This is a genomic window from Gordonia crocea (assembly GCF_009932435.1).
GTDB classification, from domain to species: Bacteria; Actinomycetota; Actinomycetes; order Mycobacteriales; family Mycobacteriaceae; genus Gordonia; species Gordonia crocea.
In genome coordinates this window covers 959104-1014541 of record NZ_BJOU01000001.1, presented here as the reverse complement: position 1 = coordinate 1014541, position 55438 = coordinate 959104, and the positions used below count along the sequence as shown (strand labels likewise).

57 protein-coding genes, 4 tRNA genes and 1 riboswitch (2 of these 62 running past the window's edge) are annotated in these 55438 nt (G+C 70.0%); of the genes, 26 read left to right on the top strand and 35 right to left on the bottom strand.

Features of this window, described 5'->3' with window-relative positions; translation table 11 throughout:
• On the bottom strand, positions 1-53 hold the 5' portion of the coding sequence (locus nbrcactino_RS04880; RefSeq protein ID WP_161926340.1) for an enoyl-CoA hydratase. It extends 679 nt beyond the left edge of the window; 53 of the gene's 732 nt are visible here — the first part of the coding sequence; its start codon is at positions 51-53; its stop codon lies off the left edge, out of view.
• 58 nt (positions 54-111) lie between these two features.
• Here nbrcactino_RS04880 and nbrcactino_RS04875 point away from each other — a divergent pair, with 58 nt between their 5' ends.
• Positions 112-549, top strand: a complete 438-nt coding sequence (locus nbrcactino_RS04875) for a hypothetical protein (RefSeq protein ID WP_161926339.1) — start codon at positions 112-114, stop codon at positions 547-549.
• A gap of 33 nt (positions 550-582) precedes the next feature.
• Here the strand turns inward: nbrcactino_RS04875 and nbrcactino_RS04870 are convergent, their stop codons facing one another.
• A complete protein-coding gene (locus nbrcactino_RS04870) occupies positions 583-951 on the bottom strand; it encodes an FKBP-type peptidyl-prolyl cis-trans isomerase (RefSeq protein WP_161926338.1) in 369 nt (122 codons plus the stop codon).
• A 5-nt stretch (positions 952-956) separates the two neighbouring features.
• Positions 957-2270, bottom strand: a complete 1314-nt coding sequence (locus nbrcactino_RS04865; RefSeq protein WP_161926337.1) for a citrate synthase — start codon at positions 2268-2270, stop codon at positions 957-959.
• 117 nt (positions 2271-2387) lie between these two features.
• On the opposite strand from nbrcactino_RS04865, the gene nbrcactino_RS04860 reads away from it, so the two are divergent.
• From nbrcactino_RS04860 to nbrcactino_RS04850, 3 genes are all read left to right on the top strand, one after another.
• Positions 2388-3053 (top strand): 5-oxoprolinase subunit B family protein, encoded by a 666-nt coding sequence (locus nbrcactino_RS04860; protein WP_161926336.1) that lies wholly within the window; start codon positions 2388-2390, stop codon positions 3051-3053.
• Positions 3050-3916: a 5-oxoprolinase subunit C family protein gene (locus tag nbrcactino_RS04855; protein ID WP_161926335.1), complete on the top strand. Its 867-nt coding sequence runs from the start codon at positions 3050-3052 to the stop codon at positions 3914-3916. Before nbrcactino_RS04860 ends, nbrcactino_RS04855 begins: the two co-directional genes overlap by 4 nt.
• A gap of 151 nt (positions 3917-4067) precedes the next feature.
• Positions 4068-5144 (top strand): oxygenase MpaB family protein, encoded by a 1077-nt coding sequence (locus tag nbrcactino_RS04850; RefSeq protein ID WP_161926334.1) that lies wholly within the window; start codon positions 4068-4070, stop codon positions 5142-5144.
• Here the strand turns inward: nbrcactino_RS04850 and nbrcactino_RS04845 are convergent.
• Positions 5098-6384, bottom strand: a complete 1287-nt coding sequence (locus nbrcactino_RS04845) for an MFS transporter (protein WP_161926333.1) — start codon at positions 6382-6384, stop codon at positions 5098-5100. The two genes, nbrcactino_RS04850 and nbrcactino_RS04845, sit on opposite strands and share 47 nt — an antisense overlap.
• 6 nt (positions 6385-6390) lie before the next feature.
• The gene (pdxH, locus tag nbrcactino_RS04840) at positions 6391-7098 is read right to left on the bottom strand and encodes a pyridoxamine 5'-phosphate oxidase (protein ID WP_161926332.1); all 708 of its coding nucleotides are present in this window, start codon (positions 7096-7098) and stop codon (positions 6391-6393) included.
• A gap of 78 nt (positions 7099-7176) precedes the next feature.
• Between pdxH and nbrcactino_RS04835 the strand changes: the two genes are divergently transcribed.
• Together nbrcactino_RS04835 and nhaA are read left to right on the top strand one after the other, a co-directional pair.
• Entirely contained in the window at positions 7177-8310 is a 1134-nt protein-coding gene (locus tag nbrcactino_RS04835) for a citrate synthase 2 (protein ID WP_161926331.1), read from the top strand.
• A complete protein-coding gene (nhaA, locus tag nbrcactino_RS04830; protein ID WP_161926330.1) occupies positions 8307-9563 on the top strand; it encodes a Na+/H+ antiporter NhaA in 1257 nt (418 codons plus the stop codon). The genes nbrcactino_RS04835 and nhaA overlap by 4 nt, the downstream gene beginning before the upstream one ends.
• On the opposite strand, the gene nbrcactino_RS04825 is transcribed toward nhaA, so the two are convergent.
• The 5 genes from nbrcactino_RS04825 to nbrcactino_RS04805 all read right to left on the bottom strand — a co-directional run bounded on the left by nbrcactino_RS04825 (position 9547) and on the right by nbrcactino_RS04805 (position 15532).
• Positions 9547-10158: a TetR/AcrR family transcriptional regulator gene (locus nbrcactino_RS04825; RefSeq protein ID WP_186343303.1), complete on the bottom strand. Its 612-nt coding sequence runs from the start codon at positions 10156-10158 to the stop codon at positions 9547-9549. The genes nhaA and nbrcactino_RS04825 overlap by 17 nt on opposite strands.
• A complete protein-coding gene (locus nbrcactino_RS04820) occupies positions 10155-11399 on the bottom strand; it encodes a hypothetical protein (RefSeq protein ID WP_228460682.1) in 1245 nt (414 codons plus the stop codon). Before nbrcactino_RS04820 ends, nbrcactino_RS04825 begins: the two co-directional genes overlap by 4 nt.
• 25 nt (positions 11400-11424) lie before the next feature.
• Positions 11425-12951: an NAD(P)/FAD-dependent oxidoreductase gene (locus nbrcactino_RS04815; protein ID WP_161926328.1), complete on the bottom strand. Its 1527-nt coding sequence runs from the start codon at positions 12949-12951 to the stop codon at positions 11425-11427.
• Positions 12952-13034: 83 nt separating this feature from the next.
• Complete coding sequence (locus tag nbrcactino_RS04810; protein ID WP_161926327.1) at positions 13035-14633, bottom strand: ABC transporter permease; 1599 nt, start codon at positions 14631-14633, stop codon at positions 13035-13037.
• On the bottom strand, positions 14630-15532 hold the full coding sequence (locus tag nbrcactino_RS04805; RefSeq protein ID WP_161926326.1) for an ABC transporter ATP-binding protein: 903 nt from the start codon (positions 15530-15532) through the stop codon (positions 14630-14632). The genes nbrcactino_RS04810 and nbrcactino_RS04805 overlap by 4 nt, the downstream gene beginning before the upstream one ends.
• Before the next feature lie 91 nt (positions 15533-15623).
• On the opposite strand from nbrcactino_RS04805, the gene serC reads away from it, so the two are divergent.
• Complete coding sequence (gene serC / locus nbrcactino_RS04800; RefSeq protein ID WP_161926325.1) at positions 15624-16760, top strand: phosphoserine transaminase; 1137 nt, start codon at positions 15624-15626, stop codon at positions 16758-16760.
• Positions 16761-16856: 96 nt separating this feature from the next.
• On the top strand, positions 16857-17762 hold the full coding sequence (gene sepH / locus nbrcactino_RS04795; protein ID WP_161926324.1) for a septation protein SepH: 906 nt from the start codon (positions 16857-16859) through the stop codon (positions 17760-17762).
• Between the two features lie 16 nt (positions 17763-17778).
• On the opposite strand, the gene nbrcactino_RS04790 is transcribed toward sepH, so the two are convergent.
• Positions 17779-19107 (bottom strand): lipase family protein, encoded by a 1329-nt coding sequence (locus nbrcactino_RS04790; RefSeq protein ID WP_228460681.1) that lies wholly within the window; start codon positions 19105-19107, stop codon positions 17779-17781.
• A gap of 194 nt (positions 19108-19301) precedes the next feature.
• Positions 19302-20159, bottom strand: a complete 858-nt coding sequence (locus nbrcactino_RS04785) for a TrmH family RNA methyltransferase (RefSeq protein ID WP_228460680.1) — start codon at positions 20157-20159, stop codon at positions 19302-19304.
• Positions 20160-20177: 18 nt separating this feature from the next.
• Between nbrcactino_RS04785 and nbrcactino_RS04780 the strand changes: the two genes are divergently transcribed.
• Positions 20178-21425: a GNAT family N-acetyltransferase gene (locus nbrcactino_RS04780; protein WP_161926323.1), complete on the top strand. Its 1248-nt coding sequence runs from the start codon at positions 20178-20180 to the stop codon at positions 21423-21425.
• On the opposite strand, the gene nbrcactino_RS04775 is transcribed toward nbrcactino_RS04780, so the two are convergent.
• Positions 21422-22879 carry an NCS2 family permease gene (locus nbrcactino_RS04775; protein WP_161926322.1) on the bottom strand — a complete coding sequence of 486 codons (1458 nt, stop codon included), beginning with the start codon at positions 22877-22879 and terminating at the stop codon, positions 21422-21424. The two genes, nbrcactino_RS04780 and nbrcactino_RS04775, sit on opposite strands and share 4 nt — an antisense overlap.
• A gap of 22 nt (positions 22880-22901) precedes the next feature.
• Here nbrcactino_RS04775 and nbrcactino_RS04770 point away from each other — a divergent pair, with 22 nt between their 5' ends.
• Positions 22902-23168 carry a DUF2530 domain-containing protein gene (locus nbrcactino_RS04770; RefSeq protein ID WP_161926321.1) on the top strand — a complete coding sequence of 89 codons (267 nt, stop codon included), beginning with the start codon at positions 22902-22904 and terminating at the stop codon, positions 23166-23168.
• Between the two features lie 25 nt (positions 23169-23193).
• On the opposite strand, the gene nbrcactino_RS04765 is transcribed toward nbrcactino_RS04770, so the two are convergent.
• The 4 genes from nbrcactino_RS04765 to nbrcactino_RS04750 form a co-directional block, all read right to left on the bottom strand.
• Complete coding sequence (locus nbrcactino_RS04765) at positions 23194-23946, bottom strand: esterase/lipase family protein (RefSeq protein WP_161926320.1); 753 nt, start codon at positions 23944-23946, stop codon at positions 23194-23196.
• A gap of 96 nt (positions 23947-24042) precedes the next feature.
• Positions 24043-24606, bottom strand: a complete 564-nt coding sequence (locus nbrcactino_RS04760) for a phosphatase PAP2 family protein (protein ID WP_161926319.1) — start codon at positions 24604-24606, stop codon at positions 24043-24045.
• A gap of 10 nt (positions 24607-24616) precedes the next feature.
• Positions 24617-27406, bottom strand: coding sequence for a sacsin N-terminal ATP-binding-like domain-containing protein (locus tag nbrcactino_RS04755; RefSeq protein ID WP_161926318.1), 2790 nt, complete (start codon positions 27404-27406; stop codon positions 24617-24619).
• Positions 27403-28131, bottom strand: a complete 729-nt coding sequence (locus nbrcactino_RS04750) for a DUF3027 domain-containing protein (RefSeq protein WP_161926317.1) — start codon at positions 28129-28131, stop codon at positions 27403-27405. The genes nbrcactino_RS04755 and nbrcactino_RS04750 overlap by 4 nt, the downstream gene beginning before the upstream one ends.
• A gap of 75 nt (positions 28132-28206) precedes the next feature.
• On the opposite strand from nbrcactino_RS04750, the gene nbrcactino_RS04745 reads away from it, so the two are divergent.
• Positions 28207-30087 carry an MFS transporter gene (locus tag nbrcactino_RS04745; protein ID WP_161926316.1) on the top strand — a complete coding sequence of 627 codons (1881 nt, stop codon included), beginning with the start codon at positions 28207-28209 and terminating at the stop codon, positions 30085-30087.
• Positions 30084-30704, top strand: coding sequence for a DUF2771 family protein (locus nbrcactino_RS04740; protein WP_161926315.1), 621 nt, complete (start codon positions 30084-30086; stop codon positions 30702-30704). Before nbrcactino_RS04745 ends, nbrcactino_RS04740 begins: the two co-directional genes overlap by 4 nt.
• A 23-nt stretch (positions 30705-30727) precedes the next feature.
• On the opposite strand, the gene nbrcactino_RS18415 is transcribed toward nbrcactino_RS04740, so the two are convergent.
• Positions 30728-31141: a cold-shock protein gene (locus tag nbrcactino_RS18415; RefSeq protein ID WP_161926314.1), complete on the bottom strand. Its 414-nt coding sequence runs from the start codon at positions 31139-31141 to the stop codon at positions 30728-30730.
• A gap of 139 nt (positions 31142-31280) precedes the next feature.
• Between nbrcactino_RS18415 and nbrcactino_RS04730 the strand changes: the two genes are divergently transcribed.
• The 3 genes from nbrcactino_RS04730 (at position 31281) to nbrcactino_RS04720 (ending at position 33117) form a co-directional block, all read left to right on the top strand.
• Positions 31281-31499, top strand: coding sequence for a hypothetical protein (locus tag nbrcactino_RS04730; RefSeq protein ID WP_228460679.1), 219 nt, complete (start codon positions 31281-31283; stop codon positions 31497-31499).
• Positions 31496-32041 carry a flavin reductase family protein gene (locus tag nbrcactino_RS04725; RefSeq protein ID WP_161926313.1) on the top strand — a complete coding sequence of 182 codons (546 nt, stop codon included), beginning with the start codon at positions 31496-31498 and terminating at the stop codon, positions 32039-32041. The genes nbrcactino_RS04730 and nbrcactino_RS04725 overlap by 4 nt, the downstream gene beginning before the upstream one ends.
• Positions 32042-32270: 229 nt before the next feature.
• A riboswitch (cyclic di-AMP (ydaO/yuaA leader) is annotated at positions 32271-32466 on the top strand.
• Positions 32467-32472: 6 nt separating this feature from the next.
• On the top strand, positions 32473-33117 hold the full coding sequence (locus nbrcactino_RS04720; protein ID WP_161926312.1) for a transglycosylase family protein: 645 nt from the start codon (positions 32473-32475) through the stop codon (positions 33115-33117).
• 96 nt (positions 33118-33213) lie between these two features.
• Here the strand turns inward: nbrcactino_RS04720 and nbrcactino_RS04715 are convergent, their stop codons facing one another.
• Entirely contained in the window at positions 33214-33429 is a 216-nt protein-coding gene (locus tag nbrcactino_RS04715) for a hypothetical protein (protein ID WP_161927593.1), read from the bottom strand.
• An 80-nt stretch (positions 33430-33509) separates the two neighbouring features.
• Between nbrcactino_RS04715 and nbrcactino_RS04710 the strand changes: the two genes are divergently transcribed.
• The 4 genes from nbrcactino_RS04710 (at position 33510) to nbrcactino_RS04695 (ending at position 38459) form a co-directional block, all read left to right on the top strand.
• Entirely contained in the window at positions 33510-35825 is a 2316-nt protein-coding gene (locus tag nbrcactino_RS04710; protein WP_161926311.1) for a helicase-associated domain-containing protein, read from the top strand.
• A gap of 43 nt (positions 35826-35868) precedes the next feature.
• Positions 35869-37545 (top strand): DNA repair helicase XPB, encoded by a 1677-nt coding sequence (locus nbrcactino_RS04705; RefSeq protein WP_161926310.1) that lies wholly within the window; start codon positions 35869-35871, stop codon positions 37543-37545.
• Between the two features lie 26 nt (positions 37546-37571).
• On the top strand, positions 37572-37898 hold the full coding sequence (locus tag nbrcactino_RS04700; protein WP_161927592.1) for a DUF2200 domain-containing protein: 327 nt from the start codon (positions 37572-37574) through the stop codon (positions 37896-37898).
• Between the two features lie 75 nt (positions 37899-37973).
• Positions 37974-38459 carry a hypothetical protein gene (locus tag nbrcactino_RS04695; protein WP_161926309.1) on the top strand — a complete coding sequence of 162 codons (486 nt, stop codon included), beginning with the start codon at positions 37974-37976 and terminating at the stop codon, positions 38457-38459.
• Positions 38460-38471: 12 nt separating this feature from the next.
• Here nbrcactino_RS04695 and nbrcactino_RS04690 read toward each other — a convergent pair whose 3' ends face one another.
• The 5 genes from nbrcactino_RS04690 to nbrcactino_RS04670 all read right to left on the bottom strand — a co-directional run bounded on the left by nbrcactino_RS04690 (position 38472) and on the right by nbrcactino_RS04670 (position 42765).
• Positions 38472-39335 carry an oxidoreductase gene (locus tag nbrcactino_RS04690; RefSeq protein WP_161926308.1) on the bottom strand — a complete coding sequence of 288 codons (864 nt, stop codon included), beginning with the start codon at positions 39333-39335 and terminating at the stop codon, positions 38472-38474.
• A 28-nt stretch (positions 39336-39363) separates the two neighbouring features.
• Positions 39364-39705, bottom strand: coding sequence for a TfoX/Sxy family protein (locus tag nbrcactino_RS04685; RefSeq protein WP_228460678.1), 342 nt, complete (start codon positions 39703-39705; stop codon positions 39364-39366).
• A gap of 16 nt (positions 39706-39721) precedes the next feature.
• Positions 39722-41437 (bottom strand): adenylate/guanylate cyclase domain-containing protein, encoded by a 1716-nt coding sequence (locus tag nbrcactino_RS04680; protein WP_228460677.1) that lies wholly within the window; start codon positions 41435-41437, stop codon positions 39722-39724.
• Positions 41438-41505: 68 nt separating this feature from the next.
• Positions 41506-42054, bottom strand: coding sequence for a YceI family protein (locus nbrcactino_RS04675; RefSeq protein ID WP_161926307.1), 549 nt, complete (start codon positions 42052-42054; stop codon positions 41506-41508).
• Between the two features lie 108 nt (positions 42055-42162).
• Entirely contained in the window at positions 42163-42765 is a 603-nt protein-coding gene (locus tag nbrcactino_RS04670; protein WP_161926306.1) for an NUDIX hydrolase, read from the bottom strand.
• A gap of 42 nt (positions 42766-42807) precedes the next feature.
• Here nbrcactino_RS04670 and nbrcactino_RS04665 point away from each other — a divergent pair, with 42 nt between their 5' ends.
• Entirely contained in the window at positions 42808-43899 is a 1092-nt protein-coding gene (locus tag nbrcactino_RS04665) for an S-(hydroxymethyl)mycothiol dehydrogenase (protein WP_161926305.1), read from the top strand.
• Positions 43896-44522, top strand: a complete 627-nt coding sequence (locus tag nbrcactino_RS04660; protein WP_161926304.1) for an MBL fold metallo-hydrolase — start codon at positions 43896-43898, stop codon at positions 44520-44522. Before nbrcactino_RS04665 ends, nbrcactino_RS04660 begins: the two co-directional genes overlap by 4 nt.
• Positions 44523-44595: 73 nt before the next feature.
• Here nbrcactino_RS04660 and nbrcactino_RS04655 read toward each other — a convergent pair whose 3' ends face one another.
• Positions 44596-44961 (bottom strand): Rv2640c family ArsR-like transcriptional regulator, encoded by a 366-nt coding sequence (locus nbrcactino_RS04655; RefSeq protein WP_161926303.1) that lies wholly within the window; start codon positions 44959-44961, stop codon positions 44596-44598.
• 8 nt (positions 44962-44969) lie between these two features.
• Here nbrcactino_RS04655 and nbrcactino_RS04650 point away from each other — a divergent pair, with 8 nt between their 5' ends.
• From nbrcactino_RS04650 to nbrcactino_RS04640, 3 genes are all read left to right on the top strand, one after another.
• A complete protein-coding gene (locus nbrcactino_RS04650; RefSeq protein ID WP_161926302.1) occupies positions 44970-45116 on the top strand; it encodes a hypothetical protein in 147 nt (48 codons plus the stop codon).
• Between the two features lie 114 nt (positions 45117-45230).
• Complete coding sequence (locus nbrcactino_RS04645) at positions 45231-46763, top strand: FMN-binding glutamate synthase family protein (protein WP_161926301.1); 1533 nt, start codon at positions 45231-45233, stop codon at positions 46761-46763.
• Between the two features lie 51 nt (positions 46764-46814).
• Positions 46815-48536, top strand: a complete 1722-nt coding sequence (locus nbrcactino_RS04640; RefSeq protein WP_161926300.1) for a DUF3556 domain-containing protein — start codon at positions 46815-46817, stop codon at positions 48534-48536.
• Here nbrcactino_RS04640 and nbrcactino_RS04635 read toward each other — a convergent pair.
• The 4 genes from nbrcactino_RS04635 to nbrcactino_RS04620 all read right to left on the bottom strand — a co-directional run bounded on the left by nbrcactino_RS04635 (position 48526) and on the right by nbrcactino_RS04620 (position 49713).
• Complete coding sequence (locus tag nbrcactino_RS04635; RefSeq protein WP_161926299.1) at positions 48526-49302, bottom strand: 3-oxoacyl-ACP reductase; 777 nt, start codon at positions 49300-49302, stop codon at positions 48526-48528. The two genes, nbrcactino_RS04640 and nbrcactino_RS04635, sit on opposite strands and share 11 nt — an antisense overlap.
• Positions 49303-49431: 129 nt before the next feature.
• Positions 49432-49508 (bottom strand) — tRNA-Phe (locus tag nbrcactino_RS04630).
• A gap of 31 nt (positions 49509-49539) precedes the next feature.
• Positions 49540-49613: transfer RNA gene (locus nbrcactino_RS04625), tRNA-Asp, on the bottom strand.
• 27 nt (positions 49614-49640) lie between these two features.
• A tRNA-Glu gene (locus nbrcactino_RS04620) sits at positions 49641-49713 on the bottom strand.
• Between the two features lie 84 nt (positions 49714-49797).
• On the opposite strand from nbrcactino_RS04620, the gene nbrcactino_RS04615 reads away from it, so the two are divergent.
• Positions 49798-50952, top strand: coding sequence for a pyridoxal phosphate-dependent aminotransferase (locus nbrcactino_RS04615; protein ID WP_161926298.1), 1155 nt, complete (start codon positions 49798-49800; stop codon positions 50950-50952).
• A gap of 16 nt (positions 50953-50968) precedes the next feature.
• Here the strand turns inward: nbrcactino_RS04615 and nbrcactino_RS04610 are convergent, their stop codons facing one another.
• Positions 50969-51523, bottom strand: coding sequence for a hypothetical protein (locus nbrcactino_RS04610; protein ID WP_161926297.1), 555 nt, complete (start codon positions 51521-51523; stop codon positions 50969-50971).
• Between the two features lie 463 nt (positions 51524-51986).
• A tRNA-Lys gene (locus tag nbrcactino_RS04605) sits at positions 51987-52059 on the bottom strand.
• Between the two features lie 121 nt (positions 52060-52180).
• Between nbrcactino_RS04605 and nbrcactino_RS04600 the strand changes: the two genes are divergently transcribed.
• Positions 52181-53086: an alpha/beta fold hydrolase gene (locus nbrcactino_RS04600; RefSeq protein ID WP_161926296.1), complete on the top strand. Its 906-nt coding sequence runs from the start codon at positions 52181-52183 to the stop codon at positions 53084-53086.
• A gap of 32 nt (positions 53087-53118) precedes the next feature.
• Here nbrcactino_RS04600 and nbrcactino_RS04595 read toward each other — a convergent pair whose 3' ends face one another.
• The 4 genes from nbrcactino_RS04595 to nbrcactino_RS04580 form a co-directional block, all read right to left on the bottom strand.
• Positions 53119-54063, bottom strand: a complete 945-nt coding sequence (locus tag nbrcactino_RS04595) for a CopD family protein (RefSeq protein ID WP_228460676.1) — start codon at positions 54061-54063, stop codon at positions 53119-53121.
• A complete protein-coding gene (locus nbrcactino_RS04590) occupies positions 54041-54583 on the bottom strand; it encodes a copper resistance CopC family protein (RefSeq protein ID WP_161926295.1) in 543 nt (180 codons plus the stop codon). Before nbrcactino_RS04590 ends, nbrcactino_RS04595 begins: the two co-directional genes overlap by 23 nt.
• Entirely contained in the window at positions 54576-55181 is a 606-nt protein-coding gene (locus tag nbrcactino_RS04585; protein WP_228460675.1) for a YcnI family copper-binding membrane protein, read from the bottom strand. The genes nbrcactino_RS04590 and nbrcactino_RS04585 overlap by 8 nt, the downstream gene beginning before the upstream one ends.
• Before the next feature lie 130 nt (positions 55182-55311).
• On the bottom strand, positions 55312-55438 hold the end of the coding sequence (locus nbrcactino_RS04580) for a hypothetical protein (protein WP_161926293.1). Its footprint extends 380 nt past the window's final position; only the last 127 of its 507 coding nucleotides appear in the window; the start codon falls outside the window, past its right edge; its stop codon occupies positions 55312-55314.

Genomic DNA, 55438 nt, shown 5'->3' with positions numbered 1-55438 from the left:
GAACGGTCGAGTTCGATCGTGACGACTGAATCCGATGTTGAGCTGTGAATCATGGCCGATAACCTACCGCCCCGAGCCCGGGGACGCCGGGTATGGCTAGACTTCCTACCCATGCGCAAGCCGATCCTGGGAATGACCGCTGTGGCTGCTTTTATCGGTGTGGGCGCCTTCGTCGGCGTCGCCACCGCGGGCGAGGCCGACGCCAGCTGGCGTTACCCCGGCAAGGGCGACCTGATCACCTTCGACGTCTATTCGGACACGACGTGGACGACGGTGTCGTACTTCAACGGCGGCAATATCCTGCGCCAGCGCCACTTCAACTTCCGCCAGGACGAGCGCCTGCCGGACGGCCGCTACCACCGGACCATCTCGTTCCGCAGTGCGGTTCCGCAGCAGATCCTCGCGGTGAAGATCTCGCAGGAGGGCAAGCGCGCCAGCTGCAAGCTCACCGTCAACCACAAGCTGAAGATCGCCCGCACCGGTTACGGCGAGCGCGCCACCGCGACCTGCGCGATGCGCAACGACCGGCCGCCGCAGCCGTTGAGCTGACAGCGTGCCGGTCGGTTGCTGAGGTAGTGCGGCTCAGCTGACGCCGAGCAGGTCGATCACAAAGACCAGGGTCTTGCCCGACAGCCGGTGACCGGCGCCCTCGGGGCCGTAGGCGAGCTGCGGCGGGACCGTCAGGCGGCGGCGTCCGCCGACCTTCATGCCGGGGATCCCCTCCTGCCAGCCCGGGATCAGGCGCTGCAGCGGGAAGGCGACGGACTCGCCGCGCCCCCACGACGAGTCGAACTCCTCGCCGCTGTCGTACTCGACGCCGACGTAGTGCACGTCGACCGTCGAGCCGGGCAGGGCCTCCTCCCCGTCGCCGACGACGATGTCGCTGATTTCCAGCTCCGCGGGGGCCGGGCCCTCCGGGAACTCGATCTCGGGCTTGTCCAGGTTCGCCATGATTGTTACCGCTTTCCCATCTCGACGTAGTCGCGCTCGGTGTAGCCGGTGTACAGCTGGCGCGGGCGGCCGATCTTCGTGGTCGGATCGTTGTGCATTTCGCGCCAGTGGGCGATCCAGCCGGGAAGGCGGCCCAGCGCGAACAGCACGGTGAACATGCGCGTCGGGAAGCCCATCGCCCGGTAGATGACGCCGGTGTAGAAGTCGACGTTCGGGTAGAGCTTGCGCTCGATGAAGTAGTCGTCGTTCAGGGCGACCTCTTCCAGGCCCTTGGCGATGTCGAGCAGCTCGTCGGAGACGCCGAGGGATTCCAGGATCTGGTCGGCGGTCTTCTTGACGATGGCCGCGCGCGGGTCGTAGTTCTTGTAGACGCGGTGCCCGAAGCCCATGAGCTTCACACCGTCTTCCTTGTTCTTCACCCGGCGCATGAAGTCGGCGGTGTCGCCGCCGCTGCGCTGGATGTCCTCGAGCATCTCGAGCACCGCCTGGTTGGCGCCGCCGTGCAGCGGTCCCCACAGCGCGTTGATGCCGGCCGAGACCGACGTGAAGAGGTTGGCCTGCGACGAGCCGACGAGGCGCACCGTCGACGTCGAACAGTTCTGCTCATGGTCGGCGTGCAGGATGAACAACATGTCCAGGGCCTTGGCGACCTCGGGGTTCACCTCGTAGGGCTCGGCGGGGAAGCCGAAGGTCAGGCGCAGGAAGTTCTCCACCAATCCCAGCGAGTTGTCCGGGTAGAGGAACGGCTGCCCGACCGACTTCTTGTAGGCGTAGGCCGCGATGGTCGGCAGCTTGGCCAGCAGGCGGATCGTCGACAGTTCGACCTGCTCGGGATCCTTGGGGTCCAGCGAATCCGGGTAGTACGCCGACAGCGCGTTGGCCGCCGAGGAGACGACCGGCATCGGGTGCGCGTTGCGCGGGAAGCCGTCGAAGAACCGTTTGAGGTCCTCGTGCAGCAGGGTGTGGCGCTGGATCCGCTCGGTGAAGTCGTCGAGTTGGGCCTGCGTCGGCAGCTCACCGTGGATCAGCAGGTAGCTGACCTCGATGAACGTCGACCGCCCCGCCAGCTGGTCGATGGGGATGCCGCGGTACCGGAGGATGCCGGCGTCGCCGTCGATGTAGGTGATCGACGATTTGGTCGCCGCCGTGTTGACGAATCCTCCGTCGTAGGTCGTCAACCCGGTTTGCGCCAGGAAATTACCCAACGCCACCGAATCGCTTCCCTCTGTTGCGGGAAGAATCGGAAGCTCCAGCTGCCCACCGGGGTAGGTGAACGTCGCTGAGGCTGCGTCGGTCGCTGTGCTGTTTTCAGCGGACACGAGGACCCCTTTACTCAGGTGAGAGTTTCACCTACAAACTAGCCTCTCGCCGCGGAGCCCGCCGCACGCGGGTCGCGTTCGCGGGCTCGGCGAACCGCCAGCGGCTAGGTTGGTCGCATGCGGGAGCGACCGGCCGGACGAGGAGCAGTGCTGCTGGACTTCGACGCCACCCCCTCCCCTCGGGCGGCGGCGGCCGATGCCGCGGTGGCCCTGCGGGCGGCGGTCGACGCGGGCGCCCTGCCCGGTGTCGTCGACATCGTGCCGGCCGCGACGACGATCCTCGTCCAGGGCTCGCCGGCGCACGGGATCGACGATCTGGCGCTGCACCGGGCGTTGCGGGCCGAGTCGGACCGGGCTGCCGAAGTCCCCGCCGACGAGGTCGTCATCACGGTGCACTACGACGGCCCGGACCTGCACGACGTCGCCCGCGAACTCGGCTGGACGACCGGGGCGGTCGTGGCCAGCCACACCGGCACGCGGTGGCGCGTGGAGTTCATGGGATTCGCCCCGGGGTTCGGCTACCTGGTCCCCGACGATCCGCAAGACCGGTGCCCGCCGTGCGAGCTGCCCCGCCGCACCGAATCCCGGCCGCGCGTCGGCGCCGGGTCGGTCGCGGTGGCCGCCGGCTACTCCGCGGTCTACCCCGGGGTCAGTCCCGGCGGCTGGAATCTGTTGGGCCACACCGAGGCCCGGCTCTGGGACGCAGCCGCCACTCCCCCGTCGCCGTTGGCCGCCGGCACGTTCGTGTGGTTCCGCGACGCGGCCGGGGAGTCCGGGCGATGAGCTCGGTGACGGTGCTGGCCACCGGACCGCTGGCGACCGTCCAGGATCTCGGGCGCGGCGGCTACGCCCATCTCGGCGTACCCCGGTCCGGTGCCGCGGATCGGGAATCCCTGCGCCTGGCCAACCGGCTGGTGGGCAATCCCGAGGACCTGGCCGCCGTCGAGATCACCCACGGCGGGTTCGCCATGCGGGCCGACGGGGACCTCACCGTCGCGGCCACGGGCGCGCAGGCCGGGCTCGTCGTCGGCGACCGGCCCACCGGGCCCAACGCCACCGTCGTCGTGCGCGACGGCCAGCACTTGCGGGTCGCGGCACCGACGCGCGGCTGCCGGGTCTACCTCGCGGTGCGCGGCGGGTTCGACGTCGAGGCGGCCCTGGGGTCGCGCTCCACCGACACCCTGTCGGGATTGGGGCCCGCCCGGCTGGCCGTCGGCGACCGGCTCGCCGTGGGGGCCGCCGCCGGCGAGTGGCCGGCAACCCAGTGGGCCCCTCGACCGGGTCCCGATGGACTGACCGTCACCCTCACCGCCACCGTCGGGCCGCGGGCCGATCGTCTGGCCGATCCCGAGGCCCTCTTCACCGGGACCTGGACGGTCAACCCGGCGAGCAACCGGGTCGGCGTGCGCCTGGACCGCCTCGACGGCCCCGCCCTCGAGCACCTGCCCGGGTTGCCCGAACTGCGGTCCGAGGGCATCGCGCATGGTTCGGTCCAAGTCCCGCCGAGCGGTCAGCCGGTGCTCTTCGGCCCGGATCACCCGGTGACCGGCGGTTACCCGGTGGCCGCCGTGTTGACCGCCGAGTCACTCGACCGCGCCGGCCAGCTCACCCCCGGCGACGTCGTGCACCTGCGCCTGGTCGACTAATCGCCGACTGGGCCCTCATTTCCGCCGACTGGGCCCTCAATCTCGTCGACTGGGCCCTCATTTCCGCCGAGTGGGCCCTCAATCTCGTCGACTGGGCCCTATCGGAACAGGCCGTTGACTACTCGGTGAGACGGATCTAGACTTTCGTCTCATGACCGAGGTGCTCGAACCAGCCCAGACCGCCGCCGTCGACGACTACGACCCGGCCGCTTCGACCAGTCTCCCCGAAATCGGCCCCGAATCGGCCACCTTCCGCTTCTTCGGCGACTGGCGCGGACTGTTCATGGGCCTGTGGTCGGGATCGATGCAGAACATGCACCCCAAACTCGCCGCCGGGGTCTGGGAGCACTCCGACTTCTTCGGCGAGCGCTGGGAGCGCTTGTTCCGATCGATGTACCCGATCGGCGGCGTCGTCTTCGACCCCGACCCGGAGAGCACCGGCCGCGAGGTCCGCGACTACCACCTGACCATCAAGGGCCAGATGGACGACGGCGGCCGCTACCACGCACTCGACCCCGACGTCTTCTACTGGGCCCACGCCACCTTCTGGTACGGCAACATCCGGTGCGCCGAGGTGTTCGGCCCCCGGATCAGCGAGGCCGACAAGCGGCAACTCTTCGAGGAGTCACGCACCTGGTACTCCCGCTACGGGGTGTCCATGCGCCCGTGCCCGGACACCTACGAGGAGTTCCTGGCGTACTGGGACCACATGTGCCGGTACGTCCTGCGCGACCACGCCGCCGTTCGGACCGTCTTGGACATCACCAAGCTCCCGCCGCCGCCGTGGATGCCGTCGTGGACCCCGAAGTGGCTCTGGCGGATCCAGGCCGCTCAGGGCCAGAAGGCCTTCATGTGGATCACCACCGGCCTCTACGACGAACCGATCCGCGAAATGATGGGTCTGACCTGGACCCGGCGCGACGAGGTGGTGTTTCGCCTCTTCGGCAAGGCCGTCGCCGCCGGGATGAACCTGGTCCCCGCCCGCTATCGGCGCCACCCGCGCGCCCGCGACGCCGATGACCGGGTCGCCGGCCGCGTTCCCGCCGACGCGCCGCTGCTGGAGAGCCCGGAACGCAACATGCCGACGGGCGCCGAGGCCCAGAACCCGATCCACTACTGCCCGGTCCACGCCACCCGGCGCGCCAACCTGCCCTGGCAGTCCAAACGAGGCCTGACCGCACTCAGTCGGGCAGCCGCCCGACGCTCGGCGTCACCCGGTAGCGGATGAAGACCGGGACGGCCAGCGCGGCGACGATCGTCAACACGACGACGGCCAGCCCGCCGCCGGCCGTCGCGACCGCGGTCCCGGCCACCGCCGCGACCCAGCCGTGGCCCACATCGGCCAACCGCGGCCCACCCGCCACGACGACGATGAACACACCCTGCAGTCGTCCGCGCACCGAGTCGTCGGCCGCCGACTGGAGCATCGTCATCCGGAATGCCGAGGACACCATGTCCGCGGCGCCGCCGACCACCAGCGCCACGACGACCAGGGGCAGCATCGGCGCCCAGTTCCCGTCGGCGAAGAACAGCGCCGCGCCCGCGACGGCCACCGCCGCTCCCCAGATCACCACGCAGACGACGACGGCGAGTCCCTGCCGACTCACCCGCGACACCCAGCCGGAGAAGATGCCGCCGAGCACGGCGCCGAAGGGGATCGCCGCGAACAGCAGCGCGACCTGCCAGCCCCCGTCGGTCTGACCGCCGAAGTTTTCATGCGCGATCTGCGGGAAGAGGATGCGCGGCATGCCGAAGACCATCGCGATGAGGTCGACGACGAAAGACATCAGCAACACCTTGTGCCCGCGCAGGTAGCTGAAGCCGTCCAGGATCGAGCTCAGGCCCACCCCCGGACGCGGGCCGTCGACGGTTTCGGGCACCAGCGACGGCAACCGCCAGACCGCCCACATGGTGGCCAGCAGCGACAGGCTGTCGATCAGATACATCAGCGAGAAGCCCAGCACCGGTACCAGCACGCCGCCCAGCAGCGGGCCGACGATGGCACCGGCCTGCATCACGGTCATGTTCAGCGAGTTCGCCGCGGGCAGCTGCGCCAACGGCAGGATGCGCGGGAGGACGGCGCTGCGGGTCGGCTGGTTGACCGCGAAGAATGCCTGCTGTACCGCGAACAGGGCGAGCAACACCCACACGTTGTTCCACCCGGCCGCCGCCTGCACGAAGAACAGGAAGGCCGTGACGATGAGACCGGTCGTCGTGACGAGGAGGATCGTGCGCCGGTCGAAGACGTCGGCCAGCGCCCCGCCCCACAGCCCGAAGACGATGAGCGGAACCAGACCGAACAGGCCGGTCAGTCCGACGTAGAGCGAACTCTCGGTGATGGCATAGATCTGCAGCGGCACCGCGACGACGGTGAGTTGGGCACCGATGACCGTGACGATGTTCGCCAGCCACAGGTGCCGGAAATCGTCATTGGCCAGCGGCCGGGTGTCGGCCAGAAAGCGCCGCACCGGCGGCTAGGGCTGGAGCCGGTCGATGGTCCAGCCATCCGATCCGCGCACCGCCCGCACCCGGTTGTGCAGCCGGTCGGCGCGACCCTGCCAGAACTCGGCGTAATCGACGTCGACGACGTAGCCGCCCCAGTTCGGCGGCACCGGGATCGGCTCGTCGCCGGCCACGCCGCCGAAGCGCTGCGCCGTGCGCGCCGCCACCGCCTCGAGCTCCGCGCGGTCGGCGATCGGCTGCGACTGCGCCGACGAAAAGGCCGAGATCTGGGAGCCGCGCGGACGGGATTCCCAATAGGCCTGCGTGACCTCCGCGTCGACCTTGCGCACCCGGCCGCGGAAGTGGACCTGGCGTTCCAGCGCGATCCACGGGAAGGTCAGCGACGCGAACGGGTTGGCCGCGAGCGCGAGCCCTTTCGCCGACTCGTAGCCGGTGAAGAAGGTGATCCCCGACGCGCTGGCCCCCTTGCAGAGCACGGTGCGCGTCGACGGCCGGCCGCTGGGCGCAACGGTCCCGACGACCATGGCGTTGGGCTCGGGGATCTTCGCGGCCATCGCCTCGGTCAGCCAGCGTCCGAACAGGTCCAACCACGGCGGGTCGCCGGTCAGCCACGCCGGGTCGAGGTGCTGGGCCACCCCGTCGGCCCCGGCGGTGTCTGCCGCGCCGTATCCGACGCGCATCGCGGCCAAGTCGATCGGGTGCTCGGTGGGCGGTTCCATAGAAGCCCAAGTTACTCTCGGGACGCTTAGGATCAGAGCCAGGTCCCAGCCTTCGGACAACACCAGGGAGTTGCCGCCATGACCGCATCCGGTTCCGCCTTGCCCGCGGACTTCACCCCCGGGCTCGAAGGCGTCGTCGCCTTCACCACCGAGATCGCCGAACCCGACAAGGACGGCGGCAACCTCCGCTATCGCGGCGTCGACATCGAGGACCTGGTGGAGAACCGGGTCACCTTCGGTGATGTGTGGGCCCTCCTCGTCGACGGTGCGTTCGGCACATCCCTGGCACCCGCACCCCCGTTGGAACTGGTGACGCGGTCGGGCGACGTCCGCGTCGACGTCCAGGCCGCCCTGCCGACGCTGGCACCGCTGTGGGGCTTCCAGCCACTCCTCGACATCGACGACGAGCAGGCCCGCGCCGATCTGGCCAAGGCCTCGGTGATGACGCTGTCGTATGTCGCGCAGTCCGCGCGCGGCGACCTTCCGCCGGTGCCGCAGGACCGCATCGACGACTGCGCGACGGTGACCGAGCGCTTCATGACCCGGTGGCGCGGCGAGCCCGACCCGCGCCACACCGAGGCCATCGACGCCTACTGGGTCAGCGCCGCCGAGCACGGCATGAACGCCTCGACGTTCACCGCCCGCGTGATCGCCTCGACCGGGGCCGACGTCGCCGCCGCACTGTCTGGCGCGATCGGCGCCATGTCCGGCCCGCTGCACGGCGGCGCGCCGGCCCGCGTGCTGCCGATGATCGCCGAAGTCGAGAAGACCGGCGACCCGCGTGCGTTGGTCAAGGGCATCCTGGATCGCAAGGAGAAGCTGATGGGCTTCGGCCACCGGGTCTACCGGGCCGAGGACCCCCGCGCCCGGGTGCTGCGCGAGACCGCCCGCCGACTCGACGTGCCGCGCTTCGCCGTGGCCGCGGCACTGGAGCAGGCGGCCCTGACCGAACTGCGCGAGCGGCGTCCCGACCGGGCGATCGAGACCAACGTCGAGTTCTGGGCCGCGGTCATCCTCGACTTCGCCGAGGTGCCGGCGCCGATGATGCCGGCCATGTTCACCTGTGGCCGCTCGGCCGGTTGGTGCGCCCACATCCTCGAGCAGAAGAAGCTCGGCCGCCTGGTCCGTCCGGCCGCGGTCTACGTCGGTCCGCCGCCGCGCCGTCCCGAGGACGTGCCCGGCTGGGCGAGCGTGACCCCCGACGCCCGTTGAACCGCCCAGGACCCGCCGAGACCGCGTTCGACGCCGGGTCGACACGCGAAACCCTGCGCGTCGCGGAGCTGCTGCGCAAAGAGACGGTCGGCGGGTTTCTGCTCGTCGGGGCCGCCGTCGTCGCGCTGGTCGTCGCCAACAGTCCGCTGAAGGACGCCTACGCGCGGCTGCGCGACACCGTCGTCGGCTATGCCCCGTGGCATCTGAACCTCTCGCTCGGGCAGTGGGCCGCCGACGGGCTGCTCGCCGTCTTCTTCTTCCTCGTCGGACTGGAACTCAAACGCGAGCTCGTCGACGGCGAGTTGCGCTCCCCGCGCACCGCCCTGGTCCCGGTCGTGGCCGCGTTCGGCGGGGTCGCGGTCCCCGCACTGATCTATCTCGCCGTCAACGCCGGTGGGCCCGGCGTGCACGGGTGGGCGATCCCCACCGCCACCGACATCGCGTTCGCGGTCGCCGTCCTCGCCGTCGTCGGGTCGCGGCTGCCCGCCTCGCTGCGGCTGTTCCTGCTGACCCTCGCCGTGGTCGACGACCTCATCGCCATCCTCATCATCGCGGTCGTCTACACCGATCGGCTGTCCTGGGCGCCGCTGGCGCTCGGGCTGGTGCCGATCGCGGCATTCGGCCTGCTCGCCCACCGCTTCGCCGACTGGTTCGCGGTGCACGGCTGGGCCGCCTGGGCGGTGCTGTTGCCGCTGGGGATTATCGCCTGGGGCTTCCTGCACGCCTCGGGGATCCACGCCACGATCGCCGGCGTGCTGCTGGGTTTTGCCGTGCCGGTCCACCGGGGTCGGACACCGGTTGTCGGCGACGACGGGTTGGCCGGACAATTCGAGCACCGCTTCCGGCCCCTGTCGGCGGGCTTCGCGGTGCCGGTGTTCGCCTTCTTCGCGGCCGGGGTCGACATCGGCGCGGGCGGCACCTTCACCGATGCCCTGACCGACCCGGTGGGCATCGGAATCATGGCCGGGCTGCTGCTGGGCAAACCGATCGGCATCACCGCCACGACCTGGCTGACCCTCACCCTGTCGCGAAGCCGACTCGGCCCGGGGGTGCGCTGGCCCGACGTCATCGGGGTATCGGTACTGGCCGGGATCGGTTTCACCGTCTCGCTGCTGGTCGCCGAACTCACCTTTGCCGACGATCCCGCGCGCGGAGACCATGCCAAGATCGCGGTCCTCACCGCGTCGACCACAGCGGCGGTGCTGGCCGCCGCCCTCCTCTATGTCCGGGGCCGGGTCAGCGGGAGGCGCTGACCGCGTCGGGGTGCGGCACCACCCAACGGCGGAGGAACGCGCGCATCTCGTCGGCCGAGCGCGCCGGGTGGTTCGGGTACATCTGGAAGCTCAACCAGATGCGCATCACCAGTTCGGCCAGCCCGGTCATCGCCTCGTCGTCGTACCCGTGGCCCACCCAGTCCACCGGCAGCCGGCGCAGCATCTCCGCACCGAGTTCGATCGCACTCGACGAGGTCGCGCCGGTGGTGAAGAACTCGGTCTCCCCGGCCCGCAGCATCAACCCGAGCGCGGGTTCGGTGGGCAGCACGTCGAGGCAGTAGACGATCGTCTCGACGACGGCGTCGGCCGGGGTGCGCACCTGCGCGAGCGCCTCCCCCATCCGGTCGAGGAAGTCGACCACGCCGTCGGCGGCGACGGCGGCCAACATGTCGTTGACCGACGAGAAGTACCGGTAGACCGTCTGCCGGGTGACCCCCGCCTCGGCCGCAACATCGGCCAGGCGGGTCTTGTGCAATCCGAAACGGGTGACGCACCGCGACGCCGCGGCAAGGATCCGCTCGCGGGCCTCGTCGGAGTCCGCGGGAATGTCACCCTGCCATCCGCGAGTTCTCACATGCCCGATGATTCCAGGTCGGCCGTCGGGCTCGCCTCCGGGTCGCCTGCGACGTGGTCGCCGCGCGCCTGTCGCAGCGCGAGGACCAAGACCCCGACGGCGATGACGAAGCATCCGATCACATACGGCAGGTTGCCGATCGGGGTGTTGCCGATGGGCGAGGCGTCGGGCGCGGTGATCCCGTCGGTCGCCCCGAAATAGGCGGGCAGCGCCACGAGCCACAGCACCGCGTGCACCCCCAGGAACAGCCAGGGGAAGAACCGCAGGAACGGTGCCGCCTCCCGCGCCGGTTGCGCCGCCAACCCGGGTTGCGCCCGCAGCCGCCGGAGCTGCACGGCCAGCAGCCACAGCCCGACGACCCAGATGCCGAAGACCTGGACGGCGAAGACGACGGTCTGCGCGCCGAGGTTGGCACCCTCGCTGCGCCCGAAGACCGCGGTGGTGATCGACAGCACCGGCATCGACACGACGGCGAGCGCCCCGGCCACGACGGTCCGCCAGGTCAGCGACCAGCCGCGGACCCGGGTGCCGCGAATCGTCGGATTCTTGACCAGCACCACGCAGAAGAAGATCAGCACGGCGAACGACACCGTCGCGAACAGCCACACGCTGCTCCACGGCACCGAGTCGAACAGCGGGACCGCCGCCGGGTTGCCCAATGCCCCGTCGGGGGCCCGGTAGAAGGGCTCGTCGACGTTCCACGCCCACCATTTGAGCTGCGGGCCGAGTTGGTCGAAGACCTCGTAGAACACCTGGTACACCAGCGCGACGACGAGCGATCCGCGCAACGCCGACCACTTCCGCCCGTCGAAGAAGCCCAGGGCGCGCACGATCTCGTAGGCGACCTGGCTCATCGCCGGGTAGAAGCAGACGATGTAGAGCGGCAGCCGGTCGTACATGAAGTCGACGGTGAAGACGTTGTGGGCGAACATGAAGCCCATCGCGTCCTGCATCCCGAACCACTCCGGGAAGTACAGCGGCGGCTCGATGATGAAGAGGTAGACCAGCGAACCGATCCAGATCGCCAGGTTGGTCGGGTCGCCGTCGCGGCGCAGCCGCCGGATGGCGTGGATCAGCGCCAGCACCGCGCCGAGGATGATCGTCACCTCGAGTACGGGCAGGGTCCAGTTCGCCAGGTCCGCCGGGTTGCGCAGTGTCACAACCGGATTGGCGTCCTCGCAGATGAATCCCAGATAGCGGGTGATGATGTGTGCCGGTGATCCCGGTTCGCAGACGGCCATCGTCGGTCTCCTCCTCGTCCGGTGGTCAGCCTGCGACGCCGGCGGTCTGGCTCGGCTTGCCCAGGCGCTGCGCACGGCCGCCCGGCACCGGTTTGCCGTCGCGCCAGATGTCCGACGGCGGGTTCTGCTGCGAGTCGTAGCCCAGCGGCTTGCGGGTGCGGCCGAAGAGCCGTTTGACGCCGAACCAGGCCAGCCCGGCGAGGACGCGCGGGCTCTTGACCATGTCGGTCACCGACTCGTCGAGGTTGAAGACCGCGGTGAAGTGTTGCTCGACCTTCTTGTCCTCGCGGGTGGTCGCCGAGATGTGGTTGAAGATCGGCCAGGACGCCCGGTAGGCCAGTCGCTGGCGCCACCGCGGCGGGATCTCGGTGCCCTCGGCGTTCTCGTAACCCTGGTCGCGGGCCAGGGCCAGCGTCCAGATGTCGTCGAGGAGTTGGCGCTGCGCGGCGAAGTAGCCGGTGGTGAAGTCGGCGTCGATCCGATCCGTCGCCCCCAGCCGCTCGCCGAGCAGGACCGCCGACTTGCCCGCCGAACTCATCCCCTGCGCGTAGAAGGGGTTGAACCCGCAGATCGCGTCGCCGATGACGACCAGCCCGGCCGGCGGGTGGTCGAGTCGGTCGTAGCGGCGACGGCGGTTGCCGGTGGACTTGGTGACGAACACCTTGGAGATCGGCTCGCACTGCGCGACGGCCGCGCCGAAGGCGGGCGCACGGACCTTGCGGGTGGCCTCGACGAACTCGTCCTCCTCGCGCGGCATCGGGTGGCCCCACGAACCCATCGTGACCAGGACGCGGTCGCGTTCGATGGGGAAGATCTGGCACAGGAAGTCGTGCTCGGGCGGATGCGGTCCGGTGTCGGCGGTCGGCATGACCGACATCTGCTCCCACCACCATTCGTCGGGCAGGTCGGCCGGCTTCTGGTACCAGCGCGAGGTGTAGGTGACGCCGGCGTCGAGGGATTGGACGGGCACCTCGGGCCATCCGGCCTTCTCCAACCACTTCGACACCGCCGAGCCGCGGCCCAGGGCGTCGACGACGAGATCCGCCTCGACCAGGCGGCGCCCGGCCTCCCCGCCGGTGACCCACACGCCGGTGACGCGGCCGTCGCCGGCCGGATCACCGACGGTTTCCAGGCCGGCGACGCTGACCCCCTCCTCGACGACGATGTTGGCGACCTGCGCCATCTTGTCGCGCAGCGTCCGCTCGATGAGCAGGCGCGAGGAGAAGACCATCGTCATGGTCGTCTCGCCGCGCGGGACCCAGCCTGCGCCCTCGCAGTGCGCGGCGGCCTGCGACGGCATCAGGTGCAGTCCGCCGGCGTCGATCAGTCCGTCCTCGAACCCGGGGTAGATCTGGTTGAGCGCCCGCCGCCCGGAGTTGAGCAGGAAGTGCGGGTGCTTGCTCTGCGGCACGCCGCGCCGGTGCTCGGCCTCCTCGCCGATGATGTCGCGCTCCAGCACGAGCACCTCGTCGAAGTACGGTGCCGCGGCACCGGCGGCAGTCATCCCGGCGATGCTGCCGCCCAGCACGACCGCACGTTTCCCAAGCCTCATGGTCAACCCCATTACGTCATACAGTTTTTGTCTCGTGTCAAACCGTAAGGTGTGAGGCAGCACACGTCAAGGGATCCGCCGGATCACTTCCCCTCGACGTTGCGACGGCGGAACCGCCACCACGCGACGCCGGCGAGCACAGCCGCGACGACCAGCAGCACCACCACCGGCGGCCAGTGCATGGGCGCCGAGGGCACCGCCGGCAGGTGGGTGAACGGCGAGAGGTCGCGGACCCATTGGGGCAGGCCGAACAACTCCCCCATCGGACCGAGGAGGAAAGCGCCGACGACCATGGCCCAACCGCCGCCGACGGCAAACCGGGGCGCCGCGGCATACCAGGCCACGGCGGCGACACCGATCACCAAAGCGGCCGAGATCTGGACCGCGGCGGCACGCACCGCAGCACTGAACATGGTCGCCCAGTCACCGGTGACGATCCCGGCCCCGACGCCGACGAGCAGCCCCGACACCGCCAACAGCACGACGATCCCGACGACCACCAGCGCCAGCTGTGCGCCGAGGTAGCCCGACCGGGAGACCGACGTCGCCAGCAGCAGTTCGGCCCGGCCCTCCGCCTCGTCGGACCGGGAACGGCTCACCGCGGTCACCGCCCACGCCGTCGCGGCAAAGCCCAGGTAGGTCATGATGACGGCGAAGAAGACCTTGGTCAGTTCGCCCGGCCCGCCGAGCCGGTGCAGGTAGTCGACCATCTGCGGGTTGTCGCCGGCCAACTCCGTCGCCGCGTTCACCAGCACCCCGATCAGCAAGGCGAAGACGCCGATACCGATCGCCCAACCGACGAACCCGGCGCGGTCGAGCCGCGCGGTGAGCGCGCCGATCGAGGAGACCGACGACGACGGCGGCCCCGGGCGCGGCGCGATCAAGCCCCCGCCCAGATCGCGGCGACCGTTGACCCACGCCGCGCCGAGGACGCCGACGGCGAAGAACGCGACGCTCGCCGCCGCCGGCCACCAGCGGTTCGCGCCGAACGGATCCATCTGCTGGGCCCAGCCCACCGGATTGGTCCAGCGCAACCACTCCCACCCGGCCGCGTCGGCGACGCCGCGCAGGACGTATCCGCCCAGCACGGTCGAGACCGCGATCAGGTTCGCCAGGCGCGCCGTCGTGGCCACCTGGGCGGTGAGGGCGGCCAACCCGATGGCCGCGAGCGACGTACTGGCGTATTGGCCGCCGACGACGGCGGCCTCGGTCGGCGTGGCCCCGGCCGAGGCCATCAGGGCCGCCATCCCCACCCCGACGACGAGGGCGAACCCGATGGCCACGATCAGCGCCGCGGCGATCGGGGCCAGGGCGCCGGTCCGCGCCGCGCGCACCAACTCCACCCGGCCCAGCTCCTCCTCCTTGCGCGTCAACCGGGTCACCATCAGGGCGGCGCAGACCGCCGTCGCGGCGATCATGAACAGCCCGGCACGCCAGGACGCGATGGCCGCGGTGGACTGCAGGTGCTCGAGCGGGCCGAGGAGCAGTTTGAATGCCGAGTTGGCAGCGGCGCCGGCGGCCAGCGACTGCCGTTCCGCCGCCGTCCCGTAGAGGGTGGTGATCGACGACACCGTCGCGGCATTCGTCGCGAGCAGGATCACCACGGTGACCGGCGCGATGATCCGCTCCCGCCGCAGGTTCAGCCGCGTCAGGATGCCGACCGAGGCGATCGACGCGCTCATGCCGCCCCGTACGCGTGCAGGAACAGCTCCTCCAGGCTCGGCGGCTCCACCAGCAGCCGCGCGACCGACATCGTCCCCAGCGTGCGCGTCACGTCGCCCAGGTCGTCCTCGGCGACGGTGAACGACAGGTCGGTCCCGTCGGGCCCGGCGCTCGACTCGAAGTCGTGGACCCCGGCCAACCGGCGCAGGTTCTCCGCGCCGTCCCCGACGATGGTGGCGCGGACCCGGGATCGACGCAGGTGGCGCAGCTCGGCAAGGGTGCCGGCCTGCACGGTGCGCCCGGATCGGATGATGGTGACCGACTCGCACAACTCCTCGACCTCGCTGAGGATGTGGCTCGACATCAGCACCGCACTGCCGCGCCGGGAGGCCTCCTGCACGCAGGTCTGGAACTGTTGGGCCATCAGCGGATCGAGGCCCGACGTGGGCTCGTCGAGGATCAACAGCTCGGCGCCGATGGCAAAGGCCGCGACGAGCGCCACCTTCTGCCAGTTCCCCTTGGAATAGGTACCGCTGCGCTTGGTGGGGTCCAGTTCGAAGCGCTCGATCAGTTCACCCTTGCGGCTGGCCGCCGGATCGGCGCCGCGCAGGCGCAGCAGCACGTCGATGCACTCACCGCCGGTGAGCTGCGGCCACAGGCTCACGTCGCCGGGAACATAGGCCAGCCGCGAATGGATCGCCACCGCGTCGGCGAACGGGTCCGCCCCGAACACCCGGGCGGTGCCGCCGTCGTGGCGGTACATCCCCAGCAGCACCCGGATCGCCGTCGACTTGCCCGCGCCGTTGGGCCCGAGGAACCCGGCGATCTCCCCCTCTCCGACGCGCAGGTCCAGCCCGTCCAAGGCGGCGAAGGAACCGAACTTCTTGACCAGCCCGGACACCTCGACGACATCGCTCATCGCAACTCCCCTCTCCTGACTCCACTCTGCTCCCCCGCCACCGTGGACCGCGGTGAATCCGGGCAACGGGCGGACACTAGAATCGGCAGCCATGACCGACACCGCGCAGATCACCATCCCCGCCGACCTGCTTCCCCGCGACGGCCGCTTCGGCTGTGGGCCGTCCAAGGTCCGCCCCGAGCAATTGCAGTCCCTGGTCGACACCGGCGCCTCGGTGTTCGGCACCAGTCACCGCCAGGCCCCGGTGAAGAACGTGGTCGGCGATATCCGCGCCGGACTCGCCCAGCTCTTCTCGCTGCCCGACGGCTACGAGGTCGTCCTGTCCAACGGCGGCACCACCGCGTTCTGGGACGCTGCCGCCTTCGGCCTGGTCCGCAAGCAGGCGCTGAACCTGACCTACGGCGAGTTCTCCTCGAAGTTCGCCACCGTCACCAAGAAGGCCCCGTGGCTCGACGACCCGAAGGTGATCAGCACCGACCCGGGCACCGCGCCGGACCCGGCCGCCATCACCGCCGACGACGCGGCCGGCGTCGACGTCATCGGCTGGGCCCACAACGAGACCTCGACCGGTGTCGCCGTGCCGGTGCTGCGCCCCGCGGCCGCCGGCGACGCGCTGGTCGCCATCGACGCCACGTCGGGTGCGGGCGGCCTGTCGGTCGACGTCGCCACCACCGACGCCTACTACTTCGCCCCGCAGAAGTGCTTCGCCTCCGACGGCGGCATCTGGGTGGCGCTGATGAGCCCGGCCGCGCTCGAGCGCGTCGCCGAGATCGCCGCCACCGACCGGTACATCCCCGAATTCCTGTCGCTGTCGACCGCGGTCGACAACAGCTCCAAGAACCAGACGTACAACACCCCGGCCGTCGGGTCGCTGCTGCTGTTCAAGAACCAGATCGAGTGGATGAACGCCAACGGCGGCCTCGACTGGTGCGTCTCGCGGACCGCCGATTCCAGCTCGCGGCTGTACTCCTGGGCCGAGAAGACCTCGTACACAACGCCGTTCGCCGACGAGGCGCACCGCAGCCAGGTCGTCGGGACCATCGACTTCGACGACTCGGTCGATGCCGCCGCCGTCGCCAAGGCGCTGCGCGCCAACGGGGTGGTCGACACCGAGCCGTACCGCAAGTTGGGTCGCAACCAGCTGCGGATCGGCATGTTCCCGGCCATCGATCCCGACGACATCACCGCGTTGACCGCGAGCATCGACTACGTCGTCGAACGCCTCTGAGCACGTCCGGACTGCCGTTAACCTGCGTGTCTGCCCGTCAACGGGGCTCACTGTGCATTAGCCTGGGGAAAATGCGCCAACGAGGAGGAGGGGCAGATGCGGGAGCTGCGCGTCACGAGCGTTGACGCCGATGCCAGCTACGTCATCTGCGTCGACGAGACGGGCGAGAAGTTCCGCATCCCCGCCGACGACCGACTCCGCGCTGCTGCGCGCGGCGATGTCACCCGCCTCGGCCAGATCCAGATCGAGATGGAGTCGGCCCTGCGGCCGCGCGAGATCCAGGCCCGTATCCGGGCCGGCGCCAGCGTGGAGGAGGTTGCCGCGGCCGCGGCCACCACGGTCGAGCGGGTGCAGCGCTTCGCCCACCCGGTCCTGCTCGAGCGCGGTCGCGCAGCCGAACTGATCCGGGCGGCCCACCCGATGCGCGAGGACGGGCCGGCGCTGGCCACTCTCGACCAGGTGGTCACCGCAGCCCTGCGCGCCCGCGGACTCAATCCGACCGCCGTCGTCTGGGATGCGTGGAAGTCCGAGGACGGGCACTGGGTCGGCCAACTGGCGTGGCGCGTCGGGCACACCGAGAACCACGCCCATTGGCGATACCAACCGGGCGCCCAGGGCGGTACCGCCGAGCCGCTGGACAACACCGCCGACGAGCTGGTCCACCCCGAGTCCGGCGCACGCCACCAGCTGCAGCCGGTGGCCGACCCGGCCGAGTCGGTGACCGTCAACGCCGACGACGTGATCTCGGCTCAGCGAGGCCCCACCGACGAACCGGACCAGGCCCGCCCCCGCCACGCCCGCCGCAATCCGCAGCCGCCGCCCGCCGCGGCGCCGCCGCCCGCACCACCGGCCCCGGTCGAAGACACCGAGACCCCGGCGGAAGCGGCCGCCGAACCCGCCGAACCGGCTCCCCGCAAACGCGGCCGCAAGCAGCGCAAGCCCGAGGTACCGGGCTGGGAGGAAGTCCTCCTCGGCGTGCGCAGCACCCCGCACCAGCAGTAGACAGTCGCCGCTGACGCTAACGACTGTGGCGCGGCCGCAATTCGCGCGGACACTCGTTCTTGGCTGGAATACCCTGCAACCGCTCGTCGAGCCACATCACCGCTTCTGGATAGCCCGCCACCGCGGCCAGTCCGTGCTCACCGAATACCTCTCGATACGCCGCGGTCGCCCCGAGCCGACACTGGCTACGGAACAGGTTGCGGGCCCCGGCCGCCGGAATCCACCACTCGTAGGTGCCGTTGTAGATGTAGAGCGGCACCTCTGCCTTGTGATCAGCCATCTTCGTGGCGGCGTAAACCTTGTAGGCCAGGGGCGAGTGGAATGGGTCTGGGTCGTTGGAGAATGCCTGCATCGGCAGGAAGGTCTGGCCTGCCAAGCCCTCGGGGATCATACACACGTTCTTCAACGGAGAGGTCGCAAACCACTGTGCGGCGTGGTTGGCCATCTTCAGGATGTCCGGGCGCTCCCGGGCGATTCCGAAAGTGGCGGCGTGGAACAGTCCCGTTGCCAGATTGGCGTTCATCGATCCGACCAGCATCTGAAAGTCGGCGGGCACCCCGCCCAGTGCCGCACCGACCATTCTGGGGGCCAGCTCCGGCGCATAGGAACCGATGAGATTGGCCGCGCCGTTTGTCGCTATGGCCCCGCCGGAATAGCCGGTCATCCCGATCCGACTCTTGCCAAACTTGTTGCGGTCCAAGTTGGCCGCGGCACGCAACGAGTCGAGCACGATGTGCCCGGCCACCACCGGTTCCGCGTACGATTGCCGCGGGCCTTGGTGGTCCGGCACAACCACGGTGTACCCGCGGACTAGGGCGAGTTGGGTGCTGGGCGGGAAGAAGTCGGTAAACCCCGTGGCGATGCTCACCCCGTGCGCCAGCGTCATCCCGGCAGTGCAGGCGGCGCCGAGGGAGTCGATCGGCAGGTTGTTCACCAGTATCGGCCGGGCTCCGCGACCGCGCCACGGGTCTCGCGGCACCAGAATCGTCGCGGTCCCGTACGACGGGCGCCCCATCGCGTCGCGGGTTGCAAATTTCACCTGCGTCGCTCGCGAGATTGGCGCGGTCACGAGCAACCCGGCAGGCCAGGTGACATCGCGGCGGGCGAGAAGCTCGCCAGGGCTGCGCCTCGAGAGGTCTGGCGCCCACCGGTCGAAGAAGGGGTCACCGGTGGGGTCGGGCAGAACCGCCTCGCGCAACTCCTGCATCCGATGACTGAACCCCGGCGTCTTGGCGCGCTGCGGAATCCGTGTGAAATGTGGGAAGGGGGCGGGCGGGACGACCCGATTGATCGCGTCGGGGATCTCCTTGGGAATGGGGCCCATGTTGAACGGCTCGTTCGGCATCGGCCGAGCCATCACCGGCGTGGCCGTCGCGCACGCCGCGGTGGTGACGAGCAGGCACAGACACATGGACAATAGGCGGCGGCGAGCGTTCACGGTGATCCCCCAGATAGACCTACCGAGGAACGGTAGTCGAGCGTCTGGGTAGACCGACGGGGTTTGGCCGATTCCCTATCAATCCCTGTCAATCTCGTCGGTCAGTTGCTTCTGGCGAGCTCGTAGAAGCCGATGGCCGCGGCCGTCGCGACGTTCAACGAGTCGGTTCCGCGGCTCATCGGGATGCGGGCGCGCACGTGGCTGGCGCGCATGGCCGCGGCCGACAGTCCCGGCCCTTCCGCGCCGACGAGGAAGGCCACCTTGTCCACCGACTCGACCGCCTCGGCCAGCAACGGGACCGCCGGATCCGGGGTCAGCGACACGGTGGTGAACCCGTGGTGCGCCAACAACTCCAGCTCCCCGGGCCACTCCGGCAGTTTCGCGAGCGGCACCAGCAACGCGTGCCCCATCGAGACCCGGACGCAGCGCCGGTACAGCGGATCGGCGCATCCCGATCCGAACAACACCGCGTCGACGCCCAATCCGGCGGCGTTGCGGAAAATCGAGCCGATGTTCTCGTGGTCGTTGACGCCCTCGAGCACCGCGACGACGGAGGCACCGGCCAACGCGGCCGACACGTCGAGCCCGGCCGGGCGCCGGGCGACGCCGAGTACCCCGCGGTTGAGGTGGAACCCCACCACCTGCGCCATCACGTCGGCGTCGGCGCGGTAGAACGGCACCGCCGCCGGATCGTCGGTGGTCACCAGGGTCTCGGACAGTTCGCCGAGCCGCCGGTCGACACCGAGAAACGCGTGCGGGGCGAACCGGGAGGCCACCATGCGCTGCACCACCAGCACCCCCTCGGCGATGACCAGCCCCTTGCCGGGCCGGCCGCCGGGTAGCGCGGGCAGGTCGGGCCGGCGGTCGACGGAGTTCAGGTCGCGGAAATCGTCGACGCGCTCGTCGTCGGGATCGGTGATGTCGATGATCTGCACGGGAAGACTCGCGGGGTCGGGCACCCCAGTTAGGGTAGTCGTATGGCTTCCGGTTCCGATCTGCAGTTCCGCTCCGCCGTCGACGAGGACTGGCCGGAGATCTTCACCGCCGACTCGCGCGCCTTCGGAATCACCGCCCCGATCGACGAGGCGCAGCGGGCCAACGAGCGGGCGCGGATCGCCAACGCCGACGTCGTCCTCGCCCTGGATCCCGCACTCCCCGGCGAGCCCCTCGTCGGGAAGGCCGCCTACTACCGGCTGGCCATGTCGGTACCCGGTGGCCGGGTGGAGTTCCCCGGTCTCACCTGGGTCTCCGTGTCGCCGACGCACCGGCGCCGCGGCATCCTGCGCGAGTTGATCACCCGTCTGCGCGCGAAGTGGGCCGACGAGGGCCATCCGATCGCCGCGCTGTGGGCGTCGGAGGCCACCATCTACGAGCGGTTCGGCTTCGGCCCGGCGATCTTCGCCGAGGACATCCGCATCGACGAGCGCCAATCACTGCGCGCCGCAGCCCCCGCGCGCGCACAGGTCCGGTTCGTCGGCGCCGAGGAGTTCGCCGAGGCGGCCCCGGGGCTGTACGAGCGCTGGGCACAGGTACACCCGGGGGTGATGGCCCGCGATGCCCTGTGGTGGCAGGCCGCGCTCGACGACCGCCCGTCGGCGCGCGCCTTCACCACCGGGGCGCGCCACTATCTGCTCCACGACGACGGCTATGCGACCTACCACCTCGACTCGGCCGACATGGGCGACGACGAGTTGCCGACCGCGCGGATCGAGGAGGTCGTGGCCGTCACCGACGAGGCGCACACCGAGCTGTGGCGGGTGCTGGCCGCCCTCGACCTGGTTGCCTCGACGACCGCGACGCTGCCGGTCGGCGACCCGCTCCGGTTCAAGCTCGCCGACCTGCGCGGGGCCAAGACCACCGCGCACTACGACACCCTGTGGGTCGCGATCCTCGACGTGCCCGCCGCGTTGACCGCGCGGACCTACGCCGCCGACCTCGACACCACCCTGGTGGTCGAGGACCCGTTCGGTGATGCGGGGGGCCGCTACCGACTGCGGATCGTCGACGGCAGCGCCGAGGTGACCCGCGACCCGGCACCAGGGACCGGCGGTGGGGGTGAGATCGCCTGTGGCATCGCCGCATTGGGCAGTCTGTACTTCGGCTCGGTCGATGCGCGCACCCTGGCTGCCGCCGGACGCCTGCACGCCGATTCGCCGGTGCTGCTGGCCGCCTTCGCCGACGTGTGGCGCACCGCGGCACATCCGGCGACCGGCGCCGATTTCTAGGTCAGCAGGTCCTGGATCGGGGCCCGCAGGAAGTAGACGACGAAGACCAGCGCCACCGCCCACAGGATCGCGTGGACTTCCCGGGCCTTGCCGCGCGCCGTCGCCAGGACCACCCAGCTGATGAAGCCCAAGCCAATGCCGTTGGCAATCGAATACGTGAACGGCATGGCCACGATGGTCAGGAAGGCCGGCAGCGCGTAGTCGAAGCGGGTGAGATCGATCGAGGCGATCTGGCCGATCATCAACGCCCCGACGATGACCAGCGCCGGGGCCACCGCCTCCAGCGGCACCACCTGATACAGCGGGGTGAAGAACATCGCGGCCAAGAACAACAGTCCGGTGACGATGTTGGCCAGGCCGGTGCGCGCCCCCTCCGCGATCCCCGAAGCCGACTCGACGAAGACCGTGTTCGACGACGCCGAGCCCAGTCCGCCGGCAATGGCCCCGGTACCCTCCACGGCCAGGGCCTTGCCGATACCGGGCAGCGTGCCGTTCTCGTCGGCGAGCCCCGCCTCCTTGCCCAGCCCGGTCATGGTCCCCATGGCGTCGAAGAAATTCGACAGCACGATGGTGAACAGCAGGATCGAGGCGCCGATCGCCGGTGCGGCGATGACGTGCGCGGCGGTGCCACGTTCGGTGAAGGCGCCGAACAGGTCGACGTTGCCGACCAGGGACAGATCGGGCAGGCCGCCGATCGAGTCGGGCAGTTTCGGGGTGTTCAACGCCCACGTGTCCGGTTTGGCCACCGCGTTCACGATGATCGCCAGGACCGTCGTCGCAATGATCCCGATCAGCAGCCCACCGGGCACCTTGCGGACGGTGAGCACGCCCATGATCAACAAGCCGACGGCGAAGACGGCCACCGGCCAGGTGGTGATCGAACCGGAGTCGCCGAGTTGCACCGGGACCGTCGAGTGCGCCGCGTCGGGGACCCGTTTGACGAACCCGGCGTCGACGAAGCCGATGAAGGCGATGAAGGCGCCGATGCCCGCGGCGATCGCCGCCTTCAGTTCCGCCGGCACCGCATTGAACACCGCGGTCCGGAAGCCGGTCACCGCCAGCACCACGATGATCACCCCGGCCAGCACCACCAGCCCCATCGCCTGCGGCCAGGTCACCTGGGAGGTCACGCTGACCGCCAGCAGGCTGTTGATCCCCAGGCCGGCGGCGAAAGCAAACGGATAGTTGGCGACCAGGCCGAACACGATGCACATGACCCCGGCGACCAGCGCGGTCACCGCGGCCACCGCGGCCATCGGCAGGACGTTGCCGTGGATGTCGACGTTGGCCGACTTGCCGACCTCGCCGCCGATGATGATCGGGTTGAGGACCACGATGTAGGCCATCGTGAAGAAGGTGACGACGCCGCCGCGCGCCTCGCGCAGCACGGTGGTGCCGCGCGCGGTCAGCGCGAAGAACCTATCGACTCGGGACGGTACCGGCGGCGCGCTCACGAGAAAACGTTAACCTCTTCCCATGGCCGACGTGCAGCACGACTCCCCGACCGGGGTCACGATCCCCCCGCTCCCCAAGGTGCTCCGCGAGCCGGCGCCGGTCATCATCGTGGGGATGGCGGCATGGTTGGTCGCCACGATCGTCGCGCTGGTCACCGGCGTCGGCGGACTCACCCTGTCGGTATGCCTGTGGGGCCTGGGGGTCGGCGTCCTGGGCACCATGATCGTCGGCCTCCAACTGGCCGCGGTCCGACGCGGATCCAAGACCGCGCAGGAAGGCCTCGAGTAGCCGGCCTGCTCAGCGGTAGTACTGCTCAGCGGTAGTACTTGGCGAACTCGCGCGGCATGACGGTGCCGGCCGGCAGCTTGATCCCCGGCGGGGTGCGCAGCGGACGCACCTTCTGTGCGGGCGACGTCGGCAGCAGGCACGCCATCGCGGGGACACCGGTGCGCAGGAGGCTGTCGATCAGCGTCTGCATCGACGGCAGCAGGTTCAGCGTCATGTGGACGACCGGGTCGTTGGGGCACAGGTCCTGGGTGACGATGTTGCGGTAGCGGCCCGGTCCGGTCATCAGGTTGATCCAGAACGGCGCCGACTCCTCCTCGCGCAGGGTGGTCACGTTGTAGTAGGTGATCCCCGGCAGCGCCTGGGTCGGCGTGTTGAGCGCGGTGATGTCGGCACCGCCCATGGCCTGTTCGTGGCAGGCCGGCGTCGGGTTCATTCCGCGGTACTGCGGGGGCAGGTACTGCAGCCGGTCGGTGGGCGGACACTTGCCCTGGCGCAGCCACTGCGCCTGATAGGGCGAGCCGAGGATCATGCCGGAGGGGATGACCGCCTTGCGGACGAGCTTCTGGCCGCCGTCGTACTTCAGCCAGTACCGCGTCAGGATCCCGGTCTGCGAGATCGACACCACGTCGAACTTCTGGTGGCCGGTGCTCTTGGACAGCACATCGGCCCAGCGTCCCAGCTTCGCCGCATTGCTCTTGATCCGGACGAACGGGTTGTTCCGCGGGTCCTTCGGATCATTCGACTGGAAGGTGTACACCTCGTATCCCCGGGCCTTCATCGGCGCGGTGAACGCCGACCGCGGCGATCGAGGCCGCGAGGACGAGGACGAGAAGCCTGGACATGCGAGACATGAAAAGAATTTCAGCACAGTAGGTTAGGCAATGGTTGCCTGGGTGCGCCTGATCACGCGCGCCGCCGTGGCCACGAGGCCCACCCACACCGCCCCGATCACCCAGCCCACGACCACGTCGGTGAGCCAGTGAACCCCGAGGTATACCCGGCTCAGACCGATCGCCGCGGAGAGGATCGGCGCCGCCAACAGCACGTCGGGATGTTCGCGGATCCACGCCGAAGCGCGGTAGAGCCCGACGGCGATCAAGCCGAACACGACGGCGCTCATCATCGCATGCCCGGACGGCATGGACTGGTGCGCCACCTGCGCCAGCCGGTCCGGGGCCGGCGGGCGGTCGCGGTCGATCCACCCCTTGAGCAGGATCATCAGGAAGTACGCGGACAACGACCCCAACCACACCATGGCCGCGGCGCGCCGCTGCGAGAATGCGGCGAAGACGAACCCGGCTACGACCGCGACGACGGTGAGTGTGGCCGTCGACCCCAGCCAACTCAGGCCGTGGGCCAGAGAGGTCGCGAAGCCGTTGCGGTTGTCGATCACGAAGTCGAGGATCCCGCCGTCGACCCCGGTTGACGCGAGGTTCATGCCGTCCAGGCTAGCGGCACAGGTGCGTCGTCCCCGCCGTGTCGACCCACCACGGCACGCGGTGCTCCGCCTCCCCGACGACGACCACGAGTTCGTCGTGGATCACCACGGTCCCCGACGGCAGCGGTACCGAGCCGCCCGCAGCGAACCGGATCGCGGTCGGGTCGGTCTCCCACGTGGTCGGCTCGCCGCGGCTCGCCACCCGGGCGGGCAGCGCCTCAGACGTGATCGGCAGGTCGACGAGGCCGGCGAGTTCCCGGGCCGCGACGGGATCGATCGGCAGGCCCCCGATCACGGCCGACCGGTCGCCGACGACGGCAAGGTAGTGCGGCGCATCGACGACGACCCCGTCGTCGGCGACCGTGCCGGCCAGGGTGCGCCCCGACGGCGGTTCGCCGAGTAGGTCCATCACCTCGTCGGCGTCGGCCTCCCCGCGCGCCAGCGCGGCCAGCACCTCGCCGTAGGCGCGAACCGCCACCCCGGGCGCAACCGGGCGCGCGGGGTCGCCGAGCCCGGCCAGGACGATCGCCGCGGACCGGCTGTCGCGCACCGCATCGCCCAGGAGCACACCGGTCAACACCGCGGCGGCGGGGTGGTCCAGCGCGTCGACGATGCCGGCGAACCCCGACGCGTCGGGGGCGCGATAGCGGTGCAGCGGCAACTGGTCGACCACCGCGTGCTCGCGCAGCCACCAAGCGGTGTACCCGTCGGCATCGGCCAACAGCGGTGCCGTCGCCGGATCCTCGGCGAGCAGGCTCAACGCCTCGCGCCAGCGGTCGTCCGGCACGAGGTCGAGGTCGCGGACCGCGGCCATCTCGGCGGGCGGTTCGGGCAACGACGCCCACCAGCGCGGTTCGTCGTCGAGGTCGTGGTCGGGCGCCGTCGGCCACTGCGCGGTGACGGTGAGGAAACCCCAGCCCACCCCGGCGCGGCGCAGCGCCGACTCCCCGTACCTCTCGACGAGCGCGGGGTCGACCACCGCGAACGGAAGATCCTCGCCGAGAACGTCGGCGAGCGGGGAACCCGGCAGGAGCAGTTCGTCGACGTGGACCGGTTCGCCGTCCCCGTCGGGCAGCAGCAGCTCGGCCGCGGCGGCCGGCCCGAGCTCCGCGTCGGGGTCGGCGGCGAGCAGGGCGAGTACCGCCTCGGCCAGCTCGAGCACCTCCTCGTCGTCGCCGTTCTCGGCGGCATCGGCCAACGCGTCGACGAGCCCGCCCTGCGCCAACAGTTCACCGGCGGCGACCGGTTGGGCGCCGAGCCGCTCGACCAGCGGGTGCACCGCGTCGGGGTGGACCATCGGCGCCCACGGGGCGGTCAACCCGGGCGCGGCGACGACCAGGCCGCGGGCGCCGAAGTGGCGCCGGCCATCGGCCCGCGGGACGGGCAGGGCGCCGAGTTCCTCGGCCTCTCGCGCCGTCGCCACGAGCGGGGCGAGCGCCTCATAGAGCTGCGCCCACCACCGCGGCGACCGGTCCGCATCGGCCACCGCCTCGGCGATCTGCGCCAACCCGATCTCGCTCGCCCCGACGGCCAACAGCGCCGCACGCTGCGCCGGCCCGGAGACGTCGGGATGGGCCAGCGACGAGAGCACCGGGCCGAGGCAGGCGGCGAGTTCGTCGGAAAGGTCCGCGGCGACGAGGGTCCGCACCGGCACCAGATCGTCGTCACCGGTCGCCGCCGGCACCCAGGCGTGGTCGCGCAGCTCGTCGGTGATCGCCTCGATCAGGCGCGTGTCGACGCGGTTGCGCCCCAACCCGCGCGGCACCAACGCCGGCCGCGAACCCGAGGCGGTCATCTGGACGAGCGCGAGATAGCCGGGGGCCAGGATGCCGACGTCGACGCCGGGCATCAGGTGGCGACGGTCCGGGGTGACCGGCAGCGGCGCGATCACCCGCGCGGGCACCGAGATCTCGATGTCGGTGGGTGTCGGGGTGCGCAGCACGTCGTCGCCCACCCGTGTGGCCCCGACATGAGGGTCGGCCATCGGACGCAACCAACGCACCGGTCCGGTCGCACCGCTGCGCCACACCGCCTCGTGCCACACGGTCTCGGCGCCGGGCAGCGACGCGGGCGGTTCGAAGCGGACCGTGTCGGCGCCGCGCACCGCGCGCACCGTCGCATCGCCGACGGTGATCTCGGCCAGGGCCGGCAGTTCGAGGAGCCGGTCACAGGCCTGATCGGCACAGGCGTCGAGGAGTTGTTCGGTGTCGACCCCTTCCCGGGGGACCAGCACGATTTCGGTGTCGAAACCGGCCGACGGCCCGGTCTCCCCGATCCAGGCCAGGCGCAACAGCGGCGCCGGGGTATCGATGTCGGCGCCCGCCACCCCCGTCTCGGCGATGGCCCGCTCGGTGGCAACCCGGTCGAAGACGAGGGTCGCGCTGCTTGAGCGGATCTCCACCCGGTCGGCCACCGGGACGACGGCGGCGAACCCCACCCCGAACCGGCCGACGGTGCCGGCGGCCGCGTCCGGATGGGCCGCCTTCGCCGACACCCGCAGCGCCAGCAGCGAGGCGATGCCCTCGGCGGTGAGCGGTTCGCCGGTATTGGCGACGTGCAGCGCGCCGTGGTCGTCTCGCCATGCGGCGAGCCGACCGGCGACGCCGGCCGCGGTCGCGGCATCGGCGGCGTTGGCCGCCAGTTCGACCCACAGCCGGTCGCGATAGCCGACGGCCGCGAGATCGGCCTCGGCGCGGGAATCCTCGATCAGCCGGGTCGGCGAGGACCGCCACGATTCGAGCACGGAACGGCGCAGCGCTGCGACGCCGAAGACGTCGGTCCCCTCCGGCACGGCGGTCACTCCGCCGTGGCGAACACCTCGAGCACGCCGTCGTCGAACGGGTCGAATTGCGGCGCCGACGTCGGCGCCTTCGGCTCGACGTCGGAGTGCGCGCCACAGCCGTACTCGGCGGAGACGACGTGGCCGTCGGCCGAGTACTCGTTGGCGCAGACCCCGAACGCAAAGCTCAGGGCACCGGCCAAGGGCAGGTAGAAACCGCAGGAGGTGCAGGAGTGCCGGGCCCCCTGGGCCATCGCCGACGCCGGCCCGCATTCGCCGTCGTACCAACGCTGGGCGGCCTCGTCGCGGCCGAACGGGCTCAGCAGCCGTCGGCGTCCAAGGCCGAGTTCGCCGTCGACCGCGGCGGCATCGCCACTGTCGACCTGGTTGGGCACCAGGCGCGGGTCGTCCGGCTCGGCAGCCAGTTGGTCGCCGGGGGTGAGGTCGCCGGCGGCGATGCGCTCGGTCCACGGCACCCACTCCGGGGCGAGCAGCGCACCGTCGCCGGGCAGCAGGACGACCTCGCTGACGGTCGCCTTGTCCTCGTCACCGGCCACCGCGACGACGGCGCACCAGCGCCACCCGCGATAGCCGGGCAGGTCGGCGGTGAAGTAGTGCGCGGCAGAGTTGTCATCCTCGACGACGACCTCGACATAATCGCCGGGAACACCGCCGTCGGCGACGATGGCATCCCGAGCCAGGTCGACGGCGTCGCGGAGCAAGTCAATTTGGGCTGTAAGACTCACCCGTCCAGTGTGCCTCACCACTACCCCGCGTGGCACGCCCACCCCGCGTCGGGCCGATAGGGAAGAATTGTGGGCGTGAGTCTTGGCAAGCACCCGCGGTCCGGCCGCGCCCACCCCGGCGCGAGCAGCTATCCGGTGCCCGACGCGGGTCCGGGTATCCCACCCGACGTCGAAACCGCCTATCTGTCCCAGGACCGGGCGACCCAAAACCCGCACCTGCCACCCCTCGGCCCGACTCCCACCCCGGCCGAACCGACGTCGGCGATGCCACCGCCGACGACAACGAAGCCCTCGTTCGGGCGACGCGCGGCTCAGCGCAGTCGGCGCCTGACCAACAAGGGGATCGACACGATCACGCGGGCCGCGACGGCCGACGGCGCCGACCGCTCGGGGTTGACCGCCCTGACCGTGCCAGTCGTCGCGAACGCCGCCGTGGACGCTGCCATGGCCATCGCACTGGCCAACACCCTGTTCTTCGCCGCGGCCAGCGGGTCCGAGGGCAAAGTGGGGCTCTACCTGCTGCTGACCATCGCGCCGTTCGCCCTTATCGCCCCGCTGATCGGACCGGCCCTGGACCGGTTGCAACACGGCCGGCGGATGGCCATGGCCGGCACCTTCGTCGCCCGCGCCGTCTTGGCGGTGCTCATCGTCACCAACTACCAGTGGGACTCGGTGGGCCAACAGCTCGAATACGACCCGTGGATCTTGTATCCGTGCGCGCTGGGGCTCATGGTGCTGTCCAAGTCGTTCGGCGTCCTCAAGTCGGCGGTGACCCCCCGCGTCGTGCCGCCGAGCATCGACCTGGTGCGCGTCAACTCCCGGCTGACGATCTTCGCGCTCATCGGCGGCACCATCGTCGGCGGCGCGGTGGCCGCCGCCGCGGAGATGATGTTGGGCACCCTGTTGCCGATGCACTGGCCGGGTGCGCTGCTGTGGCTGATCGTCATCGCCTGCTTCGGCGCCTACTACTGCATGAAGATCCCGTCCTGGGTCGAGGTGACCGCGGGCGAGATCCCCACGACCCTGACCTATCGCGACCGACCCGACGCGGACCGCGACCCGGTCTCGGCGCGCGAGCGCGCCCGCCGCGCCGGCCGGGTCATCTCCCAGACGATCCGCCAGCCCCTCGGGCGCAAGGTGGTCACCGGGCTGTGGGGCAATGCCACCATCCGCATCCTCACCGGATTCCTCACCCTCTTCGTCGCGTTCTACGCCCGCAACCAGGATCATCTGGACGGCTTGATGCAGATGGCGATGCTCGGCGTCGTCGGTGCCGCCGCCGGTGTCGGCAACTTCCTCGGCAACGGGGTCGGCACCCGGCTGCAGCTGTCGAATCCGGCCGGGATCATCGCCTGGGTGGTGGCCGCCTGCTTCACCGTCGCCACGGTCACCGCGATCCTGCCGCTGCTGGTGGACGGCTCGGCCATCACCCTCGTCACCGCATCGGTCACCGCACTCATCGCCTCGGCGGGTTCGGCGATCGGCAAGGTGTGCCTGGACTCCTCGATCCAATCCGACCTGCCGGAGGCGTCGCGCGCCTCGGCGTTCGGCCGGTCGGAGACGGTGCTGCAACTCGGCTGGGTGTTCGGGGCGACCACCGGGGTGCTGCTGGCGCGATCCACCTTCTCGATCGGCTTCGGTGTCGCAGCGGTCCTACTCGCGCTCGGCCTCGCGCAGACGGTGCTGACCCTGCGCGGCCGTACGCTGGTACCCGGCATCGGTGGCGGGCACCGGCCCGACGTCGCGCCCCCGACCATGCCGACCGAGGTCCTCCGCCGCCCCGGCCCGCCGGCTCCCACACCGGTCGACGCCACACCGGTCGACGCCCAGACCACGGTGCTGCACCGGCCGACGAGGACACGGCGGGCCCAACCCCCGGGACCGACCGCGGCCCCGACCCGCGCCTACCCGACCCGGCCGTACGACGACCGCCGCCACCCCCGGGAGAACCCGTGAATCTGTCCGCCTCGGAGAAGAAGACCCTCGCCATCCTCGCCGTCTCGGCCCTGCTGTACGCGGCGGTGATCGTCGGTGCGGCCGCGTTCTGGGGCTCGCGCACCCACGTCGACGAGCGGCCGCAGGCGATCCTGTCGGTCGGCGCCGACTCGGCCACGATCCACCCGACCGTGTTGTGCGACTACGAGATGAACAACTGCGACGGCGATTTCCGCAAGATCGACGCGACGCGCTACTCGCACTTCCCCGTTCCGGTCGGCGCAACCCTGCGTGTGCGGCTCTCCGAAGACGTGTCGGGCGACCCGTGGTCGATCGTCGCGCAGTATCTGACGCCCAAGGGCTCGGAACTGGTCCTGCAGACCTTGACCGGGGGCGCCGGGACCACACCGCTGTACCTGCCCTCGACCCGCGAGCGCGTCCTGATCAACGTCGAGATCAGCCTGCCCGCCAAACTGCTCGCCGGGGATACTGACGAAGAGTTGGTCCGGCGCGGCTTCTTCGCCATCGACACGACACCGACCGGCGAACAGGCCCTTCTCGACGCATATCGGAAGGCCGCGGCGGGCAAGCGTCCCCAGGAGCGCATGGCCACCGACGGCGAGTTCGCCCGGCGCTGACGCCGGGCGGGCTCAGCGCGGACTCAGCGGTCGAGTTCGCGCGCGACCGCGCGGACGACCTCGGAGATGCGCTGCGCCATTTTGCGGTCGGGGTAGCGCCCCTGCCGCAGGGCCGGCTGCACCGTGCCCTCGAGCAGCGTGATCAGGTCGGCGACCATCCCGTGCAGTTCGTCGGGGGTGTGTCGCTTGGTCTCCTCGCGCGCCGCTTCCCGCGTGTTCTTCGCGACACTGGGTGCCGGGTCGAGAACGGTCACTGACAGCGCCTGCGGTCCGCGGCGCCCGGCGGCCATGCCGAACTCCACCCGCTGTCCGGGTTTGAGGGACTCGACCCCGTCGGGGAGTGCCGAGGCGCGGACGTAGACGTCCTCCCCGCCTTCCTGCGAGAGGAATCCGAAACCCTTGGCCGGGTCGTACCACTTCACTTTGCCGGTCGGCACCGCGCTCACCTTCACCTTGGTCGACGCGCCCGACCTCACTGTCTGGCACGCCACGGAAAAAGCGCCCTGCTGACATTGAATGCCGAGCAAGACGCAGCCTTGGTGACCATGATAGCGCGTGGGTACTAGCGTGGACAGCATGGCCACCGGAACAAAGAAGCGTTCGACACGGGTTCTGTTCACGCTCGGCGTGACCCTGTTCCTCGCCGGCCTCGTGTCGGTGGGCATCCTCTATCTGGTGCCGGTCGTGTGGTCCGGACACACCGCACCGCTGCCGGTCTACCTCGTCGCCATGTGCACCCCCGTCGGCCTGGTGCTGGCGATCGGTGCGACGGTGGCCGCCGGCCGGACCCGATGAGCGGGCGCGCCCCCGATTTGGCACCGGCGGAGTCGCCCGACGCCCTGCGCCGGGCCTTCAGCTGCTTTCCGTCGGGGGTCGTCGCGGTCTGCGCGCACGAGAACGGCGAGGCCTTCGTCGGCATGGCCGCCAGCTCGTTCTCGACGGTGTCGCTGGACCCGCCGCTGGTCTCGGTGTGCGTGCAGAACACGTCGACGACGTGGCCGCGGCTGCGCTCGCGCCAGGTGATCGGGGTCAGCGTCTTCGCCCACGACCAGTCCGAGCTGTGCCGACAGCTCGCCGGCCCGGCACCGCAGCGTTTCGACGGGGTGGACCTCCTGTGCACCGATGGTGGGGCGCTGTTCGTCGCGGGCGCGGCGGCCCACCTTTTATGTGAATTACACGCCGAATACGCCGGTGGCGACCACACCGTGGTCCTGCTGCGGATCCGGTCGTTGTCGGCCAACCCCGACGTGGACCCGCTGGTCTTTCACGCCAGCACCTTCCGGCGCCTGACCATCGATCCTGCCGCCGAGGGGGCCGTGACCGGCACCACGTCTTGACTGTGACCTTGGTCACATTACGGATCGATAACGAGAAGGACACGAACTGGGATTCAGTGCTTGAACTGCGAGAACCCCGAGACTGCCCCGAACGCACCCGATCACCGGGGAAAAACCCAATTCTGCGTCAAATAGGAAGCGTGCCGATCTGCCCGGTAGTCTCGTCGGAGGTTCTCACCCGAGAGCCGATGCAGTACCGACGCAGCTGGTCGCGCCGAACCTCATTCCACCAGCCGCGCCGCCCGAACAACAGAATTCAGGAATGAGGACGGGGGACCCAACCTCTCCCGTGAGAACGGGTTTCAGCCGATACCGTCGGCCGGAATCCTCGGGGTGTAGCCGCACCGATACCCGTATCACCGCGGCCGGGCAACCTCTCGCTCGAACCCGACAGCTGACTTCGTAGGCGCGTGGAGAGAGGAAAATTCACTATGTCCGGACGTCACCGTAAGCAGACGACCAGCACCACTTCCAAGACCATCGCCAAGGTGGCCCTGACCTCCGCCGTCATCGGCGGCGGCGCCGCCCTCGCCTCGGGCGCGACCGCCCACGCGGCGACCGACTCCGAGTGGGACCGCGTCGCGGCCTGCGAGTCGGGTGGCAACTGGGCCATCAACACCGGCAACGGCTACCACGGCGGCCTGCAGTTCTCGCCGGGCACCTGGGCCGCCAACGGCGGCACCCAGTACGCGCCCACCGCGGACCGGGCCACCAAGGAGCAGCAGATCGCGATCGCCGAGCGCGTTCTCGCGAGCCAGGGCAAGGGTGCCTGGCCGACCTGCGGCACGGTCCTCTCCGGGCCGACGCAGCGCGATCCCGGCAAGTCGCCGAACCTGAAGACCAAGAAGAACAAGACCGCGCCGGCATCCTCGCTGAAGACCGCCCCCAAGGCCAAGAACAGCGACGAGGTCCGCGACCAGGTCGACAGCGTGGTCAAGGCCCGCAAGGACAAGGGCCAGCTGGACCCGACCGTCTCCAACATCTGGGAGGCGGCGAAGGCCAGCGGCTACAAGCTGGACAAGGGCCAGGTTGACTTCTACAACCAGCACAAGGGCCAGCTCCCCGGCGTCAACTGACGCACAGGGCTGCACAGCTCAACACAACAGCGCCCCGCACGATCACGTGCGGGGCGCTGTTGTCTGTCGATACCGGCCGTCGCGGCCGGGAATTGCTCAGGTGTTGATGATCGTCCGCGGGTTGATGTAGAGAAGCTCGTCCTGCGGCAGCGGGAACTGCGTGGCACCGAAGGGCGACAGCGCACCGGCCAGATCGGCGGCGAACTCGGACACTGCGTGGTCGCCGTCCGGGAAGGGCCAGCCGTTGTCCACGTACTTGCGCTTGGACTCCCCGACGACCTGCTCGACGTCCTTCTTGACGTCCTCGACAATCTCGTTCTCGCTCACATCGGTCATTGTGCCATGTGCCCGCCCCGGCCGAGCGGTGAACCCGGGCACATAGACTCGTCGGGGTGAGCGCCAACGACCAGCCGAGCGGATTGGCGCGCGCGTTGGCGCAACGATCCGACGAGGAGCTCGTCGCGCTACTCGTCGCACGCCCCGATCTCGCGTCCCCGCCGCCCGGCGGGGTGAACGTCCTTGGCCAGCGCGCCTTGTCGTCGGGATCGATCAACCGCGCCGGCGAGGAACTCGACCTGCTGCACGTGGCCATCCTCGAAGTGCTGTTGGGCCAGAGCGCCGGATCCCACGGCAAGCAGGCCCGGCGCGCGGTGAGCGAAGCGACGATTCGCAGCGCGTTGAAGGGCCGCGCCACGGCGACCCAGATCAACGCCCACCTGGCCACCCTCGTCGACCGCGCGTTGGTGTGGCGCGACGAGGCCGGGCTGCACATCGCCGGGCACACGGCGGCGGCGCTGCCGTGGCGGACCCGCCATGTCGCCACCGACGTCGCGACCCGGACGCCGGAACAGTGGCGCGAGCGGCTCGACGGACTCGACGACCCGGCGCGCGACGTGCTGACCAAACTGGTCACCGGCCCCAGCGTCGGGACGACCAACGACGCGGGTCCGGGTGCCGATCCGACCCGGCCGGTCCCAACCCTCCTGGCGGCCGGGCTCATCTCCCTCGTCGACCCGCAGACGGTCGAGATCGAACCCACCGTCGCACAAATGCTGCGCGCCGAGCCGCCGCTGCGCGTCGACAACCTGCGCCCGCCGGCCCTGCCCGACTCCGCGCCGACATCGGCGACCGGGCGTACCGACCTGACCGCCACCGCCGCCGGCGCCGCCGTGGAACTGTTGCGCGAGGCCGACGATGTGCTGACCAGCCTGGGACGCCTCCCGGCCCCCGAACTCAGCTCCGGCGGCATCGGCATCCGCGAACTGCGCCGGATCGCCAAGGACACCGGGCTGGGCGCACAACGGGTCGGGCTGATCATCGAGTTGTTGGGCGCCCACCACCTCCTCGACGTCGGCTTCCCCGATCCGGAGCCGGTCCGCTACGACGGCGAACGCGTCTGGGCCCCGACCATCGCCGCGGATTCCTGGACCCACCACTCCCCGGCGCGGCGCTGGGCGGGACTGGCGACCGCGTGGCTGGGCCTGGACCGGCGGCCGTGGTTGATCGGGGAACGCGATGTCGATGGCGCGGTGATCGGTGCGCGCGGCCGCGTCGGCGACCTGACCGCCCGACGGGAACGGCGGTTGGTCCTCGACGTCCTGGACGTCGCCGGGGCGGGGGTGGCGCCGACCGTCGACGACCTCGTGTCGCACCTGCTGTGGTTGCGCCCCCGGATGCGCCGACGGCTGACCCGCCACGCGGTGGCCCAAACCCTGCGCGAGGCGACGGAGGTGGGGCTGGTCGCCCACGGCGCCCTCACCGAGATCGGTCGTCTGGTGTTGTCCGGCCCGGCCGACGAGGAGCTCGTGGCGGCGATGGACGCGGCCCTGCCGGAGCCCGTGGACCACTTCCTCGCCCAGGCCGACCTCACCCTGATGGTCCCCGGCACCATGACGCCCGAACTCGCCGCCGAGGTGGCGCTGGTCGCCGATCTCGAATCGGCCGGCGCCGCGTCGGTGTACCGGGTCACCGAGCACAGCGTGCGCCGCGCCCTCGACGCGGGCCGCACCGGCGCCGAGCTGGTCGCGCTGTTCACCAACCATTCGAGGACCCCGGTCCCCCAGTCGTTGACCTACCTGGTCGAGGACGTCGCCCGGCGGCACGGAACCCTGCGCGTCGGGGTGGCCACCGCGTTCGTGCGCTGCGACGATCCGGCCGTCATGGCCGCGGTCCTGCGCAGCAGCGAGGCCGACGCCCTGGCGCTGCGGCCGCTGGCCCCGACCGTCCTGGTGTCGCCGGCCCCCCTGCGCGACGTGCTCGACGGGCTGCGCGCCGCCGGGTTCGCCCCCGCCGCCGAGGACTCGAGCGGTGCCCTGGTGGACGTGCGGGAGGCCGCGGTCCGCATCACCGGACAACGACGCCCGCCCGGACGCACCGGCGCGGCGGGCACTGTGGCCTCGGCCGACCAGTTGGAGTCGGTGGTGGCCCGGATGCGCGCCGCCGATGCGGCCGCGCAGCAGGCGAGCACGACCGGCAAGGGCGTGCGGGCCAGCGGCGGCGGCGAATCGGTCACCGCGCTGATTTCCCTGGCCATGCGCACCGGGCGCCGCCTGCGCGTGGACTACGTCGACTCGCACGGCAAGGCGTCGCGCCACGTCGTGAAGGTCCAGCTCCTGCGTGCGGGCCGGGTCATCGCCGCGGAGGCCCCCTCCGGCGACGAGGTGCAACTGTCGGTCCACCGGATCACGACCGTCGAGCTCCTCGACTGATTGGTGCCGTCGAGCTCCTCGACTGATCGTGGACAATGGTGGGGTGACCGACGGACCCCTCATCGTGCAATCGGACAAAACCCTCCTCCTCGAGGTCGACCACCCGGACGCGGGCGCGGCCCGTGCCGCCATCGCCCCGTTCGCCGAGTTGGAGCGTGCCCCCGAGCACGTGCACACCTACCGGGTGACCCCGCTGGCGCTGTGGAATGCGCGTGCCGCCGGCCACGACGCCGAGCAGGTCGTCGACGCCCTGGTGTCGCATTCGCGCTACGCGGTGCCGCAGCCGCTGCTGATGGACGTCGTGGACACGATGGGCCGGTTCGGCCGGCTGCAGCTGGTCAAGCACCCGGCGCACGGGCTGACGCTGGTCAGTCTGGACCGCGCCGTCCTCGAGGAAGTGCTGCGCAACAAGAAGATCGCCCCGATGCTCGGGGCCCGCATCGACGACGACACCGTCGTCGTCCATCCCTCCGAGCGTGGCCGCCTCAAGCAGATCCTCCTCAAGGTGGGCTGGCCGGCCGAGGACCTCGCCGGCTACGTCGACGGGGAGGCCCACCCGATCGAGTTGGACCAGTCGGACTGGGAGTTGCGCGATTACCAGGCGCTGGCCGCCGAGTCGTTCTGGGCGGGCGGATCGGGTGTCGTCGTGCTGCCCTGCGGCGCGGGCAAGACGATGGTCGGCGCGGCGGCGATGGCCAAGGCCGGCGCCACCACGCTCATCCTGGTCACCAACACCGTCGCGGGCCGGCAGTGGAAGCGGGAGTTGATCGCGCGGACCACGCTCACCGAGGAGGAGATCGGCGAGTATTCCGGCGAGCGCAAGGAGATCCGCCCGGTCACCATCGCCACGTACCAGGTGATGACCCGCAAGTCGAAGGGCGAATACCGCAACCTGGACCTGTTCGACTCGCGCGACTGGGGGCTCATCATCTACGACGAGGTGCACCTGCTGCCCGCCCCCGTGTTCCGGATGACCGCGGATCTGCAGTCGCGCCGCCGGTTGGGGCTCACCGCCACCCTCGTGCGCGAGGACGGCCGCGAGGGCGACGTGTTCAGCCTGATCGGGCCCAAGCGCTTCGACTCGCCGTGGAAGGACATCGAGGCGCAGGGGTGGATCGCCCCGGCCGAGTGCATCGAGGTCCGGGTGACGCTCACCGAATCCGAGCGCCTCACCTATGCCGTCGCCGAGAACGAGGAGAAGTACAAGCTCTGCTCGACGGCGCACACCAAGGTCAACGTCGTGAAATCGATCCTGGACCGGCACCGCGGGGCACCGACGCTGGTCATCGGCGCCTATCTCGACCAGCTCGAGGAGCTCGGCGAGGCGCTCGACGCACCGGTCATCCAGGGCTCCACCAAGAACAAGGACCGCGAGGCGCTCTTCGACGCGTTCCGCCGCGGCGAGATCGAGCGGCTCGTGGTGTCCAAGGTCGCGAACTTCTCCATCGACCTGCCCGAGGCGTCGGTGGCGGTGCAGGTGTCGGGGATGTTCGGGTCGCGCCAGGAGGAGGCGCAGCGGTTGGGCCGGTTGCTGCGGCCGAAGCACGACGGCGGACAGGCGCACTTCTACTCGGTGGTCTCGCGGGACACGCTCGACGCCGACTATGCGGCCCACCGCCAGCGGTTCCTGGCCGAGCAGGGCTATGCGTATCGGATCGTCGACGCCGACGACATCCTCGGTCCGGCGATCGGCGACGGCGGGCTGGACGATCTGCCGTGACCGAACGCACTGAACGCGTCTTCGCGATGCCACTGGCCAGCGTCTACCCGCACTACGTCGCCAAGGCGGAGAAGAAGGGGCGCACCGCGGCCGAAGTCGACGAGATCATCTCCTGGCTGACCGGCTACGACGAAGCCGGGCTGCGCCGGGTTCTCGACGATCAGGTCGACTTCGCCACCTTCTTCGCCGCGGCCCCTGCGATGAACCCCAACGCCGCGCTGATCACCGGCTCGATCTGTGGCTATCGGATCCAAGACATCGAGGATCCGCTGATGCGCCAGATCCGCTGTCTGGACAAGCTCGTCGACGAGTTGGCCAAGGGCAAGGCGATGGACAAAATCCTGCGCGGTTGACCGCCGACAGCGACCTCACAGAAACGACTGTTAGCATTTCGTGACCTAAACAGTTGATTCGACAAGAGGTTGTCCATGCGCACCACTCCCCTCGTCCGCGGTATCGCGATTCCGGCGGCGGTCGCCGCCGCCGTCCTCCTGGGCGCCGCTCCGGTCCACGCAGACAGCTCCGCGGGCAGCCTCGACTTGGGCAGCCTCGGGTCGTCGGACAAGAAGCCGCAGCACTACGGCAAGCTGGGCCGCAAGAATGCCCCCAACGGCGTGCGGTCGATCAACACCTGGGTGTACGCCCCGACCGCGAAGGCGCGGTCGACGGGATACCCGGTCGGCGCCAAGGTGGGCGTCAAGTGGAACTCGGTCATCGAGGCCGGCGACCAGGTCAACGGCCCCGAGTGCAAGATGACCGTCCGGATCACCGGTCCGCATGCACCACAGCCGTTCACCACCAAGCAGTGCACCTCGAAGTACGCCTGGAAGCTGAACGTGAAGGGCAGCTACATCGCGCGCGTCACCGACGGCGTGTCCGGCGCGTCGAACGCGGTCCGCTTCACCATCGGCTGACCGCCGCGCCGGTCACACCGGCGAGGTGATCCCCACCAGTTCCTCCGAGGCCTGCCAGAGACGGGTGCGCTGCGCCTCGTCGTCGGCGACCTCGCGGTACGACGAGGGTCCCGGTGCTCCGCGCATACCGCCGAACTTGGTCGGTCCGTAGAAGCCGCCGGTGCGCACCGCCGGACTCGTCGCCGCGTACAGCGTCGGCATCGCCCCGTCTGCGGCCGATTGGGCGGCGACGCTGTTGCCCACCGCCATCACCACGTCCATGAGCGACTCGGTGTGCCCCTGCAGGTCGGTGCTCGCGTAGCCCGGGTGGGCGGCGACCGACACCAGCGACGATTCCGACGCCTCGAGCCGGCGTGCCAACTCCTTGGCGAACATCAGATTCGCCAGCTTCGAGTCACCGTAGGCCCGCCAGCGGCGATAGCGGCGGTTCTCCCAGTTGAGGTCGTCGAAGTCGAGCCGGCCCAGGCTGTGCATACCCGACGAGAGGGTGACCACCCGGTCGGAGACCTTGTCGAGCATCAGCAGCGTGAGTGCGAAATGGCCGAGGTGGTTGGTGCCGAACTGCATCTCGAATCCGTCGGCGGTGCGCCGCAGCGGCAGCGCCATCACCCCGGCGTTGTTGATCAGCAGATTCGCCCCGTCGATGCGGTCGGCGAAGTCGCGGACCGATTGGAGGTCGGCGAGGTCGAGTTTCTCCACCCGAGCCTTCGCGCCGATCCGATTGGCCACGGCCGCCGCCTTGTCGGTGTTGCGGCAGGCCAGCACGACGTCGGCGCCGGCGTCGGCGAGTGCGGTGGCGGTTTGCGCGCCGAGGCCGCTGTTGGCCCCGGTGATGATGGCGGTACGGCCGCTCTGGTCGCCCAGTTCAAGTTTCATGATTGGTCTCCCTGTCGTTGTATCTCGGCTATTCACGGCCAGTCGCCGCGCGGTTGTGGGTCAGCGCCCGTTCCAGCCAGGGCTCCAACCGGTCGTCGGTGTCGATCGCCGTCGCGTCGACGATGATCCACCCGGCGCCCATCTCCCGACCCGACCCCATCTCGGCCTGCGCCGCACCCGGCTGGGCCAGCAGTGCCTCCTGCTCGTCGGCGGCGACGCGGATCAACAGCTCACCCTGCTTCATCGCGCACACCGCCAGCTTTTCGTTGACCATGAAGGCGCGGCCGCCGAACATCGAGATCTCCCGCGTCACCGGTTCTTCGGCGAGGAGGACCCGCAGCCGCTCCACCAGCCGATCGCGTGCATCCACCGATTCCTCCGTCCCCTCAGCGCCGGCGCGCGACTCGTTGGAAGGGCAGCCGCGCCAGCCCGCGGACGACGTCGGCGACGGTGGGCACCGTGGCCCGGTTGTCGGTCATCTCCATCGCGACGGTGACCGGCAGGTACAACTGGGTTGCCTCGACCCGGCCGCGCAGGTGGAAGGCACCGCGGTAAGCCCAGTGGTCGGCCTCGTCGCCCGCCGCGTCCACCGCGTCACCGCTGGCGACCACCGGTACCCGGGCGTCTTTGGCGAGTTCGGACAGGCGCGCGCTCTCGTTGACGGGGTCGCCGATCACCGTGTACTCGTAGCGGGTCTGCGCGCCGATGTCGCCGGCGAATACGGTGCCGTGTGAGACCCCGATCCCCCACTTGATGGGCAGTTCCTCGCGCAGCCGGTCCGCCAGTTCCCGCGACGCCCGCAGGGCCGCGGCGGCGGCCGCGTCGAGGGCGACCGGGGCGCCGAACACCGCCAGGGCCGCATCCCCCTCGAACTTGTTGATGAAGCCGTCGTGCTCGTCGACGACCTCGGCGACGATGGTGAAGAACCGGTTGAGCAGACCGGCCACCGCCTCGGGATCCAGATGCGCGCTCATCGTCGTCGATCCGGCGATGTCGACGAAGAGCACGCCCACCGAGGGCGTCGTCGCCCCGGACATCTCGTCGCCGCGGGCCAGCGCGTGCTCGGCGACGGTGGATCCGACGTGGCGGGCGAACAGGTCGCGCATCCGCTCGCGTTCGGCGAGGCCGTCGACCATCTGGTTGAAGCCGTTTTGCAGCACGCCGAGCTCGGAGTTGTCGTAGACCGCGACGCGGGTGGACAGGTCGCCCTGCTCGACGTCGTTCATCGCGGCGGCGAGGTCGTCGAGCGGCTCGGCCAGCGCCGCCCCGACGAGGACGACCACGCGGGCCCCCGCGGCCAGGCCGATCAGTGCCACGACCACCGCGACCCAGTCCACCGTGCCCGTCGCGGCGGGCAGCAGACCGGTGTAGCGGCCGGCATTGATCGCGAGGAGTCCGACCATCGGCACCGCCGAGGAGACCAACCAGACCGCGAGCATCCGCTTGCGCACCCCGGACCAGGCACGCAACGAGTTCTGTTCGCGCATCGCCATCACGGCCAGGGGACGGACCGCGCGTTCGGCGAAGATATAGGTGAGGCAGGCGCTGGCCACCGCGGCCAGGGAGAAGGCCCCGGTGACGACGACGAATTCGATCGCTCCGCGACCGAGGATGATCGCGGTCACGCCGTAGATCCCCAGGGCGATCGTCCAGGCCGCCATCGTGCCGATGACCTGGCGCCGCGGGATTCCCTGGATCGCCTCGGCGCGCCCCGGCTCGGGCTGCGCACCCGAGAGGAACCAGTTCAGGTGTCCGCGCATGATGATCAGCCCGAAGACGAGGTTGAGCAGGGTGCCGCCGACGATGGCGACGACCATCGCCCACATCATCGCCGTGTCGAGGTTGAGCACTTCGCTCAGCCGCCCGCCCCGCAGCGCGAGTTGAACCAGCAGGAAGGTCTCCAGGCCGATCCCCGTGTTGCCGCCGACCAGGGCGATCGAAGACACCGCGATCGTGCCGCCGGCGATTCGCTTGCGCTCGTCGTCGGTGAGCCCCGACCAGGACTGTTGGTCGAAGCCGAGGATCTGCTGTTGGTGTAGCAGCTTCAACCGCTCCACCAGCGTGCGCCGGTGGACGCCCGCGGCAGCAAAACGGCCGGCCACGCGTCCTCCTGTCGGAATCGATTGATTCTGACAGTAGTCGACGCGTGGCCGGTTGCCCTAGGAGTCGATCAGGCCTGCAGGCCGGCCTCGATCTCGAGGGTGATGGTGATCTTGTCGCCGACGACCACGCCGCCGCCCTCGAGCGGCATCTCCAGGTCGACGCCGAAGTCCTTGCGGTTGATCACGGTCTTGGCCTCGAAGCCGGCCACCGGACCGTTGCCCATGCCGGCGTTGACGCCATTGAACTCGAGTTCGAGCTCGATCGACTTGGTCACGCCCTTGAGGGTGAAGTCACCGGTCAGCACGTAGTCGTCGCCATCGGGGCGCACGCCGGTGCTCACGAAGGTCGCGGTCGGGTACTTCTCGACGTCGAAGAAGTCGGCGCTGCGGACGTGGCCGTCGCGCTGGTCGTTGCCGGTGGTGATCGAATCGGTGGCGATCTCGGCGCTCACCGACGGGGTGCCGTCCTCGGCGACGGTGATGGCGCCGGAGAAGGTCTCGAACTTGCCGCGCACCTTGCTGACCATGAGGTGCTTGACGGCGAAGCCGACGGTCGAGTGGACGGGGTCGATGACCCAGGTGCCGGCTTGGATGGGGGCTGCGACTGCGGTAGCCATGGGAACTCCTTGGTTAGTGGTTTCGGGGTGTCCACCTAGCATAACCGGACCACGGTCCGGTTAATTCCCGAAGTTCCAGATTTTTTTCAGCCCGGGTCCCCGCCGGTGCTACCGCCACGCAAACAGCGGTTGTTCCAACTGGTGGACCCGGGTCGGGCGGTCCCGCAACACCACCTCGGCGAATTGGTAGATCAGCGCCGCAGTCGGGGCGTGGATGGTCCGGTCGACCATCGGCATCTGGATCACCGGGCGCGGGGACTGCGGAATCGTCAGGAACCGCGGCGTGCGCACCAGGTCGTCGAACGGGACGAAGAAACTCTGCGCGACCTCGGCCGGGTTCGGCACCAGCGGCGGATCGTCGTCGATCCAGCAGACCACCGGCGTGATGATGTAGCCCGACCGCGTCCGATAGTCGTCGAGGATCCCGAGCACGTCGGACTGCGCGGCAACAATCCCGGTCTCCTCGTGCAGCTCCCGCAGCGCGGCCTCCACGGCCGTCTCCCCCGCATCCAGGCGCCCGCCCGGCAGGGCGAACTGGTTCGGATGGTTGCGCATCGTCGCCGGCCGTCGCAGGATCCAAATCCCGTGGGTTCCCCCACGCGCGACGACGGTCAGGGCCACCGCCGATTCCCGCAGGTCGCCCGGGTTCTCGACCGGGCGACGCGACCAGTTGGCGAGTCGGTCGCGGGCTATCTCGCGCGAAACATCCACGTACCCAGGTCTAGCACCTGGACAGGTGTCTAGTGTGGAGGCATGTCGCAAACAGTCAAAGGTGTCATCGCCCGCTCCAAGAAAGCTCCGACGGAGGTCGTCGACGTCGTCATCCCCGATCCCGGACCGCGTGACGTCGTCGTCACGGTCCAGGCGTGCGGCGTCTGCCACACCGACCTGGCCTACCGCGAAGGCGGGATCAACGACGAGTACCCGTTCCTCCTCGGCCACGAGGCCGCCGGCGTCGTCGAGTCGGTCGGCTCCGACGTCAGCCACGTCGAGGTCGGCGATTTTGTCATCCTCAACTGGCGCGCCGTGTGCGGCGAGTGCCGCGCCTGTAAGCGCGGGTGCCCCTGGTACTGCTTCGACACGTTCAACGCCTCGGCGCCGATGACGCTGACCGACGGGACCGAACTTACCCCTGCGCTGGGGATCGGCGCCTTCGCCGAGAAGACCCTGGTCCACGAACTGCAGTGCACCAAGGTGAACCCGGAGACCGATCCGGCGGTCGCCGGACTCCTCGGCTGCGGGGTGATGGCCGGCCTGGGCGCGGCGATGAACACCGGCGGCGTCGGGCGCGGCGACTCGGTGGCCGTCATCGGCTGCGGCGGCGTCGGCGACGCCGCGGTCGCCGGGGCGAAACTGGCCGGCGCGACGACGATCATCGCCATCGACCGCGACGCCGCCAAGCTGGAGTGGGCCCGGGAACTCGGCGCCACCCACACCATCGACGGCTCGACCGTCGACGACGTGGTGACCGCCGTGCAGGACCTGACCGACGGCAACGGCGCCGACGTCGTCATCGACGCGGTCGGACGCCCGGAGACCTACCGCCAAGCCTTCTACGCCCGCGACCTCGCCGGCGTCGTCGTCCTGGTCGGCGTGCCGACGCCGGAGATGCAGCTGGAGATGCCGCTGGTGGACTTCTTCTCCCGCGGCGGCGCACTGAAGTCCTCGTGGTACGGCGACTGCCTGCCCGAACGCGACTTCCCGATGTTGATCGACCTCTACGAGCAGGGCCGCCTGCCGCTGGACAAGTTCGTCACCGAGCGGGTCGGCATCGAGGACGTGGAAGCCGCGTTCTCGGCCATGGAGGCCGGCAAGGTCCTGCGCTCGGTGGTGGTGCTGTCATGACCGCGCGGGTCGACCGCGTCGTCACGTCGGGCACCTTCAGCCTCGACGGCGGCACCTGGGACGTCGACAACAACATCTGGATCGTCGGCGACGACGCGGAGTGCGTCATCATCGACGCCGCCCACACCGCGGCACCGATCCTCGAGGCGGTGGGCGGGCGGACGGTCAAGGCGATCGTGTTGACCCACGGCCACAACGACCACGTCACCGTCGCCCCCGAACTGTCCGCCGCCACCGGCGCACCGATTCTGCTGCACCCCGGCGACGACATGCTGTGGGAGCAGACCCACCCCGACGTTGCGCACGAGGACCTCGCCGACGGGCAGGAGATCGAGGTCGGCGGGACGGTGCTGCGCGTGATCAACACCCCTGGCCACTCGCCCGGGTCGTCGGTCCTCTACGCACCCGGGCTGGGCGTGTTGTTCTCCGGCGACACCCTGTTCCACGGCGGGCCGGGCGCGACCGGACGCAGCTTCTCCAGCTTTGACGACATTATCGACTCGATCACCGAGAACCTCCTGTCGCTGCCGCCGGAGACCGTGGTGCACACCGGCCACGGCGACTCGACCACGATCGGCGACGAGGCCCCCCACCGCCAGGAATGGCTCGACCGGGGCCACTGACTGACAGAAACGGCCGAATCCGAGGGGGTCGAGGGCTATTAGCCCTCGACCCCCTGGTTTTTGGCCGCTTCTGTCAGCATTCGCAGCAATGCGGGTCGAGCACATCGCGAAGCGCCGCCAGGGCGTCGCGGCGGGCGATGTGGTGCACGGTCATGCCCCGTCGATCCGAGGCGATAAGCCCGGCGGTGCGGAGTTGCCCGAGATGGTGGCTGACCGTCGACTCGGCGAGGCCGACGATGGCCGCGAGCGCGCCCGTCGTCGGGTGCTGGTCGTTCTCGCACGTGAGGATCAGCGACAGCAGTCGGACGCGCATCGGGTCGGCCAGCGCTTTGAGCCGCAGGGCGACCTCGAGCGCGGCCACATCGTCGAGCGGCTGCGCCGCGACCGGCGAACAACACACCGGCGCGTTCATGTCGATGATCGGCAGCGTCTTGGGCATATGTAACCATGTCCCGCATCGAACTCACCATCAACGTCGTCGACGACGGCGAGCAGGCGACCACGGTCACCTGTTGCACCCCCGCCGAGGAGACGGCCGCCGCCGAGCAGGCCCGGGAGGCGTCGGCCGGCCAGTGCGGCTGCGCCTGCTGCTGACCCGCGAATCCGTCACCGAACCCTCAACCGGCGTTCATCGCCGCGCAACGCCGCGCTCGGCTGAGCGGCGCAGACTGGGAAACCAGCCCCGTCCCTGTTGAGAGGTTCCCGGCAATGTCGCCGAACTGGAAACGCGCCCTCCCCTTCCTGCCCGTCGCCGGGTTGGCCGCCTACGACCTGATCCAGAAGCGCCACGCGGTGCTGCGGAACTTCCCCGTCGTCGGCCATGCCCGCTACGCCTTGGAGGCGATCGGCCCGGAGCTGCGCCAATACATCGTGAGCGGCAATGACGAGGAGCGTCCGTTCAGCCGCAACCAGCGGCGGTGGATCTACGCGTCGTCCAAACTGCAGAACAACTATTTCGGCTTCGGCGCGGACAACGACACCGAGTTCACCCAGGGCTATCCGATCATCAAGCACCGAACCTTCTCCGACATTGCGCCGGCGACCCAGGTCAACCGCGGGAGCAAGGGTGACACCGTGCCGGCCGCCAAGATGCTCGGCGGGCATCGGGGCCGGCCCGGCGCGTTCCGACCGACCTCGGTCGTGAACGTCTCGGCGATGAGTTTCGGATCGCTGTCGGCGGCGGCGATCGAGGCCATCAACCGGGGCGCGGCGATGGCGGGCGCGATGCACAACACCGGCGAGGGCGGCATCTCCGAGCACCACCGCCACGGTGCCGACCTGGTCCTGCAGATCGGCACCTCATACTTCGGCTGCCGCGACGCACAGGGCCGTTTCGAGTTGGCCAGACTCAAGGACGTCGTGGCCTCCGGGCCGGTGAAGGCGATCGAGATCAAGTTGAGCCAGGGCGCCAAGCCAGGGTTGGGCGGACTGCTGCCGGGCGCGAAGGTCACCGAGGAAATCGCCCGCATCCGCGGAATCGAAGCCGGCCGGGACTGCGCCAGCCCGTCGCGCCACACCGAGTTCGACAGCACCGACTCGCTGTTGGACTGGGTCGAGCTGCTGGCCGCCGAAACCGGCGTCCCGGTGGGCATCAAGTCCGCCGTCGGCAACCTCGACTTCTGGACCGAACTCGTTGAACTGATGGACACCACCGATCGCGGCGTCGACTTCGTCACCGTCGACGGCGGCGAGGGCGGAACCGGCGCCGCACCGCTGATCTTCAGCGAGTCGGTCTCCCTGCCGTTCCGCCTCGGCTTCGCCCGCGTGTACGAGCAGTTCGCCCGGGCCGGCATCGCCGACCACGTCGTGTTCATCGGATCGGGCAAACTCGGCCTGCCCGACAACGCCGTCGTCGCCTTCGCGCTCGGCTGCGACATGGTCAACGTGGCCCGCGAAGTCATGATGTCGATCGGCTGCGTCCAGGCCCAGAAGTGCCACACCGACAAGTGCCCCACCGGAATCGCCACCCAGGACAAGTGGCTGGCGCACGGGCTCGACCCGCTGAGCAAGGCGGACCGCGCGGCGAACTACCTCCGCACCCTGCGCCGCGATCTGCTGAAGGTGTCCGAGGCATGCGGCGTCGCACATCCGGGGTTGATCACCACCGAGGACCTCGACATCCTCAACGGCCACGAGTCGGCCACGTCGCTGCGCCAGGTGTACGGCTACGAAGCGAAGTGGGGCCTCCCCAATGAGTTCGACGCCGCCGAGATCACCAGCATCATGAACGGTCCCTGTTGACACCCGAGAGAATCTAGAACACGTTCTAGTCGAGCGTGTTAGCGTCCGGACATGGGCTTCCTGAAGCAAGACGCACCGACGGTCGACGACTTCGCAGCGTGGAGTAAAGGCACCCGGGCCGAGAAGATCGTGCCCATGGCCCGACACTGGGCCGAGGTCGGTTTCGGCACCCCGGTCGTCCTGCACCTGTTCTACGCGCTGAAGATTCTCGCCTATGCCGCCGTCGCATTGCTGATCGTGCTCGCCACGCCGGGGATCGGCGGGCTCGGCGAGATCGACCAGTGGTGGACCGAGCCGATCGTCTTCGAGAAGATCGTGCTGTTCACGATGCTGTTCGAGGTGATCGGCCTCGGCTGCGGTTTCGGGCCGCTCAACAACCGGTTCTTCCCGCCGATGGGATCGATCCTCTACTGGCTGCGGCCGGGCACCATCCGGCTGCCACCGTGGCCCGGTCGGGTACCGGGTACGCGCGGCACCACCCGCACCGTCGTGGACGTCGCGCTGTACGCGGCGCTGCTGGGGATACTCGTCGTGGCACTCTGCACCGGCGGCACCGGGCCGATCCCCGCCCTCGACAGCACCGTCGGGGTGTTGCCCGTCTGGCAGGTGGGTGCGGTCGTCGGGCTGCTCGCCGTCTGCGGGCTGCGCGACAAGTCGATCTTCCTCGGCGCCCGCGGCGAGGTATACGGCTCGCTGGCCATCGCCTTCCTGTTGTCCGGCGCAGACATCGTCATCGCCGGCAAGCTCGTCTTCCTGATGATCTGGATCGGCGCCGCGGTGTCGAAGCTCAACCGGCACTTCCCCTTCGTGATCTCGACGATGATGTCGAACAACCCGGTGCTGCGCCCGAAGTGGCTCAAGCGCAAATTCTTCGCCCACTTCCCCGACGACCTGCGACCGAGCCGGATGTCGCGCCTGGTCGCCCACGTCGCGACGGCCATCGAGCTGTGCGTGCCGATCGTCCTGTTCGTCAGCGGCGGCGGGTGGCCCACCGCCGTGGCCGCGACCATCATGGTGGCGTTCCACCTCGGCATCCTGGCGTCGATCCCGATGGGCGTCCCACTGGAGTGGAACGTCTTCATGATTGTCGGGGTGTTGGTCCTGTTCGTCGGCCACGCCGACATCGGGCTGGGTGAGTTGACCAGCGCCTGGCCGCTGGTGCTGTTCGCGGTCTTGGCCAGCGTCGTCGTCATCGGCAACGTCGCCCCGCGCAAGGTCTCCTTCCTGCCCGGGATGCGCTACTACGCGGGTAATTGGGACACCTCGCTGTGGTGCCTCAAACCCTCGGCGTCGGCGAAGATCGACGAGAACGTCGTCGCCATCGCCGCGATGCCGGCGGCCCAGATGGAGCGCTACTACGGGAGCCCCGAGACTGCGGCGCTGTACCTATACATGGGTTATGCGTTCCGTTCGTTCAACACCCACGGCCGGGCGATGTTCACCCTCGCCCACCGCGCGATGGCCGGCCAGGACGAAGCGGACTTCGTCCTCACGGATGGCGAGCGCATCACCAACACGGCCATCGGGTGGAACTTCGGCGACGGCCACATGTGCAACGAACAGCTCATCGCCGCACTACAGCAACGATGCGGATTCGAACCCGGCGAGGTCCGGGTGGTGCTGATCGACGGCCAACCGATCCAGACACAGACCCAGCGCTACCGACTCGTCGACGCCGCGACCGGCGAGTTCGAGCACGGCTACGTCCGGGTCGCGGACATGGTGTCGGCCCAGCCGTGGGACGACGACATCCCGGTCCAGGTCAGCCCTTGACCAGACCGCCGTCGACGATGAGGTTCTGACCCGTCACACCGCGGGCCCACGGCGAGGCGAAGAACAGCGTCGCGTCGGCGAGCTGTTCGGGCGTCGTGACCGCGCGCAGCGGGGTGGCCGCGCCGATGGCGTCGAAGACCGCTTCGGGTGTCGCCGCCGAGGCGTCGGTGGTGCGCAGCAGGCCGCCGGACACCATGTTGACGGTGATGCCCGATGGACCCAGGTCGTCGGCAAAGGTCCGCGTCAGCGACAGCAGGGCGGCCTTCGCCGCGGTGTAGTCGTGGTACGGGACCACCGGGTGCTGGAAGAGGTTGGTGCCGACGTTGATGATCCGCCCGAACCCGGCCTCGGCCATCCCGGCGCGCGCGGCCTGGATGAGGTTCAGCGGCCCCTCGATCGAACCCTCGAACTGCGCGGCGAAGTCGCCATAACCGATCTCGTCGGCCTTGGCCCGGGCGTCGCCGTTGAAGGCGAAGTCGACCAGCGCGTTGTTGACGACGGTCGTCACCGGAGACCCGAAATGAGAGGCCGCGGTGGCGACGAGCGCCTCCACGGCGGCCCGATCGCGGACGTCGGCCTGTAGGGCGATCACCCGGTCGTCGTACTCGGCGGCCAGCGCCTCGGCAGCCTCCTGCGACGAGTGGAAGTCGACGACGACACGCGCCCCCTGCCCGGCGAAGGCGCGCGAGATCGCCGCGCCCAGGCCGCGTGCGCCACCGGTGACGACGACGATCTGCTCGTCGAGGGGAAGTGCGGGTCGAGTCATGGTGGGGCCTTTCGGGTTGCGACAGGGGCCGCCCCATCCCACCACCGGATCGGTTCTCGCACAAGCGCTCGAAGGGTGGGTGAGCCCGAAAGAAGAATGAAGACCCGCCGACTGGCGGGTCTTCCATGATGGTGGCCAGGGCCGGGATCGAACCGGCGACCTTCCGCTTTTCAGGCGGACGCTCGTACCAACTGAGCTACCTGGCCAGACGGTGCCGGTTGATACCGAAACCTAAAGCGACCCTGACGGGACTTGAACCCGCGACCTCCGCCGTGACAGGGCGGCGCGCTAACCAACTGCGCCACAGGGCCTTGTGCTTGAAGCTCACACTTCATGCGTACCCCCTACGGGATTCGAACCCGCGCTACCGCCTTGAAAGGGCGGCGTCCTAGGCCGCTAGACGAAGGGGGCCGGTGTTCTCCGTGGGGAGCCGGATCAGCTTATGTCAGACGATCCGACAAACACAAATCGGCAGGTCTGTGCCACCGTAGAGGCATGACAGTGGCACGCCTGCGCCCCTTCGGGGAGACCATCTTCGCCGAGATGTCAGCCCTCGCGACCAGGCACGATGCGATCAATCTCGGGCAAGGCTTCCCCGACGCCGACGGACCGCCCTCGATGTTGTCCGCGGCCCAGCACGCGATCGCGCAGGGCCGCAACCAGTACCCGCCCGGCCTCGGTGTCCCGGAGCTGCGCGAGGCGGTCGCCGCGCACCAGGCCGACCACTACGGGCTCGACTACGACCCGGCCACCGAGATCCTGGTCACCGTCGGCGCCACCGAGGCCATCGCCGGCGCCGTCGTCGGGCTCGTCGAACCGGACGACGAGGTGGTGCTCATCGAGCCGTACTACGACGCCTACGCCGCCAGCGTGGCGATGGCGGGCGCGCACCGGCGGACCGTGCCGATGGTCGCCGAGGGCGACGGTTTCCGGATCGACCTCGACGCCCTCGCCGCCGCCTTCGGCCCGAAGACGGCCGCCGTGGTCGTCAATTCGCCACACAACCCCACCGGGACGGTCTTCACCGACGAGGAGCTGGCCGCCATCGCCGAGCTGTGCCTGGCCCACGACGCCATCGCCATCTCCGACGAGGTCTACGAGCACCTGCTGTTCGACGGCCGCCCGCACCGTTCCATCGCCGCCCTGCCCGGAATGCGGGACCGCACCCTGCGGATCTCCAGCGCCGCCAAGACGTTCAACTGCACCGGGTGGAAGGTCGGTTGGGTGTCGGGACCGGCCGATCTGGTGGCGGGCGCCCGCGCGGCCAAGCAGTTCATGTCCTACGTCGGCAGCGGCCCGTTCCAACCGGCGGTGGCGCATGCGCTGCGCACCGAGATGAACTGGGTGGCCGCGTCGGCGGCAGCGCTGCAGGACAAGCGCGACCTGCTCGTCGTGGCGCTGACCACCGCGGGCCTGCGCGTTCACCGCAGCGAGGCCACCTACTTCGTGTGCGCCGACCCGCGGCCGATCGGGTACGACGACGCGGCCGCCCTGTGCCGCGAGATGCCGGCACGCATCGGCGTGGCCGCGGTGCCGGTCAGCGCCTTCGTCGACGACCAGCAGTCGTGGGGCCACCTGGTGCGCTTCGCCTTCGCCAAACACGACGAGGCGCTACACCAGGCGGCGGCCGCCCTCCAGCGACTCGCCTGACGGCTCGATCCGTCGGCTACCGCTCGTCGCAGGAACTGCCCGTACAGCCGGGCCCGCCGCCCGGAGCGATCGCAGTGGACTTCCCGGCGTGGGCGACACCACCGACGATGGAGAACGCGCCCTTGTTCGTCTCGCAGGTCACGCTCGCCCCCTCGGCGGCGGTGCAGGTGATCCCGACGACCGAGATCGCCTGGTGGGGGTAGAGCCGCTTCGCGCCCGGGTAGGCGTCGCCGTCGGACGTCGTGCGCTTGACGCCACGGCTGCCGATCTCGATGGCGGTGAACTTCTTCGACGCCCCCGACCCGTCTGCGGCAGGGATCTTCGCCGCGCAGCGCACCACGTAGGAGCGCCCGGCCGGGTAAATGCCGCACAGGTTCTTCGCCGACGACGAGTAGCGCCAACGGAAGTTGCCGTGCCCGCCGGGGGTCGCGAATTTGCCCGGGCTGATGGTGGTGGCGTCGGGGGCCGCCGACGCCGCTCCGGCTGCGCCGGTGACGACCAATGCCGAGGCCACCAGGCCGACGACGACGACCAAGACCGACCACAGGGAAAGAAGGGGCTGATGCTTCATAGTCGGTTGAGCGTACGCGCCCACCCCGGGCACGACCACTTTCCCAGCTGATATGTAGGCCCCTCCTGTCAAGTGGCATGGTGAGGCGCCCGTCCTGATTCGTCGGGGCGGGCGCCTCGTACTTCACGGAGAACGGTCTTGGTGAGCGTGTCGTTGGCGACGCGCGGTCAGACTGATATGCGCGGGTTGGTTACCGCAGGACGGTGATTTTCGGCAGGAGCGGTTCCGCGTATCTAGGGACGATTCAGCTATGAGCAGCCCAGTTCTCGGCGAAGCGACCGGGGGTGTGGTGCGCGCACCCGTCCAGATACGCAATAGCGGTGCCCGCCACAATCCGCTGCCCGACGTGGTCGCGCTGGTGCCACCGACACCACCTGCGCACGCCGGGTGGCACGGAGGCCACACCGACCGCCCTGACCTGGTCCGATACGCAAAGAACCGCCCGTTGCCAGGCGGTTCAGCGTGCCCCCTCTCGGGCTCGAACCGAGGACCTGCGGATTAAAAGTCCGTAGCTCTACCAACTGAGCTAAAGGGGCGGGCACCACCGGAGGACCGGCGGCAACAGGTTCGTAGTGTACCCAACGACCGGACGGCCCCCCGGCAGTGGAGGTCGGGAAAATTCCGGGTCCCCGGCTGCGCATGTGCCATGCTCTACCCGTGTTCGAGATTGACCGCCCCAAACTGGAAGGGTCCGTCGCCGTCGGCGACGGGCGTCGGCTGGGATTCGCCCAGTTCGGAAAACTCACCGCGCGACCGTTCTTCTGGCTGCACGGCACCCCCGGCGCGCGGCGCCAGATCCCGCCCGAGGCGCGGCAACTCGCCGTCGAGAACGAGTTGTGCATTATCGGCCTGGACCGTCCCGGGGTGGGCTCGTCGACCGCCTACCGCTACGCGAACGTCCTGGAATTCTCCGGCGACCTGCTCTCGCTGGCCAATGCGCTCGACATCGAGGAGTTCGGCGTCATCGGCCTGTCCGGCGGCGGCCCCTACAGCCTGGCCACCGCGTATGCGGCCCCCGACCGCGTCAAGGCCGTCGGTGTCATGGGCGGCGTCGCGCCGACGGTGGGCCCCGAGGCGATCGGCGGCGGCGCCGTCGAACTCGCCAAGTTGACCGCGCCGCTGCTGCAGGTGGCCGGCGCCCCGATCGGCAAGGTCCTCAGCTCGCTGCTCTCGGTGGCCCGGCCGGTCGCGGAGCCGGCCATCAACCTCTACGGACGGCTCTCGCCCCAGGGCGACCGAGAACTGTTGGCGCGGCCGGAGTTTCGCGCCATGTTCCTCGACGACCTGCTGCACGGCGGGTCGCGGCGGATGGAGGCGCCCTTCGCCGACGCGATCGTCTTCGCCCGCGACTGGGGGTTCCGGGTCGCCGACATCACCACGCCGGTCCGTTGGTGGCACGGCGACAAGGACCACATCATCCCCTACGCGCACGGCGAGCACATGGTGTCGCTGCTGCCCAACGCCAAGCTCTTCGAGATGCCCGACGAGTCCCATCTGGGCGGACTGGGATTCGCGCAGACGATCCTCGCCGAGTTGAACGCCGCCTGGGACGGCCAGGAATAGGGGACGGCCAGGAATAGCGGCCACCCCGGCGGTCAGACGCCGGGTGCGGTGGCGGCCAACCCGGCCGCCAGCCCCAGCGCGACGGCCATCACCGCCACCTCGACGGCCGCGCGACGCAACGACTCGTCGGCCCGGGCGCGGTGGCTCTGGGCCCGCGGCACCCATCGCCGCCGGTGCACCGCGGCAAGACCGATCAGCGCGACCAGCGCCGCGGCTTTGGCGAGCACAACGCGGCCGTATCCGGTGTCCCACAACACCGATACCCCGGCACCGTCTCCCAGCCCCAGGTTCACCACCGCGGCGACCACACCGGTGACCGCCAAGACCACCACCGCCCAGAGCGCGAAATCGGAGTAGCGCGGCAGCGCCGTCGCCCACCCGGCCCGACCGCGTACCGTGACGGCGAGCGCGGCCAGGGCGCCGCACCACCAGGCCGCGGCGAGGGCGTGTGCTCCCACGACGACCGGCCCCAGCGCGTGCACGGTGGCGTGTCCACTGATCGCCACCGCGGTCAGACCCACCGCGGCCGCCCCCGCGACCGCGAGGACCGGGGAAACGATCCGCTCGCCGAGCCGCCCCAGCGCCCACACGAGGACGGCTCCCGCGCAGGCCACCGCGATGGCATCGGCGGGGCGGCCGGACCAGGCGTCGGCGAAGTCGCCCACGGTGACCCGCCACGGCGAAGCCCCGGTGCGCTCGGCGGTGTCGAGCCACACCGTCGCGATCCCGGCCGCGAGCCAGACTGCCGCGGCACCGCCGATCAAGCGGACCGACGGCGACGCACCCAACCACTCAAGCGTCCCCAGACCGACCAACAGCACCGACGCCCCCAGGGCGGCGGTGCGCACCCACACCGCCGCGCCCGGCCCCGCCGCGCCCGCGAGGACGACGGCGACGCCGGCACCGACGACTAGGCAGACCACCGCGGTCAGCGCCGCGACCCGCCGGAGCGGGTCAGTGTCGACGGGTTTTGCCACCCGAACCGCCCCGGGTGAACCAGGCGACCACCCCGCCGGCGGCAAAGAGGATCACCACAGCGATGAGCAGGAAGGGCCACACCGGCGAACCGCCGGACGACTCGCCGACCGTCTCGCCGGGGGTCCCGGTGCCGGCCACGGTCAACCGGAAGGTACGCTGCGCGGTCACCGGATGCCCGTCGGCCGAGGTGACGCGGAAGTTCACCTTGTAAACCCCGACCGGGCCGAGTGGGCGCAGCGGGACACGCAGGACCCGGCCCGTCACCGTCGGCTCGCCGGAATGCCAGAAGTGCTGATCCGGTCCGACGACGCTGGCCGTCGCATACTCGCCCTGCAGCGGCTCGTTGAAGGTGATCTCCACCGTCTTCGGCGCGACGGCCACCGCTGCCCCGTCGGCCGGCACCGACGAGACGACCCGGGAATGCGCCGATGCCGCACCGGCACCCAGGACCGGCGCCGCCAACGCGACGACGACGGCGAGCGCGGCCGCTATCCGGTTGGGGCTCAACCTGTTACGCATCTGTCTTCTCCTTCGTGGGTGCTTCTCGGCGGCTGCGCACCGACGCCCCGCCGATACCGATGCCCGCGATTCCCGCGAGCAGGCCGAGGCTGCCCAGCCAGCGCGCGGTGTGGTCCGAGGTCGCTGCCGACTGCGCCGCGGCCACCGTGATCGTCGGCGCCGGGTGCTCCGGTTCCTGGCCGTCGGCACCGGCCCGCTGGTCCCACGCCACCGACGACCCGTCGGAGTAGCGCTGAACCGCCGGGAGCACCACGTCGCCGGTGAACGGTCCGCCCGCGACGTTGAACTCGGTGAACTCGCCGACCGGGATGCCGGGCGTGCCCGGCTGGGCGGTCCAGCGGATCTCGGTGACGGCGCCGTCGGCGTTCTTGGCGACGTGGGCGGCCCAGCCGTCTTTGTGTTCGGGCAGCAGGTGTTTGACCGCCGGGAAGGTGACCCGCAGTTCCGTCGTGGCGGCGGTGTCGGATTCATTGGGCACCATGAAGGTGACGACACCGAATCCGTTCGCCTCCATGCCGGCGGTACGGGCGACGACGTGGGCCTGCGCGGTGGCGGCACCCAGGATCGGGGCGAGGGCGAGTCCGGCGGCTGCGGACACGGCGAGGACGGTTCGGGTGAGTCGGGAAGGGTTGTTTCGCATAGCTGTTGGTTCTCCGGAAAGTCGAATGGGTACACCCGCCCGGTCGTGCCGATGGCACCGTCGCCGGACGGATGGGATGGATGGCGGACTATCCGAAGAGCGGTGGTGCGCGCGGCGAGGCACCGGCCCCGACGACCGCGGTGGCCGGTCGGGCCACCACGGCGCCGATGTGGAGTTCGGCGGCGATCGGCGCCGCCGGCAACGAGGTGAGCACC

Bases quoted from the DNA above. Each gene is read 5' to 3' on its own strand.
- nbrcactino_RS04875 (WP_161926339.1), top strand. From the start codon at position 112: ATGCGCAAGCCGATCCTGGGAATGACCGCTGTGGCTGCTTTTATCGGT.
- nbrcactino_RS04870 (WP_161926338.1), bottom strand. From the start codon at position 951: ATGGCGAACCTGGACAAGCCCGAGATCGAGTTCCCGGAGGGCCCGGCC.
- nbrcactino_RS04860 (WP_161926336.1), top strand. From the start codon at position 2,388: ATGCGGGAGCGACCGGCCGGACGAGGAGCAGTGCTGCTGGACTTCGAC.
- nbrcactino_RS04855 (WP_161926335.1), top strand. From the start codon at position 3,050: ATGAGCTCGGTGACGGTGCTGGCCACCGGACCGCTGGCGACCGTCCAG.
- nbrcactino_RS04850 (WP_161926334.1), top strand. From the start codon at position 4,068: ATGACCGAGGTGCTCGAACCAGCCCAGACCGCCGCCGTCGACGACTAC.
- pdxH (WP_161926332.1), bottom strand. From the start codon at position 7,098: ATGGAACCGCCCACCGAGCACCCGATCGACTTGGCCGCGATGCGCGTC.
- nbrcactino_RS04835 (WP_161926331.1), top strand. From the start codon at position 7,177: ATGACCGCATCCGGTTCCGCCTTGCCCGCGGACTTCACCCCCGGGCTC.
- nbrcactino_RS04820 (WP_228460682.1), bottom strand. From the start codon at position 11,399: ATGGCCGTCTGCGAACCGGGATCACCGGCACACATCATCACCCGCTAT.
- nbrcactino_RS04815 (WP_161926328.1), bottom strand. From the start codon at position 12,951: ATGAGGCTTGGGAAACGTGCGGTCGTGCTGGGCGGCAGCATCGCCGGG.
- nbrcactino_RS04810 (WP_161926327.1), bottom strand. From the start codon at position 14,633: ATGAGCGCGTCGATCGCCTCGGTCGGCATCCTGACGCGGCTGAACCTG.
- nbrcactino_RS04805 (WP_161926326.1), bottom strand. From the start codon at position 15,532: ATGAGCGATGTCGTCGAGGTGTCCGGGCTGGTCAAGAAGTTCGGTTCC.
- serC (WP_161926325.1), top strand. From the start codon at position 15,624: ATGACCGACACCGCGCAGATCACCATCCCCGCCGACCTGCTTCCCCGC.
- sepH (WP_161926324.1), top strand. From the start codon at position 16,857: ATGCGGGAGCTGCGCGTCACGAGCGTTGACGCCGATGCCAGCTACGTC.
- nbrcactino_RS04790 (WP_228460681.1), bottom strand. From the start codon at position 19,107: ATGCCGAACGAGCCGTTCAACATGGGCCCCATTCCCAAGGAGATCCCC.
- nbrcactino_RS04780 (WP_161926323.1), top strand. From the start codon at position 20,178: ATGGCTTCCGGTTCCGATCTGCAGTTCCGCTCCGCCGTCGACGAGGAC.
- nbrcactino_RS04770 (WP_161926321.1), top strand. From the start codon at position 22,902: ATGGCCGACGTGCAGCACGACTCCCCGACCGGGGTCACGATCCCCCCG.
- nbrcactino_RS04765 (WP_161926320.1), bottom strand. From the start codon at position 23,946: ATGAAGGCCCGGGGATACGAGGTGTACACCTTCCAGTCGAATGATCCG.
- nbrcactino_RS04760 (WP_161926319.1), bottom strand. From the start codon at position 24,606: ATGAACCTCGCGTCAACCGGGGTCGACGGCGGGATCCTCGACTTCGTG.
- nbrcactino_RS04730 (WP_228460679.1), top strand. From the start codon at position 31,281: ATGGCCACCGGAACAAAGAAGCGTTCGACACGGGTTCTGTTCACGCTC.
- nbrcactino_RS04725 (WP_161926313.1), top strand. From the start codon at position 31,496: ATGAGCGGGCGCGCCCCCGATTTGGCACCGGCGGAGTCGCCCGACGCC.
- nbrcactino_RS04720 (WP_161926312.1), top strand. From the start codon at position 32,473: ATGTCCGGACGTCACCGTAAGCAGACGACCAGCACCACTTCCAAGACC.
- nbrcactino_RS04700 (WP_161927592.1), top strand. From the start codon at position 37,572: ATGCCACTGGCCAGCGTCTACCCGCACTACGTCGCCAAGGCGGAGAAG.
- nbrcactino_RS04695 (WP_161926309.1), top strand. From the start codon at position 37,974: ATGCGCACCACTCCCCTCGTCCGCGGTATCGCGATTCCGGCGGCGGTC.
- nbrcactino_RS04690 (WP_161926308.1), bottom strand. From the start codon at position 39,335: ATGAAACTTGAACTGGGCGACCAGAGCGGCCGTACCGCCATCATCACC.
- nbrcactino_RS04675 (WP_161926307.1), bottom strand. From the start codon at position 42,054: ATGGCTACCGCAGTCGCAGCCCCCATCCAAGCCGGCACCTGGGTCATC.
- nbrcactino_RS04665 (WP_161926305.1), top strand. From the start codon at position 42,808: ATGTCGCAAACAGTCAAAGGTGTCATCGCCCGCTCCAAGAAAGCTCCG.
- nbrcactino_RS04660 (WP_161926304.1), top strand. From the start codon at position 43,896: ATGACCGCGCGGGTCGACCGCGTCGTCACGTCGGGCACCTTCAGCCTC.
- nbrcactino_RS04655 (WP_161926303.1), bottom strand. From the start codon at position 44,961: ATGCCCAAGACGCTGCCGATCATCGACATGAACGCGCCGGTGTGTTGT.
- nbrcactino_RS04650 (WP_161926302.1), top strand. From the start codon at position 44,970: ATGTCCCGCATCGAACTCACCATCAACGTCGTCGACGACGGCGAGCAG.
- nbrcactino_RS04645 (WP_161926301.1), top strand. From the start codon at position 45,231: ATGTCGCCGAACTGGAAACGCGCCCTCCCCTTCCTGCCCGTCGCCGGG.
- nbrcactino_RS04640 (WP_161926300.1), top strand. From the start codon at position 46,815: ATGGGCTTCCTGAAGCAAGACGCACCGACGGTCGACGACTTCGCAGCG.
- nbrcactino_RS04635 (WP_161926299.1), bottom strand. From the start codon at position 49,302: ATGACTCGACCCGCACTTCCCCTCGACGAGCAGATCGTCGTCGTCACC.
- nbrcactino_RS04615 (WP_161926298.1), top strand. From the start codon at position 49,798: ATGACAGTGGCACGCCTGCGCCCCTTCGGGGAGACCATCTTCGCCGAG.
- nbrcactino_RS04610 (WP_161926297.1), bottom strand. From the start codon at position 51,523: ATGAAGCATCAGCCCCTTCTTTCCCTGTGGTCGGTCTTGGTCGTCGTC.
- nbrcactino_RS04590 (WP_161926295.1), bottom strand. From the start codon at position 54,583: ATGCGTAACAGGTTGAGCCCCAACCGGATAGCGGCCGCGCTCGCCGTC.